Source organism: Streptococcus infantis (assembly GCF_047464215.1).
GTDB classification, from domain to species: Bacteria; Bacillota; Bacilli; order Lactobacillales; family Streptococcaceae; genus Streptococcus; species Streptococcus infantis_P.
Genome location: NZ_JASHCG010000009.1, coordinates 57,672 through 101,362, shown reverse-complemented (window position 1 = coordinate 101,362; position 43,691 = coordinate 57,672). Strand labels below are relative to the sequence as shown.

The 43,691-nt window shown below is 41.0% G+C and carries 28 protein-coding genes and 2 pseudogenes; 8 read left to right on the top strand and 22 right to left on the bottom strand.

Annotated features, from left to right (window positions below; translation table 11 throughout):
* Window positions 1–325: 325 nt before the first annotated feature.
* From ezrA to QM469_RS06775, 6 genes are all read right to left on the bottom strand, one after another.
* Window positions 326–2,053, bottom strand: coding sequence for a septation ring formation regulator EzrA (gene ezrA / locus QM469_RS06800; protein ID WP_414276353.1), 1,728 nt, complete (start codon window positions 2,051–2,053; stop codon window positions 326–328).
* 81 nt (window positions 2,054–2,134) lie between these two features.
* Complete coding sequence (gyrB, locus tag QM469_RS06795) at window positions 2,135–4,081, bottom strand: DNA topoisomerase (ATP-hydrolyzing) subunit B (protein WP_248034596.1); 1,947 nt, start codon at window positions 4,079–4,081, stop codon at window positions 2,135–2,137.
* Window positions 4,082–4,110: 29 nt separating this feature from the next.
* Window positions 4,111–4,674 (bottom strand): HAD family hydrolase, encoded by a 564-nt coding sequence (locus tag QM469_RS06790; RefSeq protein WP_414276351.1) that lies wholly within the window; start codon window positions 4,672–4,674, stop codon window positions 4,111–4,113.
* Between the two features lie 105 nt (window positions 4,675–4,779).
* Window positions 4,780–5,331: a DJ-1 family glyoxalase III gene (locus QM469_RS06785; protein WP_248034594.1), complete on the bottom strand. Its 552-nt coding sequence runs from the start codon at window positions 5,329–5,331 to the stop codon at window positions 4,780–4,782.
* Between the two features lie 10 nt (window positions 5,332–5,341).
* Complete coding sequence (locus QM469_RS06780) at window positions 5,342–6,565, bottom strand: FtsW/RodA/SpoVE family cell cycle protein (protein WP_153225409.1); 1,224 nt, start codon at window positions 6,563–6,565, stop codon at window positions 5,342–5,344.
* A gap of 32 nt (window positions 6,566–6,597) precedes the next feature.
* Window positions 6,598–9,051 carry a bifunctional DnaQ family exonuclease/ATP-dependent helicase gene (locus QM469_RS06775; protein ID WP_414276350.1) on the bottom strand — a complete coding sequence of 818 codons (2,454 nt, stop codon included), beginning with the start codon at window positions 9,049–9,051 and terminating at the stop codon, window positions 6,598–6,600.
* 118 nt (window positions 9,052–9,169) lie between these two features.
* Between QM469_RS06775 and QM469_RS06770 the strand changes: the two genes are divergently transcribed.
* Entirely contained in the window at window positions 9,170–9,355 is a 186-nt protein-coding gene (locus QM469_RS06770) for a hypothetical protein (RefSeq protein ID WP_414276349.1), read from the top strand.
* A gap of 23 nt (window positions 9,356–9,378) precedes the next feature.
* Here the strand turns inward: QM469_RS06770 and QM469_RS06765 are convergent, their stop codons facing one another.
* From QM469_RS06765 to QM469_RS06730, 8 genes and pseudogenes are all read right to left on the bottom strand, one after another.
* Window positions 9,379–10,227, bottom strand: a complete 849-nt coding sequence (locus QM469_RS06765) for an NAD(P)H-hydrate dehydratase (protein WP_414276348.1) — start codon at window positions 10,225–10,227, stop codon at window positions 9,379–9,381.
* A 3-nt stretch (window positions 10,228–10,230) separates the two neighbouring features.
* Window positions 10,231–11,055, bottom strand: a complete 825-nt coding sequence (locus QM469_RS06760) for a phosphate ABC transporter ATPase (protein ID WP_414276346.1) — start codon at window positions 11,053–11,055, stop codon at window positions 10,231–10,233.
* Window positions 11,056–11,333: 278 nt separating this feature from the next.
* Window positions 11,334–16,562: pseudogene (locus QM469_RS06755) on the bottom strand (SIALI-17 repeat-containing surface protein); the annotation flags it as partial.
* A gap of 279 nt (window positions 16,563–16,841) precedes the next feature.
* A pseudogene (locus QM469_RS06750) lies at window positions 16,842–16,910 on the bottom strand (YSIRK-type signal peptide-containing protein); the annotation flags it as partial.
* Window positions 16,911–17,080: 170 nt separating this feature from the next.
* Window positions 17,081–25,534 (bottom strand): SIALI-17 repeat-containing surface protein, encoded by an 8,454-nt coding sequence (locus tag QM469_RS06745; protein ID WP_414276345.1) that lies wholly within the window; start codon window positions 25,532–25,534, stop codon window positions 17,081–17,083.
* Between the two features lie 245 nt (window positions 25,535–25,779).
* Window positions 25,780–26,634, bottom strand: coding sequence for a bifunctional methylenetetrahydrofolate dehydrogenase/methenyltetrahydrofolate cyclohydrolase (locus QM469_RS06740; RefSeq protein WP_414276344.1), 855 nt, complete (start codon window positions 26,632–26,634; stop codon window positions 25,780–25,782).
* A gap of 132 nt (window positions 26,635–26,766) precedes the next feature.
* Window positions 26,767–27,501 (bottom strand): amino acid ABC transporter ATP-binding protein, encoded by a 735-nt coding sequence (locus tag QM469_RS06735; protein ID WP_153225414.1) that lies wholly within the window; start codon window positions 27,499–27,501, stop codon window positions 26,767–26,769.
* Complete coding sequence (locus QM469_RS06730; RefSeq protein WP_153225415.1) at window positions 27,501–28,184, bottom strand: amino acid ABC transporter permease; 684 nt, start codon at window positions 28,182–28,184, stop codon at window positions 27,501–27,503. Before QM469_RS06730 ends, QM469_RS06735 begins: the two co-directional genes overlap by 1 nt.
* Before the next feature lie 196 nt (window positions 28,185–28,380).
* Here QM469_RS06730 and QM469_RS06725 point away from each other — a divergent pair, with 196 nt between their 5' ends.
* The 5 genes from QM469_RS06725 to QM469_RS06705 all read left to right on the top strand — a co-directional run bounded on the left by QM469_RS06725 (window position 28,381) and on the right by QM469_RS06705 (window position 33,019).
* Complete coding sequence (locus tag QM469_RS06725; RefSeq protein ID WP_000443576.1) at window positions 28,381–28,611, top strand: DUF1797 family protein; 231 nt, start codon at window positions 28,381–28,383, stop codon at window positions 28,609–28,611.
* Window positions 28,612–29,007: 396 nt separating this feature from the next.
* Window positions 29,008–31,260, top strand: coding sequence for an ATP-dependent Clp protease ATP-binding subunit (locus QM469_RS06720; RefSeq protein WP_070459719.1), 2,253 nt, complete (start codon window positions 29,008–29,010; stop codon window positions 31,258–31,260).
* Window positions 31,261–31,348: 88 nt separating this feature from the next.
* Window positions 31,349–31,798 carry an NUDIX hydrolase gene (locus QM469_RS06715; protein ID WP_075231556.1) on the top strand — a complete coding sequence of 150 codons (450 nt, stop codon included), beginning with the start codon at window positions 31,349–31,351 and terminating at the stop codon, window positions 31,796–31,798.
* Window positions 31,799–31,861: 63 nt separating this feature from the next.
* Window positions 31,862–32,161, top strand: a complete 300-nt coding sequence (locus QM469_RS06710; RefSeq protein ID WP_000767183.1) for a DUF1827 family protein — start codon at window positions 31,862–31,864, stop codon at window positions 32,159–32,161.
* Window positions 32,162–32,386: 225 nt separating this feature from the next.
* Complete coding sequence (locus QM469_RS06705) at window positions 32,387–33,019, top strand: GNAT family N-acetyltransferase (protein WP_414276343.1); 633 nt, start codon at window positions 32,387–32,389, stop codon at window positions 33,017–33,019.
* Window positions 33,020–33,059: 40 nt separating this feature from the next.
* Here QM469_RS06705 and metK read toward each other — a convergent pair whose 3' ends face one another.
* Both metK and QM469_RS06695 read right to left on the bottom strand, forming a co-directional pair.
* Entirely contained in the window at window positions 33,060–34,250 is a 1,191-nt protein-coding gene (gene metK, locus QM469_RS06700) for a methionine adenosyltransferase (RefSeq protein WP_414274080.1), read from the bottom strand.
* A 239-nt stretch (window positions 34,251–34,489) separates the two neighbouring features.
* Window positions 34,490–35,188, bottom strand: coding sequence for a GntR family transcriptional regulator (locus tag QM469_RS06695; protein WP_414276342.1), 699 nt, complete (start codon window positions 35,186–35,188; stop codon window positions 34,490–34,492).
* 140 nt (window positions 35,189–35,328) lie between these two features.
* Here QM469_RS06695 and guaA point away from each other — a divergent pair, with 140 nt between their 5' ends.
* A complete protein-coding gene (guaA, locus tag QM469_RS06690; protein WP_414276341.1) occupies window positions 35,329–36,891 on the top strand; it encodes a glutamine-hydrolyzing GMP synthase in 1,563 nt (520 codons plus the stop codon).
* Between the two features lie 303 nt (window positions 36,892–37,194).
* Here the strand turns inward: guaA and QM469_RS06685 are convergent, their stop codons facing one another.
* The 6 genes from QM469_RS06685 to rpsO form a co-directional block, all read right to left on the bottom strand.
* The gene (locus tag QM469_RS06685) at window positions 37,195–38,538 is read right to left on the bottom strand and encodes a DEAD/DEAH box helicase (protein WP_414276340.1); all 1,344 of its coding nucleotides are present in this window, start codon (window positions 38,536–38,538) and stop codon (window positions 37,195–37,197) included.
* Window positions 38,539–38,699: 161 nt separating this feature from the next.
* A complete protein-coding gene (locus QM469_RS06680) occupies window positions 38,700–39,395 on the bottom strand; it encodes an alpha/beta hydrolase-fold protein (RefSeq protein ID WP_281334634.1) in 696 nt (231 codons plus the stop codon).
* Window positions 39,376–40,386 (bottom strand): ABC transporter substrate-binding protein, encoded by a 1,011-nt coding sequence (locus QM469_RS06675; protein WP_414276339.1) that lies wholly within the window; start codon window positions 40,384–40,386, stop codon window positions 39,376–39,378. The genes QM469_RS06680 and QM469_RS06675 overlap by 20 nt, the downstream gene beginning before the upstream one ends.
* Before the next feature lie 23 nt (window positions 40,387–40,409).
* Window positions 40,410–41,165 carry an ABC transporter ATP-binding protein gene (locus QM469_RS06670; protein WP_414276338.1) on the bottom strand — a complete coding sequence of 252 codons (756 nt, stop codon included), beginning with the start codon at window positions 41,163–41,165 and terminating at the stop codon, window positions 40,410–40,412.
* A 1-nt stretch (window position 41,166) separates the two neighbouring features.
* Window positions 41,167–42,213, bottom strand: coding sequence for a FecCD family ABC transporter permease (locus tag QM469_RS06665; protein WP_414276337.1), 1,047 nt, complete (start codon window positions 42,211–42,213; stop codon window positions 41,167–41,169).
* A gap of 541 nt (window positions 42,214–42,754) precedes the next feature.
* On the bottom strand, window positions 42,755–43,024 hold the full coding sequence (gene rpsO, locus QM469_RS06660; protein WP_001018251.1) for a 30S ribosomal protein S15: 270 nt from the start codon (window positions 43,022–43,024) through the stop codon (window positions 42,755–42,757).
* A gap of 205 nt (window positions 43,025–43,229) precedes the next feature.
* On the opposite strand from rpsO, the gene QM469_RS06655 reads away from it, so the two are divergent.
* A complete protein-coding gene (locus tag QM469_RS06655) occupies window positions 43,230–43,604 on the top strand; it encodes a hypothetical protein (protein ID WP_414276336.1) in 375 nt (124 codons plus the stop codon).
* The last annotated feature ends 87 nt before the right edge of the window (window positions 43,605–43,691 follow it).

The following is a 43,691-nucleotide window of genomic DNA, read 5'->3' as shown; positions in this document are numbered from 1 at the left end:
GTTTTAGGAACTTTGACAACTTTAAGAAACGAATTTTCATCGCTCTGAATATAAAAATGGAGAGGACAACGATTGTCCTCTCCAGATGTTAGCTTTTATTCAACCCACTACAGTTGACAAAGAGCCAGAAAAGAAAGGTAAAAGAAAGAGGTTGGGACAAAAGATCCCTACCTCACTTTTTATTTGCAATCAAACTTTGACGCGGTAGCTGATTGGACTTTTTGTTCGTCTTTTAGACTCCAAAAACTCCTAATCATCTTCGCGGGGCTGGGACTACGAAATCGAGACTTTGTCTACCGATTTCTTTCCCACCGCCTTTTCTTAATTAAAATCGAATGATTTCTCTTGTTTTTTCATATGAGGAAACAAAGCGATTTGTTACCCCTGGTTCAGCAACTTCCAAAGCTTGGGAAATCTTTTCGAAAGATGCTTGATAATCAAAGGCATTTTCAAAGATTTCTAAAGATTCGTGGAAGGCTTGTTGAATCCCTTCATCAAATGATCTGTAGCGGTTAGAGTATTGAAGTAATTGTTCAGTCAAGGTAGCATGTTGTACGATGCTGTATGTTTCTGTTTCCAGAATTTCCATATCGTGAGTTGCAATTTCTAAAATACGGTTGACAGACTCAATGTTGACTTGCGACTGTTCTAACTCTGCCATCAAGTCTTCGGTACTGTGGCTAGCTGCAAAGAACAATTTCAAGAAGTTCTGTGGTATTCCTGGAAGATTTCTCTTTTCCATGTAGCGCTTGATCGTGTGGAGGCGATTGACGTAAACATTTGCCTTTTGACGAGCATTAACATCATCTTTTTCAATTTGTACCAGACGTTCGCTAACTGAAACTTGATCATCTTCAATTTCTTTTAATGTAGCTTGAACATTTTCTAAACGTTCTTCTAATACAGAATAAGCTTCAGAATATTCCTCTTGTTCTGAAGTCAAATCACTAACTGTAACTTCTAGGGAATCCAAATCCACTTGAAGACGACGGACGTGATTTACATCACTCTCAGACATCAAGTAAGTTTTGTTCAAGCGTTCAATATCTTTCACCAAGACTTGATTGTTGTCTTTTAAGTGGTCAAGATAGGTTGGAAGTGTTGCTAACAAGTTCTCAACAACCTTATGTGAAGCAATCTCTCGTGTGAAAATATTATAGAGAGCATTGATTTCTTCTTGAATCTGAGTGTTTTCATATTCAGCATTATCCAATTCCAATTTTTTAATATTTTCTTGGTTGTTCTTCAATGCTTCATACAATAACTGCAAACGTGATTCAATGTCAGTTTCTACAAAGTGATAGTTGGCATCAAGCAACTTACGATAGCCAGCCTCCAGATCTTCAAGTTGATCAGGGAGTTCAGTCGTTAGTTTAGTAACAATTGCTGGAATTCTCTCTACGATATGTGTCAAAGCGAGAATATGGTTTTCAGCATTATCCAAAATTCCTGCTGCTTCAACTGGATCTCCTGAAGAGTTTAGCGTCACAAATTGAGAAAATTCTGATTGGATATTCTCCAATTGTTTTTCAATTTCAGGAAGCGCTTGACCATATTTCTCAGAATCTTCTGCGACCGCCTTCTGTAAGCTTTCAAATAAATCTAAAGCATGCAAGACACGACCACTATTTTTTGATTCTTGTTTTTCTAGATCTGCCAAAGCATTTCGAATGGAAGCAATATCTTCTTCGATAAGGGTAATCTGGCTTTCAATTTGATCAATTTTGTGTTGAGCTTTTAAGAAGCGAAATGAATTATTGTACCCTTCTGCTTCAAAGAGATTATTCTCAATATCTGCAAATGAGTTGAGGGATAAGTCTACCCATTTTTGGTTCCACTCTCTAAATGCAATCTGACTTTGACCAATCAGATGCATATTCTTAACAGCTTCTACTTCATCGTTAACTGGAAGGTTATACAACTCTTCCTTTCTTCCTTCTAGTACTGCGAGCCTCTTTTCATTTCGTTTGCGTAACAAAATCGCTACAACATAAGCAATGATCAGAAGAGCCGCGATTACAATCATAATAATAATCAACAGATTATCAGACATATCAAACTCCTTTTTATACTTGAAACAATTGTAATGATTATATCATATTTTTCAAACCATGGGAACTATTTCCAAATTTTTTTAAACGTCAAGCGTACTGTAAACAGCATTTTCTTCAATAAATTCTCGACGTGGTTCTACACGGTCACCCATGAGCATATCAAAGATTTTATCTGCTTCTGCAGCATCATCAACTGATACACGCGCCATAAGACGATGTTCTGGGTTCATGGTTGTTTCCCAAAGTTGATGGTCATCCATTTCTCCAAGACCTTTATAACGCTGAATAGTTGGTTTTGAACGTCCTTCACTATAGCGAGCTAAGGCTTCCTGTAGACGGATTTCTTGATCTGCTCCAGGTTGGATGTATTCTTTAATTTCACTGCCGACCTTAACACCGTAAATTGGTGGTTGAGCGATATAAACATAACCTGCTTCTAAAACGGGTTTCATATAACGATAAATCAAGGTTAACAAGAGGGTACGGATGTGAGCTCCATCGACATCGGCATCCGTCATGATAACGAGTTTTTGGTAACGGGCCTTGCTAACATCAAATTCAGCACCAAAGCCTGTTCCCATAGCTGTGAAAAGGCTACGGATTTCTTCATTGGCAAGGATTTTATCCATGCTGGCCTTTTCAACGTTGAGGATTTTACCGCGAATTGGTAAAATTGCTTGGAATTCACGGTCACGACCGGACTTTGCAGAACCTCCCGCTGAATCTCCTTCGACGATGAAAAGTTCAGTTTCAGCTGGATTGTTTGAGGAACAATCTGCTAATTTCCCTGGAAGGTTTGAAATCTCTAAACCAGATTTCTTCCGAGTAACCTCACGCGCACGCTTGGCTGCTACACGCGCCTTAGCCGCCAGAATCCCTTTTTCAACGATACGCTTAGCAATCTGTGGATTTTCCATTAGGAAGTCTGAAAATGCTTCACTAAAGAGGCGGTTAGTAATCTTAACAACTTCACTATTTCCAAGTTTAGTTTTCGTTTGTCCTTCAAACTGAGGATTTGGATGTTTAACCGAGATTACCGCTGTCAATCCTTCACGGACATCCTCACCTGTTAGATTATCTTCGTTATCTTTTAGGAGTTTGTTTTTGCGAGCGTAGTCGTTAATGACACGGGTTAGGGCTGTACGGAATCCTTGTTCATGCGTTCCACCTTCATGTGTATGAATGTTATTAGCGAAACTCATGACATTTTCATGGTAACCAGTTGTGTACTGCATGGCTACTTCAACTGTGATGTCATCCATTTCTCCATCGGTGTAGATTGGATTTTCAAAAATGACATCCTTGTTTTCATTGATATACTCAACGTAACTCGCAATCCCACCTTCGTAGTGGTAGTGTCTTGTTTGTTCAAGTCCCTCACGCTTGTCAGTGATAGAGATTTGAAGACCACGGTTCAAAAAGGCTAACTCCTGAATCCGCTTGTTTAATTTATCAAAATCAAAAGTTGTTGTTTCTGTAAAAATCTCTGGGTCTGGCGTGAAGTGTACGGTTGTACCTGTTTTATCTGTATCTCCAATCACCTCAAGGTCAGCAACAACATGTCCACGACGGTATTCTTGGTAATGGATTTTTCCATTTTTATGAACACGAACATCCAACTGAGTTGAGAGGGCATTTACAACCGATGAACCTACACCGTGAAGTCCACCTGAAACCTTGTAACCGCCACCGCCAAATTTACCTCCAGCGTGAAGAACGGTAAAGACAGTTTCAACGGCAGGACGGCCTGTCTTTTCTTGAATATCAACAGGGATACCACGTCCATCATCAACAACCGTAATAGAGTCATCTGGCTCAATAAAGACCTGAATATGACTAGCAAATCCCGCCAAGGCCTCATCGATAGAGTTATCAACGATTTCCCAGACTAGGTGGTGAAGACCTTCTTTTGAAGTCGATCCGATATACATTCCAGGACGCATACGAACGGCTTCCAGACCTTCCAAAACTTGAATCTGACTGGCATCATAATCCTGTGCCTGTTGGTTTTTGATTTCTTCTGTCATTTTTTCCCTTTTTCTTTTTTTCCTTTTTCTTACATGTCTAATACTTGTCTCAATGTCACGATATTTTTAAAGAGATGCGTCGCTAAGCCTGCTGCTTGTCCAGCTTCAATGTCTATAGGTCGATCACCAATAACGATACCAGAACTAATCTTATACTTATCTCGCAAATAGATCATAGACTCTGGATTTGGTTTTCTCTTAAAACCAGAGCTAGCTGTTACTACTTCTGTAAAATAGTCAGCAATACCAGTCTTTTCAAGGATATCCAAAACTTGGTCATTGCGATGCGAAACTAAAAAGTTCCGTCCTCCCTGGTCTGAGATTTCCTCCAATAAATCAGGTACTCCATCAAACAAGGCAGGATGTTCAAGCTCTCGCGCTTCGTTTTCCTTGTATTTTTCTAAAAAATGCTCTATTGTTGGGGCAAATTGGTCAATCGCAAAAGCAGTTGACACTTTCAAGGCATTGTAAACTTTATCATGTTCTTCTTCGATTCCAAATTGAGCTAACGTTTCCACAAAAGCCGCGGTCGAAGTCTCATAATTATCAAGTAAAGTTCCACCTAAATCCCAGATGTAATCGTGATATTTCATACCCTTCATTATAGCATTTTTTTATCAAAAAAGCGACGATTTCCTTCTATTTTAACAGTAAAAAACGAGAAGAATCCCCTAATTGATAGATTCCTCTCGTTTTAGTTAATCTATTCCAAACACATCACGATAGAGCATGGCTGCTCTCAAAGCATTTGCATCTCCACCAAGTTGTTCTACTAAGTTATAAGCAAAGGCAAGGGCAGTTGCTGGACCGCGACTGGTAGTCAACTGACCATCGACAACTACTGTTTCCTTTCGATAATGGCCATCAGTAATTTGCTCTTGGACACCATCATAGCAGGTGAACACTTTATCCTTGAGGAGACCAGCTCGATTCAGTACAATTGGTGCTGCACAAATGGCTGCTACTTTTTTACCAACTTGCTCACATTTTTGAAGTTCAGCAATCAATTGCTCATTATCACGCAAGTGAGCTGAACCTGGCATACCTCCTGGTAAGACAATCATGTCGTAGTCAGATAAATCACCATCAAACACACGATCTGCTTGTACTTGGATGGCATGTGATCCCGTCACTCGGTCTTCAAAACCAACCATATGACAAGTAATATTGGCACGACGTAATACGTCCACAACTGTTAGGGCTTCGATTTCTTCAAAGCCCTCTGCTAAGATAACTGCTACTTTAGCCATGATTTACTCCTTATTTAACTTTTTTCAAAACAACTTTCTTACGTTTAAATCTTGTCTTACCGCTCTTTTCTTCGGCTAGATGCGTTTGATAACTCATCGATAGAAGCAAACCAACACCAATCAGATTACTGATAATGGCCGATCCCCCTTGGGAAATGAATGGGAGAGGAATCCCTGTCAGAGGAAGGAGGCCTGTCACTGCACCGATATTTTCAAAGATATGGAACAAAAGCATCATAATAAATCCAGTTGAAATGTAGGTATAAAATTGGTTATTGGACTTCAGAGTGATTTTTAACATTCGATAGATAAGTAGGAGATAAAGTGTAATTACAAGGACAGATCCGATAAAACCAAAATCTTCTGCAATGACTGTAAAAATCATATCACTCTCACGAACGGGAATGAGGAGATTGGATACATTAAATCCTTGACCAAACAAGCCTCCACTACCGATGGCGATTTGCCCTTGGGCCTGTTGATAGGTGGTCGTTTGTGCATAATCAAATGGATTGAGCCAAGCAAGGATACGGTTAATCTGATAGGTTGGCATCCCGATTTGATGTATGAAAGCACGCCCATCTTTTGTGATGAAAATTGCCAAAAATCCTGCAATTCCCGATACAGCTGTTACAAAAATTGGAATGATGATTTTCCATGATACTCCAGAAAGCAAGACCAGTCCCGCAAAGATTGCGACAAAGACCAAGGCCGTTCCTAAGTCACTCTGCAGGGCCAGTAAACCTAAGACTGGCAGCGTGAAGATAATCATCCACAGTATCAAGAGGAAATCTAAAGGAATCGTTCGTTCACTTTCCTTGTGTTTCTGTGTGAATTGAACAACAACCCGAGCCAAGATCAAAATATAGGAAATTTTCATGAATTCGGAAGGTTGGAAAAGTGTCACTCCTCCAATTGACACCCAGTTTTTAGCCCCTGTTGCTGCCACTAAATTAGGATTGTAAAAAATCAAGGGTAAAACCATAAGGGCTAGACCTAGGGCATAAAGATAGGGAGTCGCCTGCCATAAAAATTTTGTATTAAAGAACATGACTACAAAGCTGATGATAATTCCCAAGACGATCCATGCTAGTTGCTGACCGAGAATTGGCCAAATATTATGTGGATAGTCATGACTGACAGCTATGTAAATAGCCACAACTCCAATCACCAGCAAACAAAATACTGGTAAAATCAAACTATAATCGACTCGAGAGTCGAGAGAACGTTTCATAAAGGTCTCCTTCATTCTTTCAGATGTTTATTTTATTTTTTGTGTAAAAATTCTTGAACTTTTGAGAATACTTGCTCTTTGCCAACTTCTCTCACTCGACTAGTCTGTGACAAGGCCTTGCTAATCTGCTTTCCATATCGCTTGCTTGTCATTCGGCTATCCAAGATAAGGACAGATGAGCGCTGTCCAAGACGACGCATGGTTCTACCAATCGCTTGTTTGAGGCGAATAATAGCCATAGGAAGTTGATAGTCATAGAAAGGATTTTTCCCTTCAAGGCGGAGTTCCTGATTCATTTTTTTCGTAAAGGGATCTTCTGGATTTTGGAAGGGCAAGCGTGTCACCACTTCAATCACTCGAGGATGAGTCGCAAAATCAACTCCCTCCCAAAAACTTCCTGTCCCTAGTAAGAGTTGAGAGTCTCCTCTTTCAAATCGTTTCTTGAGTTGAGCAGGATCTCCGTTCTTATACTGGGCTAGATGAGAAAGAGATAGAGAGGCTGATACCTGCAACAAAAGGTCTTTTGAAGTAAATAAAACGAGCATGGGTTCCTCAAGATAGGACAAATCTTCCAGCAATTCTACGAGAGCTTGAGCATAGTCTTCTTGAGAGGTTTCTGTCACCAATGGAAAATCCTTAACGACCAAAATTTCTTGATTTTCTTGAAAATTCTCATCCAGTCTGTCAAAAGCTGCATGCGAGAATCCCATTAGTTCTGGTAAAGATACTCTGCTACTAATTTCCAAGGTTGCAGAGACAGCTAATAGCTGACAAGTCTCTGGAAAAATTTCAGAAAAGAGCAGACGTTGATTGCGACTGGAAGAAATGACAACCTTCTTGCTAGACAAGTCTGAGGCTGATAGCCAAAATTCTCCATCAGTGCAGAAAAAGCGCTGATAGTCCTGGAAACCTTGAACGTCTAGCTCAGAGAAATCCTGTTGGAGTTGTGCTATTGTAGTCGTCGGGCACATTCTTCGTTTGCCAGATAGGAACTGATCCATCAAGTGACAAAGCTCAAAGCGAATACTCTCCATCAAGCGTCTCTGAAGCATCCCTTTTTCGCGAACCAAGGCTTGATCTAGCTGGTCTACTATGTCGTTTAAAATGAAACTCTTTTGTAAAAGACTTTCCAAAGTTAGTAAGATCTTCTGGGCCTCATCCAAAATCAAGAGACGGCCCTCTAGTAGACTGGGATCATCCTCAAGTCGGGTAACGAGATAAGCATGATTGGTCACAAGTAGCTGGCAAGAGCGAGCTTTTTTCTGCCCCCGTCTCCAAAAATCCTCCAACCAAAAGAGAGAAGCTTTGGGAAGGTTCCCATCATGTACTAGATTTGGTAAAAACTGCTGGTAGCGATAGAGCTGTCCAATCTCATCTAAATCTCCAGTTTCTGTTTCGGTCAACCAAACTAGAAGTTGCATCTTGAAACGTGTGTACAAGCGATTGGACTCTTCTTCCTCTAGTGCATGATGAAAGGCATCCAGTTTAAGATAATTCTGTGGTCCTTTCAGACTATGAATCGAAAGGTGAAAGACCTCTTCCAATCTACGAGCTTCTTCTTGCATGACTTGATTTTGCAAGATTTTAGTCGGAACACTAAGGAGAATTCCTTTTTCATTTTCTAGTGATAAAGCGGGCAACAAATAGCCGTAGGTTTTTCCGATCCCCGTCTGAGCCTGAACAAAGGCAAGCTTCTCATTCTGTAGAAAAGTTTGAACCTTCTGAGCAAAGCTAGCTTGCGGAAGTCTATCTTCCAAATTCAACAAGGCAATATTGGTTTGAAAATCCTTGGAAAGTTTTCGTGGAGAAAGGACTGATTTTTCTTTTCTTAAAAATATACCTTGCACCTCAACCAAATCATGTTCTGCAAGGATTGACTGCTTCTGATAAACTTCTTCAATGACTAGATAAGACTCATATAATAAACCATCTGACAAGTTTAACAAGCGTTCCAACAAGCCTTTAGGCAGTTGAAACATTTTTTGACGCATACAGAGAAAGAGCTCTGCTGTTGCCTGAGCATCTGATAGAGCAGTATGGGCTTTTTCTAGTGAAATTCCCAACTCTTGACAGAGAATCCCCAGATTGTATTTTTCAAGTTGAGGATAAAACACCTGAGCCAACTCGACTGTATCGATACGGGGAGTACGCAATTCATAGCCCTCAAAAAAGAGGAATTCTGCTAATAAATTAGCATCGAATTGAACATTGTGCGCAACAAAAACACCGTCCTTGACCAAGTCAAAAATTTTTCCAGCCACCTGAGGAAACTCTGGTGCCTCTGCTAGTCGCTGGTCGGTCAAGCCCGTTAATTCTTTGATATGAGAATCCAAGGGTTCGTGGGGATTGACATCCGTTGCAAATTGGTCAACAATCTCGCCATTTTCAATGACCACGATTCCCACTTGGATAATTTTTGCCCTGCTTCCGGTACTGGTCGCCTCTAAATCCACGACAACGTACCGATCATTTCTAAAATTCATCATTAAAAATTATATCAAAATTTGCACCATTTGACACCCCTGAACTTGATTTGAAGAGTCAAGTTTCTTGCAAGTTTTTTCAAAAAATGATTGAATAGAAGTGTAGAAAAGGAGTGACATCATGAACCCATTAGATCTGTTTAATCAAGTAAAAGAGCTAATCGAGAAAAAAGATTTGACTGCAGCAAAAACCTTTGTCGAAGAAAATAAGGATCAACTCGGTGAGTATCTTAACCAAGCACAAGCTTTGGTTTCAGGCTCAGAAGGACTTAACGGTCTTGTAAATAAGGTCAAAGGCCTCTTCTAATAGTCAAAAGACACCTGAAAACCTCAGGTGTCTTTTTGTATTTTCTTCATAAAGGCTGGGATATGTTGACTGATCGTGGTTGGCAGAACTACAAAATTATCCTCAGCCAGTTCTTGGGCAATTGCTGAATGTAAATAAGTCGCTACTGTCACTCTTTCATAGAGACTTGCTTGGGGAAATTGGCCTGCAAAACCGGCAATCATCCCAGCTAAGGTATCTCCCATTCCTCCAGTCGCCTGATAGGGACCTCCAACTTCCAGCTGATAAAAATCAGCTTGACCAGCTTGCCAGATTCGAGTCGCAGAACCTTTTTGGACTAAAATCGTTCCTAAAGGGAATCTCTTCAAAGCCTCTCCTGTTTCCTCGGTTCCATGGGAATCCAAATCTAAGCCTGACAAGACTTGCCATTCCCTTTGGTGTGGAGTTAAAACAAGATGAGCTTTAGGAAATTTCATTCCCGTCTTCGCTAAAATGGATAGGGCTCCACCATCCAGTATGAGAGTCTGGTCTTGATTTGAATGATGAAAGACTGTTTGAAGTAGCTTTTCTCCACGCTTATCATCCACTAGTCCAGGTCCAACCAAGACAATACTAGCCTTCTGCAACTGTTGCTCAAGCAATTGCTTATCATCTAGGTCAAAAGCCATAGCCTCCGGAAGATGGCTATGTAGAGCTGGAATATTCTCTTTATCCGACGCTACTGTCACCAATCCTGCGCCACTTCTAACAGCCCCTAAGGCAGCCATAATAATGGCTCCCCCATAGGGATACGTCCCCCCAATCAAGAGAAGACGACCATAGTCTCCCTTATGACTAGAACGAGGACGCTCGATGATTACTTTTTTTAGTAGAGCTTGATCAATCTCTTTCATACACTACTCCTTCAACTTATCCTTACCATGTAGTACTTGATTAACCTTAGTATTCCAAGCCTGTAACCCTTCTCCCTCATAGTCTAGGTAAATCACTCTATCTTGTAATTGACAAGGAATCAAACCTTCAAAACAAGACTTATCTTTTGAAGGAATAACACACAAATGAAGAAAGGTATCCAAATCTAAACTATCTCTTACCTTCGCAACATGATAGCCATCAAACATATAACCTGGTGCTTGAATTAATTCTTCATACAGAAAATGAAAACTAACGCCAGGAATGAACTTTTCTTGTAATTCCTCCTCAGACGGTGCCCGTCCTAACAAACGCTCCATAGCCAGTCGGTAACCCGAAGTCGTATTAGACCATCCGAACATAATATAGTCAAAATAGTCTGCTGGATCAGAAGCTGCATTACGACTATCTGTAACTAGTTCAGCCCCACTTTTACCAAATACTTTTACCGCCGACATGAGTTTTCCAGTCTGAAAAATAGCCTGAGCCACCTCAACTGTACAAGTATGACTACAATAATTTGAAGTAACCAACTTCCTCTGAATATCATAGGTAGAAGCTACAAGGCGATGACTTGGTCTGTACGGAGGAAAATAGCTATGCTCTTGCAAGTAATCATGAATTCGTCTATTTAATTCATGATTCTCACATTCCACAATGGTCTGACGATGATGGTTCTGTTCGTAAGCAATAAACTTTGCTAGCTTCTCCAATTCCCATTCTTGAATCTGAGGATAGTTTTCAAGAGCAAATTGATAGATTCCATCCCACTGAAGACTATAATCTGCATTACAAACTTTTACAATCATAGTCCTTCTCCTCACATTCTCTTACTTTCATTATACACCTCACTACCCAATTAATAAAGAGAGTGGGACAGAAATCGGTAATTCGTTAGAATTCGATTTCGTCGTCCCACCTCCGCACAGTTGAGTAGGGCTGTAAAAGCTGATGAAATCAGCGTAGTAGAGCCCACTCAATCACTGCGTCTTGCTCGACAATCCAAAGACAATTTAGAGGCTAGGACTTTTGTCTCAGCCTCTTCATTTATAACGATTAGCTTTTTTAGAGCTGGAAGTTATCAGCCTTATTTTTCTTTACGTTTAACTGTTAGTAGAGCTACTGATAAAACAAGACTGAGACTTGCTAGGAAGGTAGCTGTATCAGATCGACTTTCACCTGTTTCTGGAAGTCTTGCTGCACTTGCTTTTCCTGGATTATTTCCAGAAACCTCTCCATGAGCTAATTCTACTGGTTCTTGATTTTGTTCTTTATAGACAATCGCATAAAGTCCTAGATCTTTGGTGACAAATTCAACTGTGTCACCTACTAACGTTACCTTTTGAACCTGCAAGCCTTGATCTAAGCTCATGTGATAAACCTCTTGAACCTGACCCTTGACTGGCAATCTCACTAGAACTGCACCTTTTGGATCAACCATTTGGTTATCTTTATCCAGCAATTTCACTTGATAAGCATCGTAGTGTTTACCAGCTAATTCTTGGCGTAGAACCTTTTGAACTTGAAGCTTGAGATTAGCATCCAAGTCTTGAGATAGTCCTGCTACCAGAACTCCAGTTTCCTTATCAGATAAGATTTGAACCTCTGCAGCTGGTTTTTCCACACTTGGAGCTGGCTCATTTCCCACTGTAGCCAATGTTCCTGTGTATTCTGGTAACTCGTTTTTAGCGGCTTCTACTGCATTAACGCTACCTGTAAATTCTGAGACTTCGTTCTTAGGGGCTTCTACTGCATTGACACCACCCTTGAATTCTGGGATTTCTACTACTGGAGCTGGTTCGTCGCCTACTGTGCCGATTACAGCTGTGTATTCTGGCAACTCATGCTTAGCAGACTCTACTGCATTGACACCACCCTTGAATTCTGGGATTTCTACTACTGGAACTGGTTCGTCGCCTACTGTGCCGATTGCATCTGTGTATTCTGGTAACTCATGCTTAGCGGCTTCTACTGCATTGACACCACCCTTGAATTCTGGGACTTCTACTACTGGTGCTGGATCATCACCTGCTGTACCGATTGCATCTGTGTATTCTGGCAACTCATGTTTAGCTGCTTCTACTGCGTTAACACCGCCCTCAAATTCTGGCACTTCTACTACAGGAGCTGGATCCTCACCTACTGTGCCAACTGAATCTGTGTATTCTGGTAACTCATGCTTAGCGGCTTCTACTGCATTGACGCCACCATCAAATTCTGGCACTTCTACCACTGGAGCTGGATCGTCTCCTTTACTTATTGTCGGTGCTGGATCGTCTCCCACCTCTTGATAGAAAGTAGTCATTTCGTAGAACTCTGGTTCTCCACCTTCCCAAGAAACTTTTACATCGAGAATCCGTGGATTTTTTCCTGAAAGGGCAAAGGTTTGGAAACTTGATCTTACTTCACCCAAATTTTTCCATACTGATTCACCAGCATCATTCAAGGTACGAACTTGGACATTTACTTTTGCACCTTCTGGCAAGTCAGCAATCAATCGAACATGATTGACCTTGGTTTCTTCAGATAAATGATAAACAAGCTCTCCTTTATCTTCAGTAGCTGCATAGCTAGTCAATACATTACCGTCAGTCATATTTTTCTCCAGGTTATCCGCTTCTTCGCTACCAGTTCCTGTCACTGTAGGATTATTTTCAGGATTGATAAATTCACCATCATTAATCACGATTTCGCTAAATCCTACAAAACGAGCATTATAATCCGCTGTAAAGAGAACACGCATGAACTTAGCAGTTACAGGTTGATCCAGAATACCTTCAATATAACGATTTCCTGGGTTTGCAGAATCATGTGTCCAGCCGTCGGTCAAGGAATTATCTCGAATTTCATTTTCCACACCATCTCCGACTGTTACAACATCCGTCCAATTCTTACCATCTTCACTGACTTGAATCTTCCCATCACGCAAATAATTACGCTGAGCATCCTGAATATAGGCACGAATCTTCTTGACTTGACGAGTGGTGCCTAGTTTCATGACAATTTCCCCGTTTTTACGTTGGTAATCAGAAAATTCTACAAAATTATTAAAGTCCCCATCAAACAGTTGACCAAGGTTGTGTACGCGACGAACATCATTAGCACCATAATATTGGTGAATACCCATAGTGGTTGATGAGAGTTCAGTTGGGTCCACTTCTTTTGTCTTAACGACTAATTTTCCAGTAGGAAGCGCTTGGTCCTTATCTGTCTTGTTCACGATACGTACATAGCGCACCAAGGCGTGTTCTGGAAGTTGGTCAGCGGTCATCCATTCCACTTCATTTGCCGAATATTCCAGTGTCAAACCTGTTTCACCTGCACCTTCAAGTGCAATTGAACTAGCTTCATGGAGTCGGTCCAATTTCAAACCAAGATAGCCATTTGCTGGAATATTATTCCCTTGAGGTAAGATCATTTCATAACGACCACGGCTGTCCACTACTGGCGTTTCCCTCAAGCTGTCAACATTGGTGACGGTCAAATCAGTATTTGGTGTATCGACGTCAACTGTAAAGTCCGCAATTCTCCACCATTTGCTGAGAACTTGTGTATTACGGATACGAACGTATTGTGCTGTGAAGTTCTGGCTAATATCTGAAATCCGATCCCCAGTTAAGGTCTGAAGGGTCTTCCAGTTTGTACCGTCTGTAGAATATTCGATGACACCAGCTGCTAGTTTGTCACCTTCCCCTTGAACTAGATGAATATGTTTTACTTTCTTAGATCCACCCAAGTCCATTTGAACCCAAGCATTTTCTGGAGTCACATTTGTTTGATTGGCATGAGCCATCATAGATTCGGTGTTATCTTTGCCATCTTGCATTTGAAGCACACTGGTTCCATATTTGTAAACTAGGTTTGGACTTAGGGTAATGGTCCCCTTTACCTTTTTGCTTCCAAGTTCGAGCGGTCTATTGACGGCAATTTCACGCATGGCAAGCCAAGCATTATCCTTCTTAGCTGTCGCACGCATGCGAACTGCTTGAGCCTTAATATCAAGGTCTTTAAATTCAAGTGTCCGTTCGCGACCTGTGTAGGCTGGACTTGTGAGAGCTACCCAGTCCCCTTGTTCGTTTTGATACTCGACAAGGGCATTTCCAAAGGTATAATTATCGGCTGTCTTTGTTCCTGTGGCAAAAGCAAGAGTATGAACCTTGATGGCTTTATTGAAACGAAGTCCTACATAATCATCTCGTTCAATAACGGTTGTCGTCTTGACAATCGCATGAGTATCCAAGTCGCCATCTGTTACTTCTGCAAGACCTCCTTCTATCCCCGCACGGTTGGTAATAAAGGTGGTCACAAGTTTATCTGGATGAAGCATGGTCTGGATATGCGTTGCCAAATATTCTTTTAAGTTATTGATAAATGGACGAATATGTTGCACTCCAAACTCTGCCCGTTCATAATGGTCTACATAGAAGAAGGAATAACTAATGGACTGATCGTAATACTTAACCCCAGCATAGTAATGTTCCCATACTTTAGCATCATTCTTTTCAGCCAGACCTTCTGTCGCTGTCAGCAAGGCTTCTAAAGCATCCATCTGGTCCACTGTATTATCTAACCAGTAGTGGATTTGGTCAATAAGCTTCTTGTCCCCTTTTTCTTTCAGAAGGAGGGCGTCAGCCTTCAAGTTTGCAAAGATACCCTTTAATTCTTTTCTCTCTGCGTCTACGTTTTGACCAGCCTTCAATTTATTATAGAAGTCTGTCAATTTAGGTGCAAGCTCAACAGATTCTTCCAATTTTGTGACATGGGGAGGACGGTTTTGGTTGCGCATATGCTTACCAAGTTCACGAAAGGCTTTTGATACATCACTTTCCTCAAAATTTCCATTGACCACATAGTTAAAGGCCATATCATTGATTCTTTCAGCTTCTTCCGCACTTCTCCATTGTTTCCAACCATACTGAGCCACATCAAAGAGGGCTACCTTTGAAGCTTCGGATTGTTGCATCGGATTTAGCATGATGCCCTGCGCCAAGGACAAATCAACATTGGGATGTAAGAATTTTTCACCACCACCCAGAATCAAGTGTTGCTTGGTATTATCATTACAAGGCCAGTTGATCCAGAAATGAATCGGACGATACTTCTTGCCACCTTCTGTCAAATTCTTCTTCAAATTTGTTAGGAAGGTTTGGTCAACTGCACCCCAAACTTTTCCTCCTGTTAGAGTTAAATGGACCGTTTCTGGAAGGCGTTCGTTGAGCGTACGAAGTTCATCTTCTGTCCCTTGTCCCATATACCAGGCTGGAACGAAAATCATATCTTTACGAAGGCCACTGTATTTTGTTTCTTGTTCAGTTAGCCAATTTGTCAGGTCAGTCATTAACCGAACATAACTATTGTAGCCACCAACAGGCCAGGCCGCATCATCAGCTAGAACCCCAAATTCACGCACACCTGCATCCAGCAATTGGGTGAATTTCGCTTTAATGACATCTAAATCTTGTTTATATAATTCATCCGTGTCAAAACGCATCTTGTTATGCATAAATGGATGGATGGTCCATACATAGCGAGTCTTTGTTTCATTCCCCACACGAGCTAGATCACGAATCTTTGCCATTTTTTCTTCTGGATAGAGTTCACGCCATTTAGCATTGTGATAGGGATCGTCTTTTGGCGCAAAAAAGTACTGAGTTAGCTTTAAGTCGCCACCATAGCGCATCAACTCCTCACGGTTTTCCTTAGTCCAAGGATTTCCATAATAGCCTTCGATAAAGCCACGATTCTTCACTTCTGCATAGTCTTCTACTGTCACATCGCGAAGAACTGGGACAGGACTCTCCTTCAGCATCTGTTTCAAGGTTGTTAGTCCAAAGAAGACAGCATCCGTATCCTTTCCAACGATCGAAATTTTATTGTCCTTCACGCGCAAGACATAGGCATCAATTTTATCGTATAGACCAGACGAAATATCTTGGACATCTTTTTCTGCCAGAGGAGCTTTCCCACGCACTCCAAGGAAAATGTTGGTCGCCCCTTCTGTAGCTTTTGTACTGGTAGTGTAAGACACATTACTAGCTTGGAGAACTTCTTTGGCACGGTTACGTGTATAAATATCTAAGCCATCGCTAAAGACAAGATTTACCTTTCCTTCTAGAGCAGTGACGCCATCGCCATAAGTAACCTTTTGAGGTCTTGGAAATACCGTATATTCTTTTTTAGCTACTTGAGATTTTGCAGCATCAATTTCTGCTTTACTTGCAGGTTTATCCGTCGTGAATGTATCAGCTTTTTCCACCGTTCCATTTACTTCAGCTGGTTTCGTAGGTTCTGTTACTGCATTGGTCTCAGTAGGAGCTACTTCTGTAGAAGCATTTTCTACGGTGGTACTTTTCTCCTCTACTGTAGAATTTTTAGTTTCTACTGGTTTTGAAGAAGTTTCTTCGAGAACTTGGGACTTAGCCACTTTAGTCTCTGAAACAAAGTCTGCCTCTGCACTTTTAATAGCGCCTGCCAATTCTGGTGATAACTTATCCTCTGGTGGAAGCTGTGTAAGACTTGTTTCTGCTTCTAGTGCGGGCTCTGTCTCTGCAGCTTGTACCATACTGGCTCCAAAGATACTCGCGCCAACCATAACTGAAGCTGCTCCTATTGCAAATTTTCGAATGCTATAATGACAACGTTTCTCAAAAAATTGATGATCCATCTTTCTTCTATTCCTTTCCTCCAACCACTCATCTAAGCGGTTTCATCCCTATTTAAAAAAATGGAGAGAACCTAGAGGTCCTCTCCATATGGTTGTAGCATTTTTCCATCCTATCCACTGGGATAGTCCAAGTATTTCTACAATCAATCAGCAATGTAGAGTTCCAAACTCTATTTTTCTTTACGTTTAACAGTTAGTAGAGCTACTGATAAAACAAGACTGAGACTTGCTAGGAAGGCAGCTGTATCAGATCGACTTTCACCTGTTTCTGGAAGTCTTGCTGAATTTGCTTTTCCTGGATTATTTCCAGAAACCTCTCCCTGAGCTACTAGCCCATGAGCTGATTCTACTGGTTCTTGATTTTGTTCTTTATAGACAATCGCATAAAGTCCTAGATCTTTGGTGACAAATTCAACTGTGTCACCTACAAGCGTCACCTTCTGAACCTGCAAGCCTTGATCTAAGCTCATGTGATAAACTCCTTGAACCTGACCCTTGACTGGCAATCTCACTAGAACTGCACCTTTTGGATCAACCATTTGGTTATCTTTATCTAGCAATTTCACTTGATAAGCATCGTATTGCTTACCAGCTAATTCTTGGCGTAGAACCTTTTGAACTTGAAGCTTGAGATTAGCATCCAAGTCTTGAGATAGCCCTGCTACCAGAACTCCAGTTTCCTTATCAGATAAGATTTGAACCTCTGCAGTTGGTTTTTCCACACTTGGGGCTGGTTCGTCGCCTACTGTACCGATTGCTTCTGTGTATTCTGGTAACTCGTTTTTAGCGGCTTCTACTGCATTGACGCCACCATCAAATTCTGGGATTTCTACTACTGGAGCTGGCTCATCGCCTACTGTGCCGATTGCTTCTGTGTATTCTGGCAACTCGTTTTTAGCTGCTTCCACAGCATTAACGCTACCTGTAAATTCTGGGACTTCTACTACCGGAGCTGGTTCGTCGCCTACTGTGCCGATTGCTTCTGTGTATTCTGGCAACTCATGCTTAGCGGCTTCTACTGCATTGACGCCACCATCAAATTCTGGAATTTCTACTACCGGAGCTGGTTCGTCGCCTACTGTGCCGATTGCTTCTGTGTACTCTGGCAACTCATTTTTAGCGGCTTCTACTGCATTGACACCACCTTCAAATTCTGGCACTTCTACTACTGGAGCTGGTTCGTTGCCTACTGTGCCGATTGCTTCTGTGTATTCTGGCAACTCGTTTTTAGCGGCTTCTACTGCATTGACTCCGCCCTCAAATTCTGGCACTTCTACTACAGGAGCTGGTTCGTCGCCTACTGTGCCGATTGCTTCTGTATATTCTGGTAATTCATTCTTAGCGGCTTCTACTGCATTGGCACCGCCCTTGAATTCTGGGATTTCTACTACTGGTGCTGGATCCTCACCTACTGTGCCAACTGCCTCTGTGTATTCTGGCAACTCATTCTTAGCGGCTTCTACTGCATTGACGCCACCCTCAAATTCTGGGATTTCTACGACTGGGGCTGGCTCGTCGCCTGCTGTCCCAATCGCTTCTGTGTATTCTGGCAATTCATGCTTGGCAGCTTCAGCAGCATTGACGCCGCCCTCAAATTCTGGCACTTCTACTACAGGAGCTGGATTGTCGCCTACTGTGCCGATTGCATCTGTGTATTCTGGCAACTCGTTTTTAGCGGCTTCTACTGCATTGACGCCACCCTCAAATTCTGGAACTTCTACTACCGGAGCTGGCTCGTCGCCTACTGTGCCAATTGCTTCTGTGTACTCTGGCAACTCATGCTTAGCATCCTCTACTGCATTGACGCCACCCTCAAATTCTGGGATTTCTACGACTGGGGCTGGCTCGTCACCTGCTGTCCCAATTGCATCTGTGTATTCTGGCAACTCATGCTTGGCAGCTTCAGCAGCATTGACGCCGCCCTCAAATTCTGGAACTTCTACGACTGGAGCTGGCTCGTCACCTTTGCTAGTAGTAATGACAGGTTTGACCTTAACTTCAACAATTCGATCTTGCGCCTCAGTCGTATCTGTATGAACAGTTGTACGGTTAGATCCTAAGACCTCAACATAATCAACTCTTTCACCGTTCTTACCTTCTGAGATTACACGACGTTCATCTTGAGCTAAATCATTATTTTCACGGATGATTTCTTTAAATAGAATTGGAGTCTTCACAACTTCTAGACTTGGTCGTTCGAGAACAGGACTTTGGTCGCCTTCTTCAGGAACTACACGGTGACTAGGTTTGAAATGAATACGATATTCCTTGACAAGACTACCATCCTTAGCAAGAAGACGGACAAGAGTAGGAAGGTTATCCTGACTAGACTCAACAACCGTTGTCACACCGTGACCACTTGCTTGAGCAGTCACCTGTGGTTTAGTGCCATTTAAGCTCACTGTATAATCTGAAACCTCAGGATCAAAGTTTTCTAATGCTTTTCCAGCAACCGAAATGGATACTGAAGGAGTTTCCTCATCTCTTGCTTTAGCAGGAGAGTAAGCACTAAACTCGACCATTGCTAGACCATTAGTTGTCGATTTACGAGTCATGCGTGCTCGAATAGCTGATGTCTCAATTGGATCAAAGGTAAATTCAATCGGCTTACCAGCCACGATTTCTCCAGATGCCTTATAAGGAATTTCTTGCCAGTTTTCTGCCTTGTTAAATGGATGATCCGCATTTTCTTCATAACGAGAAATAGTACTTGGTTCTGTATAGGCAGGCCCAACATATCTTTCTAGTACCATTTTAGCTGGTGCGTCTGTTCCACTGTCTTTAAAGAATTGAATGGCTACTTTTCCAACAGACTGAGGTGTAATCTGGCCATTCTTCTTAAAGAGAATTCCCACAGATGTTTCTTGGTCCTTCGGAGTACGAGACCAGTTAGTCCAACGTCCATCCTCGTTAAAGTGCCCATCGTTGATATAGAAAATCTTATCCCTAGAAGCTGCTTGTGTATCATTTGTAGTAGACGCAAAGGCTTTAGAATCAGTTGCATTATTGCTTGCATTTTCTGAAATGACTTGATTACCTTTTGTAAAAACTGTTACTTGCATCTTGGTTGTTAAGTCTGTTCCTAGAACATGACCAAGAACTTCAAAACTACCTTCTTGGGCAGTCGCATGTTCTGGCACAGCATCCCATTGGACAGCAAGGTTAGCTTTAACCCAGCCAGCTTGTGATGGATAGTAGACTGTTACCTCGGCAGGCAATTGAAGTTGATCGCCAACATTCAAGATCTGGGCACTATTTTCCGCAGCTACTGGTTGTGTTGACTCTTTTTCGTCATCACGGAAGATACGATATTCTTTAAGAACAGTTCCATCCTCAGCTTTCAAGATAAGACGTGTCGCACCTTTTTCACTTGTTGCTGGAACAACTGTCACCAAGCCATTGTTGCTGGCTGTTGCAGTGATTTCCTTGCTTGTTTGAGGAATATAATAATCTGTCTTAGATGGATTGAAATGTTCGAGCTTCTTACCATCTACTTGGATAGAAATTTCTGAGCTGGTAGCACTTGGAACCTTACTTCCTAAAATAGTAATTTCTGTTAAACCAACACCAGCCTTTCCATCTGCCTTCTTCATACGCATACGAACAGCATAAGTTTCAACCTTATCAAATGTAAAGTGGTTTGTTTGACCTGCAGATAATTGTCCAGGAGCGTGAAGATTTTCTACAGCCTTCCAGTTGGCAGCATTGTTAAATGGATGTTTGGTATCTCCTTGAGCATGATTGACATCGTTTGGAAGATCTGGAACTTCTTGGCCGACGTAGTATTCGATGACATATTCTTTTGGAAGTCCGATTGCACCGTCAGTGTAGAAATCAACTGATAGATTGTCTACAAATCGTTTTGTCAAATCACCTGAATTACCAAACAAGATAGACGCCCAATCATTATCTGTACCTGTTTGCCATGTAGTCCATCGATTCTTAACATCTGTATTGGTTCTTGAAACTGTCAAGTCGTTCAGGGTACTTGCCGAATCATCCCCACCCGTATTGGATACAATAGCAGCTGGCAATTGAGAACCAGTCCACTGTTTAGAGATATTATTTCCAGCAACAACTTGACTAGAAACACGGACATGGGCCTTAGTAGTCAGATGGCTACCAACCAATTGACCCTTGATTTCATAGATACCTTCAGTCTGACTAAAGTTCTCAGGAACCTTGTCCCAAAGGACATCTTTATAGACAGTTGTTCCATTAGAATGGTAGGCACGTACGTTAGCTGGCAGTTGAACAGTTTCACCCTTAGGAAGAGTAAGGCTGATTTCTTCTGCAACCTGCAAACCTTCTACAGTCACATTGGCAAGAGCCTCAATATCTGTACCTTCGACATGACCTTTAAGGGTAAAGTTATGATAGTAACCAAGTTCTTTGGCATCTACCTTGTCCCAAGTTACAGCTACCTTACGAGGCAAGCCCTTATCAAATTCTGCTCCGATTTGATCAGGCAAATTCGGTTGCTGATTGATATCTGTAGAGATAGAAACAGGATGTAGTTTGACAATTTTCTTGTCTACTGTATTTTCTTTTATCACAAGTTCAGTTGCTACAGACTGAGTCTTATCAGTTTGATTGTCAATACGAGGAGTGAGGGTTACGCTACCTTTCTTGTAAAGAAGTAAGTTCTGACCATTCACCTCAAGATGTCCACCATCAGCTGACTTAGCTTCCAAATGGATATCTGACGCTGAAAATTCAGTTTGTGAACCATCTTCGTAGTGCCCAATGACATGATAAGGGAGGACTTGATCTTCTGTTGCATTTTCTTTTCCTTCAACACTTACTTCCAAGCGTGTCAAGGCAGGAGCTTCCTTCACAAACTGAATCAAATAAGTTTGAACCAAATCGCCCTTCTGGTCACTCAAGAACACAGAAGCCTGATAATCATTGGCAGCTGAGGCTTGCTGAACGGTTACTTGATAGCCAGTAGTTTGTGCACCAACATTTGGAATCTTAGCTGTATAAGGAAGGGATACTCGGTAGTAGGTCTTTCCAGGCTCAAAGTTTTCAAGAGACTTGTCACCAACCGTGAGACCTGTAACAGTACTTTCTGTTTCCTGATCACTTGCGATAAAGGTTGCCGTAACCTCGTAGTCATTGCCTTCCAATTTACCAGTTGCTTCAGTACGTCCACCTTCTTTTGTCAAGGCAGATGGATCTTTCAAGGTCCAAGAAACGACATTCGCATCAACCAAGTTACCATCTGACAAAACAGCCGTTACCGTTTTATCCAAATCTTCTGCTGCTGTTCCCACTGGGACAGTCGCAACTTTAGGCAACCACTTATCGAGTGCAACCACCTTAACAAGGGCTTCAGCCTTGGCTTCGAGTCCTTCCACACTACCAAGGACTTTTTTCTCACCAGCACTTGAAAGGAGATCTTCTGGGATGTCCCAAGTCACAGCTTTTTCTTCGACACTACCATCGCTATAAATAGCTGTCACAGTCTCTGGCAATTTTGGATCCTCGCTGACATCAGTTCTTGCCTTAACTGGAGCATAGGCTACAAAGTGACGATTTTCTTTCTTGCCTGAAACGGTTGTGACTGTTGCCTGATCTGAAGCCAAGCCTGCAGAATCCGCATAAAGAGTGAATTTACCTTCTTTTTCAGTAGATTTTACAATGACAACACCTTTACCATTGAAGGCTTTTCTTTGCCATGTACCATCTTTCTGAGCCTTATAACGTTCACGGCTAGCTTGTTCCCCATTGTCCACACCAACGATTTGGCCTTGGCCATGAAGATTGAAATGAACAAGATTATTGGCAGTTGGTACAACATTGCCGTCTTCATCAACGATTTCATAATGGATATAAGACAAATCTTTGCCATCTGCAGTGATGACATGCTCTTCCTTGGTGAGACGAACTCTAGCTGGCTCCCCTGCTGTTGTCACACTATCACGCGCAATCTCTTTTCCATTTTCATCACGAGCAATAGCAGTTAAGGTACCTGGTTTATAGTCAACCAACCACTCAAGATACAATTCACTTGGTTTAGCTCCCTCGTGATAAGGGCGACCATCTTCAGTTGTTTTCTTAACAAATTCTTTCTTACCGAGGGACTCATTGTTCAAGAACAATTCTACGCTAGCGGCATTTGAGAAGGTCCGAACTGGAACCTTGCCATTGACCAGCATATTACGTTCCTTGAGCGTTTCTTCTGTCCAATTCCAGTGAGGCATGATACGAACAGTTGGTTTTTCTTTGGCACTATACCACTCACTACGGTATAAATAGAAATCATTCTTAGGCAATCCTGCCGTATCAATAATACCAAAGTAAGAGCTTTTCACTGGTGTATTATCCTGGTTATGCCAAGGTGTAGGTTCACCGATATAGTCGAAACCAGTCCAGATGAACTGACCTGCATAGCCAGCACGATCACGGTCAAAAGTCCAAGATTCAGTAGCTGTTCTACCCCAGGCTACACGATCATTACCATAGTCTGACTGTTCATAGTGACGATTTGGACGATTGTCGTGCCAGAGTAAATGAGCAGGATCAAAATAAGAATCACGAGTTCTAGTTGCTGAAGAAGTTTCAGAACCGTAAATCAACCAGTCTGGATGTGCTTTACGAACTGCATCATAATTACGCTCACCATAGTTCATACCAACAACATCCATGATTGCTGCTAATTCTAAGAACAAGCCTGTAGAAGCACGACTGAATTTATTTTCACCCATAGTCACATAGCGTTCTTTATCAATTGCTTTGATGACAGCTTTCAAACGCTTGGCTGTTTCTAGTGAACGTTTTCCACCATCAGCCTCATCCACTTCATTACCGAGCGACCACATGATGATTGAAGGATTATTTTTATCTCGTTCAACCATGGTTCTCAGATCAAAATCAGACCATTTTTCCCCCTTCTTGGCTTCTGGGTGAGTTGCATCTTGGTCAAAGAAACGTCCATAGTCATACGTTTTCTTGCCACGATACCAAGTATCAAAGGCTTCTTCTTGCACCAAAAGTCCTAGACTTGCCGCAGCATCAAGCAACTGTGGACTTGCTGGATTGTGGGTTGTACGGATAGAGTTAACTCCCATATCTTTTAGGAGTTTTAATTTTCGGTAGGTTGCCTTATAGTTTTCTTCTGCCCCCAAGGCTCCATTATCATGGTGAATACTAACTCCATGGAATTTCATTCTCTCACCGTTCAGTGAGAAGCCTTCTTTAGCTGTCCAGTTGAAATAACGATAACCAAAAGTATCTTCTGTCACATCAACTAGCTGACCTTCATTATAAACCTTTGTTTTTAGAACATAGAGCTGAGGATGGTAGCTTTTTATTGTCCAGAGAGTTGGTTTATTAACCAAAATCGTTTGCTTAAAGTCTGCTGTCTCATTTCCTGCTAGGCTCTTAGTTACAGAACGAACCAAATCTGAAACAGCCTTACCTTCCTTAGTAAAAATCTGTTGCTCCACAAATACCTTGGCTAAAGTCTTGGCAGTATTTTTGATCTTGCTTTGGATTTGTGTTTCAACGTTGCCATCTTTTTGTTCAGCTAGTTTTGGAGTTGTAATATGATTTCCATTTTCAGCTACCTGCACCTTGTCGCGATAGCTCAGAGTTACATCGCGATAGATACCACTTCCTGAGTACCAACGACTACTTGGTTGCTTATTGGTAACTTGGACAGCAATGGTATTTTCACTGCCATCTTTATTTAAAAATTCAGTGATGTCATATGAAAAATGATTGTAACCACTTGGATAATGGCCTACAAATTTACCATTGACATAGACCTTAGAGTCCATGTAAACTCCATCAAAATTGATCCGAACATCTTTGTCCTTAGCAGCTTCATCTACCGTGAAAGTCTTGCGATACCAGGCAGTACCCCCGTTTAATTGACCACCTTCATTTCGAGCAGGAGACTTGTGATCAAAATCAAAATAGATACTCCAGTCATGAGGAAGGTTCAACTTAGACCAATCATGAACATCTACATCTTTCTTAGAAAAATCACCCTGAGCGTTTAGTTTAAAATACCAGTCTTTGTTGAAATTTTGTTTTCTTTCCTGCAAAAGTTGGTCTTCTTTTTCCTTCTCTTTTGTCACTTGAGGCGATTCACTTGCAGAAGCTTTTTCTTCCTTGCTTTTATCGTCCGTTACAGGTTTATTCTGATTAGGTGTATCAGTATGTTCTTCTCGAACTGCTGGCTTTTCAGTACTCACTTCTGCCACTGTAGGTTCTTTCTCATTCACTTCAGCTGCAGGTTTTTCATTTTTTTCGACTTTGTCTTTTTTAGGGCTAACTACTTCCGCTTCCTTTTCTTCCTTAGGACTTGTAGCCTCAGTCATCTTTTCTTCAGTTACTGGTTTTGCGGGTTCAACCGCATCATTTACTTCTCCAGTAGCTGAATCTTGTGGGCCATTTTGCTCAGCTTTTGCAATGGCTGCAGCAACCTCATCTGGAAGCTTATCTAAAGGTTGAACTTGATGAATCGTTTCTTCGCTGGGACTAGTTGTTTCGGTTTCCGCAGCTTGCGCTACCTGAAGACCAAATATACTAGCTCCAATCATGACAGATGCCGCACCAATTGCAAATTTACGAATACTAAAATGACAGCATTTTTCAAAAAATCTCTTATCCATTAAATCCTGATTTCCTTTCTTATATATTTAGTAAGCGATTACATTATTTACCAAAAAATAAACCTCCTCCCAGAACGCCAACTAAATTTTTAGATATAAATATTGTTAACCTTAATATATCAAAATAGTAGAGAATTTTCAATAATTTGTAGAAGTTTTACTGCAATTTTATTAAAATATGTGCAAGAAAAAACAAGTTCATTTTTTAGAACTTGTTTCTTCACTATATAAAATCAATGCTTGTATTATCTATCCAAACTACGCAATGCCGCCTGATAAGTCTGCTCCATCAACATAGTAATGGTCATAGGTCCAACTCCACCAGGTACAGGTGTGATATGGCTAGCGATTGGTGCAACGGCATCATAGTCAACATCTCCACAGAGCTTGCCATTTTCATCTCGGTTCATCCCCACATCAATAACAACAGCCCCAGATTTGACAAAGTCAGCAGTCACAAACTTAGCACGACCGATTGCTACGACAAGAATATCGGCCTTAGAAGCTACCTTGGCAAGATTGTGTGTTCGTGAGTGGGTCAAGGTTACAGTTGCATTCTTAGCTAATAACAACTGGGCCATTGGTTTACCGACAATATTAGAACGACCAATGACAACTGCATTCTTACCTTCTAGTTCAATCCCATACTCGTGAAACATTTCCATGATGCCAGCTGGAGTTGAAGGGATCATAACTGGATGACCAGACCAAAGGCGCCCCATGTTGAGCGGATGAAAACCATCCACGTCCTTTTCTGGATCAATAGCCAATAAAACAGCTTCTTCATCGATGTGTTTTGGTAATGGTAACTGCACCAAAATACCATGCCAAGCTGGATCTTGATTGTATTTGGCAATCAAATCCAACAATTCCTCTTGGGTAATGGTTTCAGGAACTCGCACAACTTCACTTTGGAAACCTGCAGCTATCGCTGAACGTTCCTTGTTACGAACGTAAACCTGACTGGCTGGATTGTCCCCAACCAAAATAACCACCAAACCAGGCACCAAACCTGTCTCTTCCTTCAATTTCGCAGTCTTTTCAGCCAATTGTCCTTGTAGCTTGGCTGCTAAAGCCTTGCCATCAATAATCTGTGTCATGTGTTTTCTCTTTTCTAACAAATATCCTCTATTATAACAAAAAAACGCTCGACCTTCTAACACTTCTTACCTAAGATACCCTATAGTCTGAAACTATAAGAAAAAGCCCACTTGGAGCTTTTCATGATATTCTTACAAAACCTTACTCAAAAACTCCTTGGTTCTTTGTTCTTGGGTTTGTTCAAAGACCTGCTCTGGAGTTCCATCTTCGACAACAACACCGTCAGCCATAAAGATGACACGGTCTGCCACTTCACGCGCAAAACCCATCTCATGCGTCACGATGACCATGGTCATACCTGACTTGGCAAGTTCTTGCATAACCGCTAGTACTTCCCCTACCATTTCTGGGTCTAGGGCAGAAGTCGGTTCATCAAATAGCAAAACATCTGGTTCCATGGCTAGACCACGCGCGATAGCGATACGCTGTTGTTGCCCGCCCGACAAGCTTTGTGGATAGGCATCGGCCTTATCTGGCAAACCAACCTTCTCCAAGAGCTCATGCGCTCTCTTTTCAGCCACTTCCTTACTTTCTCCCTTAGTCTTAATTGGAGAAAGTGTAATGTTTTCCATAACTGTCATATTTGGGAAGAGATTGAACTGTTGGAAAACCATTCCCATCTTTTCACGCATGGCAAAGAGGTCGTTTTTCTTATCTGTAATGTCTACTCCTTCAAAGATAACCTTTCCTTTTGTCGCTTCTTCGAGGAGATTCATAGAGCGAAGGAGGGTTGACTTACCGCTACCAGATGGTCCGATAATCACCACAACTTCCCCTTTTTTGATTTTAAGATCAATCCCTTTTAAAACTTCATTCTTCCCAAAGTTTTTATGAAGGTTTTCAATTTTTATAAGCGTTTCAGTCATTATTTTTTCTCTCCTTGTCCCATACGATTTTCAAAAGCTTTCAAGGCTAGTGTCAAGATAGAGGTCATAATCAAGTAGTAAAAGGCAGCAAATAAGAGTGGAGTTAAAGGCAAGTAGGTGGTTGTTGACACCGTAGTAGCTCCATTCCACAATTCCATAACACCGATTGCTGACAAGAGTGAACTATCCTTGATAATGGTAATAAACTCATTCCCCAAGGCTGGCAAGATATTCTTGATAGCCTGTGGCAAGATGACATAGCGCATGGCATTTTTAGGACGAATCCCTAGAGAGTAAGCCGCCTCTAATTGACCTTTAGGTACTGCATTGATACCAGCACGAACTGTTTCTGATACATAGGCACCACTATTCATAGAGATAATGATAATCCCTGGAATCAAACGTGAAAAATCAACTCCCAAAACTCCAATCTGAATTGTCGGAGCATTGATATGCATAAGAGCAAAAGCAATCATGATCTGTACCATCATAGGTGTTCCACGGAAAATCCAAATATAAACATTGGCAAGCCAAGCTATGGGCTTCATTTTTGAACGTTGAGCAAAAGCCAAGACTACTCCTAAAATTGTCCCAAAAAAGACAACCAAAACAGAGATCAAGACTGTTACGAGAGCACCATAGTTAAAATATGGCAGATATTTAGGTAAAAAAGAAAAATTCATAAATCCACTACTTTCTAATTTCTAACTTAAAACTTGTATGAGTATAACATGTTTTGAATAAAAATTCAATATTTTTCCTTTTATTTTCAATAAAATTTCAAAGAAAACAGAAATAGCGAGAAATCTTAGTTTTTTCTAGTCAAGTGGATACTCTTTATGGTAAAATAGTAACGATAAGAAATGGAGGAGAATCAAAATGGAATCACATTTGGTTAGAATCATCAACCGCCTAGAAGCAATGACAAAAGATGGTGGTAACTTAAAACGTAACTTTGAGCGCGAGGGAGTTGTTGTAGCTGAAGTTGCTTTTAACCATGATGAAGAAAATGGCCCAATCTTTACACTTCGTGATGTTGAAGCTCGTGAAACATATACTTTTGACAGCATCGACTTGATTGCGATGGAAATTTACGAACTTCTATACTAATAATAGATATACAGAGGTTGGGACAAAAGATCCCGACCTCACTTTTTATTAGCAATCAAACTTTGACGCGGTAGCTGATTGGACTTTTCGTTCGTCTTTTAGACTCCCAAAACTCCTAATCATCTTCGCGGGGCTGGGACTACGAAATCGAGACTTTGTCTATCGATTTCTGTCCCACCCCCTTTCACTAACGAGAATCCTTTTTGTATGACAAATAGGATTTTTTTCTTGCTATCAAAATCTTCTCCAGATTAGCGCTCTACTATTTATAGTGCTAGTATCCAATCTTTTTACTTGAATTGCCCAATAATCATGATATAATTAAATTATATACTTGTTTGACTATTTTTGACCTTTTAGATTTAGTCAAAACTAAGAAAGAAATGAGGTGGCGGTATGCTCTGTCAAAACTGTAAAATCAATGACTCAACGATTCATCTTTATACCAATCTCAATGGACAACAAAAGCAAATCGACCTTTGTCAAAATTGCTACAAAATTATCAAAACAGATCCTAACAATAGCTTATTCAAGGGCATTACAGATTTAAACAACCGTGATTTTGATCCCTTTGGAGACTTCTTTAACGATCTCAACAACTTTAGACCTTCTTCTAATAACAACAATATCCCCCCAACTCAGTCAGGGGGTGGATACGGTGGAAATGGTGGCTATGGTGCCCAAAATCGTGGTCCTGCCCAAACACCACCACCAATCCAGGAAAAAGGACTCTTGGATGAATATGGTATCAATGTTACGGAGATTGCCCGTCGTGGAAATATCGACCCTGTGATTGGCCGTGACGAAGAGATTATCCGTGTCATTGAAATCCTCAACCGCAGAACAAAAAACAACCCTGTCCTCATCGGTGAGCCCGGTGTTGGTAAGACAGCTGTTGTCGAAGGTTTAGCTCAGAAAATTGTTGACGGTGATGTTCCCCATAAGCTTCAAGGCAAAGAAGTCATCCGCTTAGATGTCGTTAGCCTTGTTCAAGGTACAGGTATCCGTGGTCAGTTTGAAGAGCGCATGCAAAAACTCATGGAAGAAATTCGTGAGCGCGAGGATGTTATTCTCTTCATTGACGAAATTCATGAAATTGTCGGTGCTGGTTCTGCTGGAGAAGGGAATATGGATGCAGGAAATATCCTAAAACCAGCTCTTGCACGTGGCGAACTCCAACTGGTTGGTGCTACTACCCTCAATGAATATCGCATCATCGAAAAAGATGCTGCCCTTGAACGTCGTATGCAACCTGTCAAAGTTGATGAACCAACTGTGGAAGAAACCATTATTATCCTGAAAGGTATCCAAAAGAAATACGAAGATTACCATCATGTTCACTATACTGACGGCGCTATCGAAGCGGCCGCTACCCTTTCTAACCGCTACATCCAAGATCGTTTCTTGCCAGACAAGGCTATTGACCTTCTAGATGAAGCTGGTTCAAAAATGAACTTAACCTTGAATTTTGTAGATCCTAAGGTCATCGATCAACGCTTAATCGAAGCAGAAAATCTCAAGGCACAAGCAACCCGCGATGAAGATTTTGAAAAAGCAGCCTACTTCCGTGACCAGATTGCCAAATATAAGGAAATGCAAAAGACCAAGGTAACGGATCAGGATACTCCAATCATCAGTGAAAAGACAATCGAACACATCATCGAGCAAAAGACTAATATTCCAGTTGGGGATTTGAAAGAAAAAGAACAGTCTCAACTGATCAATCTAGCAGATGACCTCAAGGCTCATGTTATTGGCCAAGACGATGCTGTAGATAAGATTGCTAAGGCTATCCGTCGTAACCGTGTTGGTTTAGGTACTCCAAACCGTCCAATTGGTAGCTTCCTCTTTGTTGGTCCTACCGGTGTCGGTAAGACAGAACTTTCTAAACAACTGGCCATTGAACTCTTTGGTTCTGCTGATAGCATGATTCGCTTTGATATGAGTGAATACATGGAAAAACACAGCGTTGCTAAACTCGTTGGTGCCCCTCCAGGATACGTAGGCTATGATGAAGCTGGACAATTGACTGAGAAAGTGCGTCGCAATCCTTATTCTCTCATTCTCTTAGACGAGGTAGAAAAAGCCCATCCAGATGTTATGCATATGTTCCTTCAAGTCTTGGACGACGGCCGTTTGACAGATGGTCAAGGTCGCACTGTTAGCTTTAAAGACGCCATCATTATCATGACCTCAAATGCAGGTACAGGTAAGGCAGAAGCTAGTGTCGGATTTGGTGCTGCTAGAGAAGGCCGTACTAACTCTGTCCTTGGGGAATTAGGCAACTTCTTTAGTCCAGAATTTATGAACCGCTTTGATGGCATTATCGAATTCAAGGCTCTCAGCAAGGAAAATCTCCTTCAAATCGTTGACCTCATGTTAGATGATGTCAATAAACGACTCTCAAGTAATAACATCCATTTAGATGTAACAGATAAGGTTAAGGAGAAACTTGTAGACCTTGGTTATGATCCAAAAATGGGAGCTCGTCCACTCCGTCGTACAATCCAAGATTATATCGAAGATGCGATTACAGACTACTACCTTGAAAATCCAAGCGAGAAAAACCTCAAGGCTGTCATGACTAGCAATGGTAAAATCATGATTAAATCAAAAAATAAATTGGAAACAGTTGACTCAAATGACTAATTCCACATACTAAAAGAATGTTCTTACTTGACAGTAAGAGCATTCTTTAATATGATAGAAAGAAAGCGCACACATAAAGGAGAAATTTATGACGAATCCAACCTTTGGAGAAAAAAAAGAGGGTGTAACCTACAAAAATAGATATGGTGTTTATGCAGTCATCCCTGACTCAGCACATGAAAAGATTATCCTCGTTCAAGCTCCAAATGGTGCATGGTTCTTGCCTGGTGGCGAGATTGAAGCAGGCGAAGATCATTTTGAAGCTCTCAAACGAGAACTAATTGAAGAATTGGGTTTTACAGCTGAGATTGGCACTTATTATGGACAAGCAGATGAGTATTTCTATTCCAGCCATCGCGATACCTACTACTACAATCCAGCCTATCTCTACGAAGCTACTTCTTATCAAGAAATCCAAAAACCTTTGGAGGACTTCAATCATCTAGCTTGGTTCCCAATCGATGAAGCCATTGCTAACTTAAAACGTGGCAGTCATAAATGGGCAATTGAAGCTTGGAAAAAACAGCATCAAGTTTAAATTAACTTTTCCAATTTTTCCAAAAAGTGCTATAATAGAAATAGAAACACAGGAGGAAAGCCTATGAAGCTCATCAACACTACTAATTCTCACTCAAACCTTGTTAAAAGCCAACTGGAGAGTACCGACGCTACACTCGTAGAAGTCTACTCTGCAGGCAATACTGATGTTATCTTTACTCAGGCACCGCTTCATTATGAAATCCTCATTTCCAATAAACATCGTGCTATTCGCGAACAAGAAATAGAAAAAATCCAAGAATTTTTCTTGAATCGCAAGATCGAAAAGCAAAATATCGATGAAGCTAATATCAAGACCCTCTACTCTGAAAAATTGATTGAAATCTCAATCCCAACAAAATAAAACTTAGCAATATTTGGACAACACTCTAAAAATTCTAACTTTTTAGAGTGTTCTTTGTCTGTCTAATCCGATTTTCTAGAATCAGATTCAGTGTTACAGAAAGAGTTTTTTAACAATCCTTCACTTACTAAATTTGGCAATATTTTTGTAAAAACTCGGTACTTGATCATCAAAACAATTAATTTTACTATTATAATTTACTAACATTAAAAAAGGAGCCCATCAATGGAGAAAATAGTATACAGGAAAGCAAGGCTAGACGAATACCAAAAAATTGGAAAAGTAATAGCCGATAGCTTCTTTGACTATCCATTCTTAACTCTAATCATAGATGATCTCAAGAAACCTGAAAACTATCCTGCTTTCTTAGAACTCTTGGAAAGTCTCCTTACTTGCCTCTATATCAAAGAAGAGACCTGCTTAGTAGCTGAACAAGACGGAGAAATCCTAGCTGTCGCCTTATTACAACAAAATGATTTTTCTATCTTATCTTACTTGCTAAATGGTGTCATAAAACTGTTTCGCTACATTAGCCCACGAAATTTTTTGAAGTATCTTGATCTAGTAGACCGTTCCGAAGAACATTTGAAAAAATCAAATAGCTTTGACTGGTATTTGATGCTCCTTGCGGTCAATCCATCCGTTAAAGGGCAAGGAGTGGGCAGTGCTTTTCTTAGAGATGCAGTCGAGCCTTATGTCAAATCCAAGGGCTGCAAGCGCTTAGGGCTCATTACCAGTACAGAAAAAAATGTTCCATTCTATAAAAAGAATGATTATGTATTGCTAGATTTTATGGAGTTAGAGTACGGGACTAAGTCCATTGGTAACTGGGCTTTTTTGAAGAATATCGCTCAATAAATCATAACTAAAAAGGAGTTTAAATCAACTCCTTTTTACTTTATTTAACTGCTTCTTTCAAGGCTTCTACCTTATCCAAGCGTTCCCATGGAAGGTCAATATCTGTACGTCCCATGTGTCCATAAGCCGCTGTTTGACGGTAGATTGGACGTTTAAGATCTAGCATTTGAATAATCCCTGCTGGACGAAGGTCAAAGATTTGACGCGCTGCTTTTTCAAGCTTGCTTTCCGCTACTGTTCCTGTACCGAAGGTATCGATACGAACAGATACAGGTTGAGCTACACCAATGGCATAAGCCAATTGAACTTCTGCTTTCTTAGCGAGACCTGCAGCAACTATGTTTTTTGCAATGTAGCGAGCTGCATAAGAAGCTGAACGATCAACCTTAGTCGCATCCTTACCAGAGAAGGCACCACCACCGTGACGTGAGTAACCACCATAAGTATCCACGATGATCTTACGACCAGTCAAACCTGAGTCTCCTTGAGGTCCTCCGATAACGAAACGACCTGTTGGATTGATGAAGAATTTAGTTTCGTCGTCAAGATAAGAAGCTGGAATCACTTCTTTAATAACCTTGTTAATCACATCTTCATGGATTTGGTCGTTGCTCACTTCTGGATCGTGTTGAGTTGAAATAACGACTGTATCCACGCGTACTGGCTGGTCATTTTCATCATATTCAACAGTAACTTGTGATTTAGCATCTGGACGAAGATAGCTAATTTCACCAGACTTACGAAGTTCTGCCAAACGACGAACCAACTTGTGGCTGAGTGAGATTGGCAATGGCATGAGTTCTTCAGTTTCATTAACCGCAAAACCAAACATGAGACCTTGGTCTCCAGCTCCAATCAAATCAAGTGGATCTTGATCTGCGTTTCCACGAACTTCCAAGGCTTCATTAACACCTTGGGCGATATCTGGAGATTGCTCTACCAATGATGGATGAACTCCTACTGTTTCAGCTGAGAATCCATACTCAGTGTTGGTATAGCCAATCTCTGCAATCGTATCACGTACCACACGGTTAATATCTACATAGGCATTGGTTGAAATTTCACCAAAAACATGAACTGAACCAGTATAAACAGCTGTTTCAGCAGCAACGTGGGCTTCTGGATCTTGCTCTAAAATAGCATCCAAGATAGCATCTGAAATTTGGTCTGCAATCTTATCTGGATGCCCCTCAGATACAGATTCAGACGTGAATAATTTACGTTCTGACATAAAAATGTCCCCCCTTAAAAAAATATTCGTTATAGAGTTACAAAGTACTGGTAGAGAATCGATAAACGATGTTCACTACCACCTTATCGGGACCATATAACCTAACTATTATAACACGAATCTTTGAAAAATACTCGTATGATTACTATTTTTCTTAATCGGAAAATGTTTTCTAATCTTAACAAAATAAAAACTCTTAAAGTGGATAGGATTCCTAACTTCAAGAGATTTCTTAAAAACTAATTATTTTCTAGATAAAACTCAAAACGTTCTCCGACGTATTGGCTCTTTACATACTCGAAAGCCGTACCATCATCAAAGTAAGAAACCTGAGTCAGTCCTAAAATAGCATGCCCCTTTTCTACTTCCAGATAATGAGCAATTTTTTCCTTGGCTAAGCGAGCATAAATAGTCTGGTGAGATTTACCAATCCGATAACCATGTTTCTGTAAGGTTTGAAAGAAATGCTTGGTTACTTCTTCTTTCTTGAAATTCTTGATAAATTTCTCAGGAATAGAAGCTACTTCATAGACAACCGGAACCTTATCTGCATAGCGAACACGTTCCATACGGATAATATTTTCAGTAGCCTTAATCCCTAATTTTTCAACTTCTTGCTCATTAGGGATCGTTCGACGATAGGAAATCAGATGACTCGATGGTGTTTTACCCTGAGCTTTTACAATCTCCGTAAAACTAGTTGTTCCACGCATTCTTTCCTGAACACGAGTACTAGAAACAAAGGTCCCGCTCCCCACACGACGCTCCAAAACTCCTTCCTCGACCAAAAGGGAGATAGCTTGACGCAGTGTCATACGGCTAACCTCAAATTCCTCAGCTAAGTCTCTCTCGCTTGGGAGTCTCTCTCCAATTTTCCAATTTCCCTCATCAATACCTTTTTTGATTTGGTCGTGAATTTTCATATAAGCTGGTAACATGCTTGCTCACTTCTTTTCTTTATTTTTTCCATTGTACCGTATCTCATATGTAAAAGTCAAACATCACTTGTTTAGTTGGTAATTACGATTCATTTATGATAGAATATTCAAGAAGATATTTCTTTTAAGAAAGGGAAAAGATGACCAACATTTCAACTGATTTGCAAGATGTCGAAAAGATCATCGTACTGGACTATGGTAGCCAGTATAACCAACTTATCTCACGTCGTATCCGTGAGATTGGTGTCTTTTCAGAACTAAAAAGTCACAAGATTTCGGCTGACGAAGTCCGCGCTATCAATCCTATCGGGATTGTACTTTCAGGTGGTCCAAACTCTGTTTACGAAGAAGGATCATTTGATATTGATCCAGAGATTTTTGAACTTGGAATTCCAATTTTAGGAATCTGCTACGGTATGCAGCTTTTGACTCACAAGCTTGGAGGAAAGGTTGTTCCTGCAGGTGACGCGGGTAACCGTGAATATGGACAATCCACTCTTACTCACACTGAGTCTGCTCTTTTTGCCGGTACTCCAGACAAACAATTGGTCTTGATGAGCCACGGGGATGCTGTTACTGAAATTCCTGCTGATTTCATTCGTACTGGTACATCAGCTGACTGTCCTTATGCATCAATCGAAAATCCAGATAAGAAAATCTACGGTATCCAATTCCACCCAGAGGTTCGTCACTCAGTTCACGGTTATGATATCCTTCGTAACTTCGCTCTCAATATCTGTGGTGCCAAAGGCGATTGGACTATGGATAACTTCATCGAGATGCAAATCAAACAAATCCGTGAAAAAGTTGGAGACAAACGTGTTCTCCTCGGACTTTCTGGTGGTGTTGACTCTTCTGTTGTTGGGGTTCTTCTCCAAAAAGCAATTGGAGATCAATTGATCTGTATCTTTGTAGACCACGGTCTTCTTCGTAAAGGGGAAGCTGACCAAGTTATGGATATGCTTGGTGGTAAGTTTGGTTTGAACATTGTCAAAGCAGACGCTGCCAAACGTTTCTTGGATAAATTGGCAGGTGTTTCTGATCCTGAACAAAAACGTAAGATTATCGGTAATGAATTTGTCTATGTCTTTGATGATGAAGCAAGCAAACTGAAAGATGTGAAATTCCTTGCGCAAGGTACTCTTTATACAGACGTTATCGAGTCAGGTACTGATACTGCTCAAACTATTAAATCTCACCACAACGTTGGTGGACTTCCAGAAGACATGCAGTTTGAACTCATCGAACCACTCAACACTCTTTACAAGGATGAGGTTCGTGCCCTTGGTACTGAACTTGGTATGCCAGACCACATCGTGTGGCGCCAACCATTCCCAGGACCAGGTCTTGCTATCCGTGTCATGGGTGAAATCACTGAAGAAAAACTTGAAACAGTCCGCGAATCAGACGCTATCCTTCGTGAAGAAATCGCTAAAGCTGGTCTTGACCGCGACATTTGGCAATACTTCACTGTTAACACTGGAGTTCGTTCAGTAGGTGTTATGGGTGACGGTCGTACTTATGACTATACCATCGCTATCCGTGCTATCACTTCTATCGACGGAATGACAGCTGACTTCGCTAAGATTCCATGGGAAGTTCTTCAAAAAATCTCAGTACGTATCGTAAATGAAGTTGACCACGTTAACCGCATCGTCTACGATATTACAAGTAAACCACCTGCAACTGTTGAGTGGGAGTAGAATTAACAAACTTAAAAAAGCCCTAGAAACCAATGTTTCTTAGGCTTTTTATTTTACTTTGACAACATTTTAACAACTAAAAATCTTAATCTTCTTCTGCCCTTAAGAACTTTTAACAATTTAGGTACTTTCTTAATTGTTCTTTATACCATTCTTCTCACTACTCTGCTATTATCGAACAAGCCTGAACTACAGTAGGAAGTATTATCACACTCAATCTCACAGAACTAATCTTAATGTTAAGGAATATCCTTTTCATTGCTCAAAAAAACAGTAAAACCACTTGGTCCTACTGTTTCATTTTTAAAATGTCTGACGCTTAGCTTTTCGCTCTGCACGTCCGCGGGCACGACCTTCTGCTCGCTTGGCTTTACGACGTTTTTCATCGACCGCCCACTGGATTTTTTTCTTATATCCTGGTTTGACTTTTTTCTTTTTCTTTTTAACCAAGCCAATCATTTCGATGTCCAGTTTTTCCTGTTTCTTCTCACGATTGGCACGGCGATCACGGTCATAGGTATCTTGGAATTCTCCGTCTTTGACCACCTTAGGTACAAACTTGATCCCTAGTTTCTCCAACTCACGAATATCAGAATCATCGCTTGGTTGGTAAAGGGTAATGGCTGTACCAGGTAGACCATTACGTCCAGTTCGTCCAACACGGTGGACAAAGAAGGACAAGTCTTGTGGAATAGCATCATTGATAACGTGGCTGACTCCCTCAATGTCAATCCCACGCGCAGCCAAGTCAGTCGCAACGATGTACTCAAAATCAAGGTTCTTCACCTGATTCATGATCCGTTTACGTTCACGAGGAGCAATATCTCCATGAATCTTAGCCACCTTTAAGCCTTGGGCTGTTAAGTATGTATGCAATTCATCTGCACGTGTCTTAGTATTGACAAAAATCATGGCAAGATATGGTTGCATGACTTGAGTCAATTCATAAATCTGGGCATTCTTATCACGACCCTTGGTCGAAATCAACCAGTTGTCAATCGTGTCAGAAATAACTGTTTTGGTCTTGATTTTTTCCATAACTGGATTAGACAAGTATTTTTTCAAGAATGGTTGCAGTTTTTGTGGGATAGTCGCTGAAAAGACCATAAACTGTAAGTCTTTCGGAAGACTTCCTGCAATCTTATCAACTGTTTCCAAGAATCCCATATCCAAGGTCATATCAGCTTCATCGACTACAAAGGTCTTAGCCTTGTGGATAGCCAAATCACCCGATTTTACCAAATCATAGATACGACCTGGTGTTCCAATGACGATATGGGGCTGGTTGCTTGCCAGTTTGTCAATCTGACGTGCCTTGTCCGTACCACCAACGTAGTTGACAACACGAATTTCAATTTCTGAGTGCCCTGCAATCTGGCGGGCTGCCTGGTAAATCTGAGTCGCCAACTCACGACTTGGAGCTGTGATAACGGCTTGCACACTGTCGCTTTCTTCATCCAACTGTTGGAAAATTGGAAGCAAGAAAGTATGAGTCTTTCCTGAACCTGTTTTTGATTCACCAACCAAGTCTCGACCAGCCAAGACAATAGGAATCAACTTATCCTGAACCTCAGTAGGAGTCGTAAACTTCAACTCCTCCAAAGCTTCTTCTATATATTTTTTAAATTTAAATTTCGTAAATGACATAATATCCTCGATTCTATCTACTCATTATACCACATTTTGATGCATTACAGTTAAACTTTCGATTTAGATAAACCCACGGAAATTTCAGTAAATTCAAAATCTGCCCGAATAAAGACAAGAAAAATACTCTCTGTCCATCCTAAACAAAGAGTATTAGATTTTCACGTAAGCTTCCACTCTTCTCTCAGCCAATCACAAAAATGATGATAGCGTTGCTCAAGAGCTTCATGATGCCCATAAGCATCAAAGGTGGAATATGTTGAGGGAACTTTCTCTGATATCAAATCATGTACTTCCCTTGCAAAAATAGGAGCCTTAGACAGGCGGTTGGAATGATTGGAACCTTCTGTCAGACCATTTTGCAGATAAATCAGACTTTGACTCTGTATCAGGTCATGTTCCCTGCAAAATTCTGTAAAATCAGGATACCAGAAGGAACCACAGATAGAAAAGATACAGGTCACAGGTAGATGACTACTATAGAGACTATAGACAGCAGCAAGCCCCCCCAGTGAATAGCCACCATAGGCAATCCGACTTTCATCAATCAAGTAGTCCTTTTGCAGAGTTGCTAGAATCTCTTGAAAGAGCTTCTGATGGTATGCATCTACCTTCCCACCAAAATCTGGGGCCCCTTCTTTCAAAGACTTAGACTGCCAGGGTGTAAAGTCATCCAGACGGTTTTCTGGAATCAAGCCCACCAAAATCACAGATTGGGATAGGTCTGACAAATAGTCCAATTGTCCATCATTTAAAAGTACAACTGGGTAGGCTTGTTTAGAGTCATAGGTTGAAGGAAGGCTGACCCTTACCTGAATCCCTTCCCAGTTAAACTCCTTATTTCTTGATAAAGTCATTGATTTTTTCAAGGGAATCAATCACTGCAGGACCGTAATCCATCAACTCATCGTAAGAGATGGTCATGATTTTTTGGTTCTTGATTGCTGGGACATTTTCCAAAACAGCATTTGCCTTCATCAAATCCACTGCTTTTTCATCCAACTTTTGATTGCGGTCACTAGTTACATAGATAATCAACTCTGGATCCATTGATACTAGATTTTCCAAGGTCAAGCCAGAAGTTCCTGTTGCGACATTAGTATAACCAAGTTGGTTGAGCAAACTTTCTTGTAGGGCTGACTTGTAAGCACCAAAGGTTTCGTCGTTATAAGCAACCATAATCAGAGCTTTTTTCTTTTCACCCTGTGTTTCTGGGTTGGCTTTTTTAACCACATCGATTTTAGCTTGTAATTGTTCTGCGTATTGATTCGCCTTGTCTTGGACATTGAAAATGGTACCAAGATTCTTCACATCTTCTACGATATTTCCTAAATCTTGTTGGATAGTTGAAAGTGAAGCTTTTTGCGTATAAACAGGGATTTTATTTTCATTCCAAGCACTAATGGTTCCCATTGACTTTTCAGAAAACATCATGTTGCGGCCCATCAAGGCATCTGGTTCATAAGAAAGAACTGTTTCTTGTGAGACTGATTTTTTATCACCAATATGAGGGATGGCTTCAATTGCTTCCTTGTATTTACCAGTTACGGCATTATCAGGATTGAGCATACCGGCAATTTTATCCTTCAAACCAAGTTCAAGTAGAATTTCAGTTGTTGAAAGATTGTTAGTGATGACCTTTTCAGGAGCCTTTTCAAAGACTTGTTCGACTTCATTTCCTTTAGCATCATAAGTTTTGATAGTTACAGGGTAGCTGGTTTCTGTATTAGCTTTTTGACTAGCTTCTGTTGTAGCTGGTGCAGATGATGTTTCTTTAGATGCGTTACCACAAGCTACCAAAGATAAGGTAGCTACTGTTACAAGTAAAATACTAAGTGTTTTTTTCATGTTTTTATTTTCCTTTTTAATTTTTATAAATAGTGAATCATGGCTTGCTGATCTTCTGTCCAAGTAATCTTACTTTGAACGCCATAGACAGCCTGCAAAGACTCGGGTGTGATGGTCTCTTTTGGAGTCCCTTGGTAAACAATTTCTCCTTCTTTCATCAGATAGAGATAGTCTGAATAACGACAAGCCAGCTGAATATCGTGTAATACTGCTAGTACATTGATATTGAGATGTTTGACAATGGTTAACAAGTCTAGCTGGTACTTGATATCCAAATGATTGGTCGGTTCGTCTAAGAGCAGGAGAGTCGGTTCTTGGGCCAAGGCGCGTGCCAACAAAACCCGCTGCTTCTCTCCTCCTGACAGAGAAGAGTAGAGTCGATTTCTCTTTTCGAACATATCTACCTTGACCAGAGCATCCTCAACCAAGGCAAAGTCTTTTTCTTTTTCCTTTTGTAAGAAAGCGAGATGGGGTGTTCTGCCCAGCATGACGATTTCCTCAACCGTACAATCAAATTGTAACTGATTAAACTGTGTGACGACTGCCATCTGCTTTGCCGTTTCCTTGACGCTCAATTGTTCCAGTGGCTTTCCATCTAGAGAAATCAAGCCCTGATCAGGCTTTTCCTGTCGATAGAGGAGTTTCAACAAGCTAGTCTTCCCACTGCCATTTGGTCCTAAAACGGTATGAAATTGGTTGCCCTCAAGTTTAAGTGAGACTCCTTTGAGAATTTTTTTCTCTCCGATTCCAAAGTGAAGATCCTGACACATTAAGTCCATATCAGACTCTCACCTCCCTTCGCCTACTTCCAACCATGTAGATAAAGAAAGGTGCACCTACTAGGGCTGTGAAAATTCCAATCGGTAGTTCAGCATTTTGAATCAAAACGCGAGCAAAGACATCTGCCCAGACGACAAAGAGGGCGCCTAGTAATGTTGCAATTGGAAAAAGCCTTCTATAATTTGTACCAACCAAACTTCGGGCTAGATGAGGTGTTATCAAACCGACAAAACCGATGATCCCACAGGTCGATACCAAGATAGCTGTCATCACAGCTACAATCGTTACATAAAGATACCAGTAAAACCGTAGAGGAATTCCCAATGTCAAGGCAGCTTCATCTCCCATCATCATGGCATTGAAAACACGATATTGTGTAGAGAAAAATAAAAAGGCGATTCCCACGACTACTGCTGGCAAAGTTAAGTGAGCCCATGAGGTCCCCGCTAAAGAACCCATGGTCCAAAACTTGATAGTCATAACGCTATCAGCATTGGCACCAATAGAGATAATAAAGTTTGAAAAAGCCAAAAATAGGGCATTCACAACCGTTCCTGATAAAATCAGGCTGGAAGTTGTCATCCTGCCTTGCATGGAAGCAATCAGAAGGACTGCAAGTGTTGCTAAAATCGCTCCTAGGAAAGAGCCTAGACCAATCATAACTTTAAATCCAAGAATAATACTCAAAGTTGCTCCAAAGGTTGCCCCGGCTGAAATTCCTAATACATAGGGCTCTGCTATTGGATTATTGACTGTTGACTGCATAACACTGCCACACATGGAGAGGCCAGCACCAACAATCAAAGCAAGAAAAACCCGTGGCAATCTCATATTCCAAACAATAGCAAGCGTAGACTTTGAAATGTTTCCTATCTCAAAAGGAGCCCCTAACTGATTCAAAATTATCCGATAGGTATCACCCAAGCTAATTTGAACAGATCCCATAGAAACTGCCAGAAACAGAGAAATCCCCAAAGCTCCTAACAGGATAGCTAGTAAAAAACAATATCTCAGGTTTTGATGGTTTCCATAAAATTTGGAAAGCATGAACCCCTCCTTTAACAAAGATTAAAAATTTTGACAATTTTAATAAACAGTATACCACATTTCTAAATCATGAGCAAGACTAGAAAAAAGCACACAAAAAAGCCCTCTGAAGACAGAGAGCGATTTGAGCTCGGGCTAAAATCCTAGTGAAAAAGATGAAACTCATTGTGTTCATCGAACACTGTGTCCTTTCCCTATTTTCATACGGATTTTTAACTCCCTTAGCATCATGATTCTTACTGGATAAAACGTTTATAGACTAGACGGCAAGCCGAAGATTGTACAAAAATGTTAGTGAAACAAAAAATCTCCCCGAAGGGAGATCATTCTGGTTTATTTTACCTTACAGTGCTAGGAACCGTAACCGAAGAACATACTTGAGTATATCGAGGTAAGGTGACAAAAATAAAAAGCCCTCTGAAGTCAGAGAGCTTGATTCTTGCTGGATAAAACGTTTGTAGACTAGGCGGCAAGCCGAAGATTGTACTGATGGTACATCGAGGCGAAGCCAACGAAGTATAGAAACGTTTTAGACGCAAGATTAGCGACGAAGTCCTAGAGAGTTGATCAACTCACGGTAACGGTTAACGTCGTTTTTACGCAAGTATGCAAGCAAGTTACGACGGCGACCGATTTTCTTCATCAATCCACGGTAAGTAGCGTGGTCTTTTTTGTGTTGTTTGATGTGTTCGTTAAGGTGGTTGATTTCCCATGTAAGGACAGCAACTTGAACCTCTACTGAACCTGTATCACCTTCGTGACGTGCATATTGTGCAATGATTTCATTTTTTTTCTCTTTTGAGATTGCCATGATGTTTCTCCTTTTTATTTGGCTTCATCCGAGTGACAGGTTGGCATGCCTGTAACCAAGAAGAAGTTATTTGTCTTTACGACATTTCTTATTCTACCAAGAACTAAGTTCTTTGTCAACTGATTTACTATTCTTACCGCAAAAGTGCTATAATAGTTATAGGAAGGATATCTAAGTTGACATCTTGAAAAGAGAGGTGATTACCATGCGTAAATTCTCGCAATATCTCCCCTACTATCTGGTCATATTTTTCTTTTATTGGCCACTTTATGAGCTGTTATTATGGACTATTACTGAAAACTATATCTTGAAGGAGCTCACCATCGGCAACGTTATTATCTTCTCTCCACTGGTGACTTTCATAGTATCACTATTCTACTCTTATCGTTTCAAGTTCTCAGTTTGGTGGTTAATTGAAGTTGGCTTGCTCTTTTGCTTTACCATCATTACTTTCGGAGAATTTATCCTTCTCTACTTCCTAGCCTATGAAATCTTTGCCCTCGCGGGTATGGCTGTCGGTGTAGCTATTAAGAATCTAGTGCAAAAACTGAAAAGGAAAAAACTTTCACAAAATCCTTGAAAAATCTCACAATCATGCTATAATAATGCATAGAGACAAGTCACTTAGCCCCTTTCTACCAGAGAGTGCGTGGTTGCTGAGAACGCA

Excerpts from the sequence above, each read along its gene's own strand:
- QM469_RS06775 (WP_414276350.1), bottom strand. The coding sequence starts at position 9,051 with ATGATGAATTTTAGAAATGATCGGTACGTTGTCGTGGATTTAGAGGCG.
- QM469_RS06695 (WP_414276342.1), bottom strand. The coding sequence starts at position 35,188 with ATGTTACCAGCTTATATGAAAATTCACGACCAAATCAAAAAAGGTATT.
- QM469_RS06740 (WP_414276344.1), bottom strand. The coding sequence starts at position 26,634 with ATGACACAGATTATTGATGGCAAGGCTTTAGCAGCCAAGCTACAAGGA.
- QM469_RS06770 (WP_414276349.1), top strand. The coding sequence starts at position 9,170 with ATGAACCCATTAGATCTGTTTAATCAAGTAAAAGAGCTAATCGAGAAA.
- QM469_RS06760 (WP_414276346.1), bottom strand. The coding sequence starts at position 11,055 with ATGATTGTAAAAGTTTGTAATGCAGATTATAGTCTTCAGTGGGATGGA.
- QM469_RS06665 (WP_414276337.1), bottom strand. The coding sequence starts at position 42,213 with ATGCTTTCCAAATTTTATGGAAACCATCAAAACCTGAGATATTGTTTT.
- QM469_RS06670 (WP_414276338.1), bottom strand. The coding sequence starts at position 41,165 with ATGGACTTAATGTGTCAGGATCTTCACTTTGGAATCGGAGAGAAAAAA.
- QM469_RS06675 (WP_414276339.1), bottom strand. The coding sequence starts at position 40,386 with ATGAAAAAAACACTTAGTATTTTACTTGTAACAGTAGCTACCTTATCT.
- QM469_RS06710 (WP_000767183.1), top strand. The coding sequence starts at position 31,862 with ATGAAGCTCATCAACACTACTAATTCTCACTCAAACCTTGTTAAAAGC.
- ezrA (WP_414276353.1), bottom strand. The coding sequence starts at position 2,053 with ATGTCTGATAATCTGTTGATTATTATTATGATTGTAATCGCGGCTCTT.
- QM469_RS06730 (WP_153225415.1), bottom strand. The coding sequence starts at position 28,184 with ATGAATTTTTCTTTTTTACCTAAATATCTGCCATATTTTAACTATGGT.
- metK (WP_414274080.1), bottom strand. The coding sequence starts at position 34,250 with ATGTCAGAACGTAAATTATTCACGTCTGAATCTGTATCTGAGGGGCAT.
- QM469_RS06685 (WP_414276340.1), bottom strand. The coding sequence starts at position 38,538 with ATGTCATTTACGAAATTTAAATTTAAAAAATATATAGAAGAAGCTTTG.
- QM469_RS06705 (WP_414276343.1), top strand. The coding sequence starts at position 32,387 with ATGGAGAAAATAGTATACAGGAAAGCAAGGCTAGACGAATACCAAAAA.
- QM469_RS06725 (WP_000443576.1), top strand. The coding sequence starts at position 28,381 with ATGGAATCACATTTGGTTAGAATCATCAACCGCCTAGAAGCAATGACA.
- QM469_RS06715 (WP_075231556.1), top strand. The coding sequence starts at position 31,349 with ATGACGAATCCAACCTTTGGAGAAAAAAAAGAGGGTGTAACCTACAAA.
- QM469_RS06785 (WP_248034594.1), bottom strand. The coding sequence starts at position 5,331 with ATGGCTAAAGTAGCAGTTATCTTAGCAGAGGGCTTTGAAGAAATCGAA.
- QM469_RS06655 (WP_414276336.1), top strand. The coding sequence starts at position 43,230 with ATGCGTAAATTCTCGCAATATCTCCCCTACTATCTGGTCATATTTTTC.
- QM469_RS06790 (WP_414276351.1), bottom strand. The coding sequence starts at position 4,674 with ATGAAATATCACGATTACATCTGGGATTTAGGTGGAACTTTACTTGAT.
- QM469_RS06680 (WP_281334634.1), bottom strand. The coding sequence starts at position 39,395 with ATGACTTTATCAAGAAATAAGGAGTTTAACTGGGAAGGGATTCAGGTA.
- QM469_RS06780 (WP_153225409.1), bottom strand. The coding sequence starts at position 6,565 with ATGAAACGTTCTCTCGACTCTCGAGTCGATTATAGTTTGATTTTACCA.
- QM469_RS06720 (WP_070459719.1), top strand. The coding sequence starts at position 29,008 with ATGCTCTGTCAAAACTGTAAAATCAATGACTCAACGATTCATCTTTAT.
- guaA (WP_414276341.1), top strand. The coding sequence starts at position 35,329 with ATGACCAACATTTCAACTGATTTGCAAGATGTCGAAAAGATCATCGTA.
- rpsO (WP_001018251.1), bottom strand. The coding sequence starts at position 43,024 with ATGGCAATCTCAAAAGAGAAAAAAAATGAAATCATTGCACAATATGCA.
- gyrB (WP_248034596.1), bottom strand. The coding sequence starts at position 4,081 with ATGACAGAAGAAATCAAAAACCAACAGGCACAGGATTATGATGCCAGT.
- QM469_RS06735 (WP_153225414.1), bottom strand. The coding sequence starts at position 27,501 with ATGACTGAAACGCTTATAAAAATTGAAAACCTTCATAAAAACTTTGGG.
- QM469_RS06765 (WP_414276348.1), bottom strand. The coding sequence starts at position 10,227 with ATGAAAGAGATTGATCAAGCTCTACTAAAAAAAGTAATCATCGAGCGT.
- QM469_RS06745 (WP_414276345.1), bottom strand. The coding sequence starts at position 25,534 with ATGGATAAGAGATTTTTTGAAAAATGCTGTCATTTTAGTATTCGTAAA.